The 57,671-nt window shown below is 36.1% G+C and carries 51 protein-coding genes and 1 tRNA gene (1 of these 52 running past the window's edge); 14 read left to right on the top strand and 38 right to left on the bottom strand.

Features of this window, described 5'->3' with window-relative positions; genetic code table 11:
• The 8 genes from Q0371_RS13300 to Q0371_RS13265 all read right to left on the bottom strand — a co-directional run.
• Window positions 1–569: the 5' portion of an LrgB family protein gene (locus tag Q0371_RS13300; RefSeq protein ID WP_298471890.1), read on the bottom strand. Its footprint begins 109 nt before the window's first position; the window shows 569 of its 678 coding nt (coding positions 1–569); it begins with the start codon at window positions 567–569; its stop codon lies beyond the left edge, outside the window.
• A complete protein-coding gene (locus Q0371_RS13295) occupies window positions 566–949 on the bottom strand; it encodes a CidA/LrgA family protein (RefSeq protein WP_298471888.1) in 384 nt (127 codons plus the stop codon). The genes Q0371_RS13300 and Q0371_RS13295 overlap by 4 nt, the downstream gene beginning before the upstream one ends.
• 337 nt (window positions 950–1,286) lie before the next feature.
• Window positions 1,287–2,132, bottom strand: a complete 846-nt coding sequence (locus Q0371_RS13290; protein WP_298471886.1) for a polysaccharide deacetylase family protein — start codon at window positions 2,130–2,132, stop codon at window positions 1,287–1,289.
• Between the two features lie 80 nt (window positions 2,133–2,212).
• On the bottom strand, window positions 2,213–3,625 hold the full coding sequence (lpdA, locus tag Q0371_RS13285) for a dihydrolipoyl dehydrogenase (protein WP_169358928.1): 1,413 nt from the start codon (window positions 3,623–3,625) through the stop codon (window positions 2,213–2,215).
• A gap of 3 nt (window positions 3,626–3,628) precedes the next feature.
• Window positions 3,629–4,984, bottom strand: coding sequence for a dihydrolipoamide acetyltransferase family protein (locus Q0371_RS13280; protein WP_298471884.1), 1,356 nt, complete (start codon window positions 4,982–4,984; stop codon window positions 3,629–3,631).
• 30 nt (window positions 4,985–5,014) lie between these two features.
• Window positions 5,015–5,992, bottom strand: coding sequence for an alpha-ketoacid dehydrogenase subunit beta (locus Q0371_RS13275; RefSeq protein WP_251552959.1), 978 nt, complete (start codon window positions 5,990–5,992; stop codon window positions 5,015–5,017).
• A gap of 3 nt (window positions 5,993–5,995) precedes the next feature.
• Window positions 5,996–7,108, bottom strand: coding sequence for a pyruvate dehydrogenase (acetyl-transferring) E1 component subunit alpha (gene pdhA, locus Q0371_RS13270; protein WP_298471880.1), 1,113 nt, complete (start codon window positions 7,106–7,108; stop codon window positions 5,996–5,998).
• A 610-nt stretch (window positions 7,109–7,718) separates the two neighbouring features.
• Window positions 7,719–8,363, bottom strand: a complete 645-nt coding sequence (locus Q0371_RS13265) for a YkyA family protein (RefSeq protein WP_169358924.1) — start codon at window positions 8,361–8,363, stop codon at window positions 7,719–7,721.
• Window positions 8,364–8,497: 134 nt separating this feature from the next.
• Here Q0371_RS13265 and def point away from each other — a divergent pair, with 134 nt between their 5' ends.
• Window positions 8,498–9,055: a peptide deformylase gene (def, locus tag Q0371_RS13260; protein ID WP_169358923.1), complete on the top strand. Its 558-nt coding sequence runs from the start codon at window positions 8,498–8,500 to the stop codon at window positions 9,053–9,055.
• A 72-nt stretch (window positions 9,056–9,127) separates the two neighbouring features.
• Here def and Q0371_RS13255 read toward each other — a convergent pair whose 3' ends face one another.
• Window positions 9,128–10,063 (bottom strand): carbohydrate kinase, encoded by a 936-nt coding sequence (locus tag Q0371_RS13255; RefSeq protein WP_298471878.1) that lies wholly within the window; start codon window positions 10,061–10,063, stop codon window positions 9,128–9,130.
• 11 nt (window positions 10,064–10,074) lie between these two features.
• Entirely contained in the window at window positions 10,075–10,848 is a 774-nt protein-coding gene (locus Q0371_RS13250) for a Cof-type HAD-IIB family hydrolase (RefSeq protein ID WP_298471876.1), read from the bottom strand.
• Window positions 10,849–11,135: 287 nt separating this feature from the next.
• Here Q0371_RS13250 and Q0371_RS13245 point away from each other — a divergent pair, with 287 nt between their 5' ends.
• Both Q0371_RS13245 and rnjA read left to right on the top strand, forming a co-directional pair.
• Window positions 11,136–11,345 (top strand): DNA-directed RNA polymerase subunit epsilon, encoded by a 210-nt coding sequence (locus Q0371_RS13245; protein ID WP_298471874.1) that lies wholly within the window; start codon window positions 11,136–11,138, stop codon window positions 11,343–11,345.
• A 3-nt stretch (window positions 11,346–11,348) separates the two neighbouring features.
• Window positions 11,349–13,016, top strand: coding sequence for a ribonuclease J1 (gene rnjA, locus Q0371_RS13240; protein WP_169358919.1), 1,668 nt, complete (start codon window positions 11,349–11,351; stop codon window positions 13,014–13,016).
• A gap of 443 nt (window positions 13,017–13,459) precedes the next feature.
• Here the strand turns inward: rnjA and Q0371_RS13235 are convergent.
• The 3 genes from Q0371_RS13235 to Q0371_RS13225 form a co-directional block, all read right to left on the bottom strand.
• Window positions 13,460–13,532, bottom strand: a tRNA-Ala gene (locus Q0371_RS13235).
• A 205-nt stretch (window positions 13,533–13,737) separates the two neighbouring features.
• Window positions 13,738–14,397: a TrkA family potassium uptake protein gene (locus Q0371_RS13230; protein ID WP_169358918.1), complete on the bottom strand. Its 660-nt coding sequence runs from the start codon at window positions 14,395–14,397 to the stop codon at window positions 13,738–13,740.
• Window positions 14,398–14,499: 102 nt separating this feature from the next.
• Window positions 14,500–14,943: a TlpA disulfide reductase family protein gene (locus tag Q0371_RS13225; protein ID WP_169358917.1), complete on the bottom strand. Its 444-nt coding sequence runs from the start codon at window positions 14,941–14,943 to the stop codon at window positions 14,500–14,502.
• A 190-nt stretch (window positions 14,944–15,133) separates the two neighbouring features.
• Between Q0371_RS13225 and Q0371_RS13220 the strand changes: the two genes are divergently transcribed.
• The 6 genes from Q0371_RS13220 to Q0371_RS13195 all read left to right on the top strand — a co-directional run bounded on the left by Q0371_RS13220 (window position 15,134) and on the right by Q0371_RS13195 (window position 21,094).
• Window positions 15,134–15,676 (top strand): XRE family transcriptional regulator, encoded by a 543-nt coding sequence (locus Q0371_RS13220; protein WP_169358916.1) that lies wholly within the window; start codon window positions 15,134–15,136, stop codon window positions 15,674–15,676.
• A gap of 15 nt (window positions 15,677–15,691) precedes the next feature.
• A complete protein-coding gene (locus tag Q0371_RS13215; protein ID WP_169358915.1) occupies window positions 15,692–16,798 on the top strand; it encodes an ABC transporter ATP-binding protein in 1,107 nt (368 codons plus the stop codon).
• On the top strand, window positions 16,788–17,612 hold the full coding sequence (locus Q0371_RS13210; RefSeq protein WP_169358914.1) for an ABC transporter permease: 825 nt from the start codon (window positions 16,788–16,790) through the stop codon (window positions 17,610–17,612). Before Q0371_RS13215 ends, Q0371_RS13210 begins: the two co-directional genes overlap by 11 nt.
• Window positions 17,596–18,402: an ABC transporter permease gene (locus Q0371_RS13205; protein ID WP_169358913.1), complete on the top strand. Its 807-nt coding sequence runs from the start codon at window positions 17,596–17,598 to the stop codon at window positions 18,400–18,402. The genes Q0371_RS13210 and Q0371_RS13205 overlap by 17 nt, the downstream gene beginning before the upstream one ends.
• Window positions 18,399–19,472: an ABC transporter substrate-binding protein gene (locus Q0371_RS13200; protein ID WP_298471867.1), complete on the top strand. Its 1,074-nt coding sequence runs from the start codon at window positions 18,399–18,401 to the stop codon at window positions 19,470–19,472. The genes Q0371_RS13205 and Q0371_RS13200 overlap by 4 nt, the downstream gene beginning before the upstream one ends.
• A 434-nt stretch (window positions 19,473–19,906) precedes the next feature.
• Window positions 19,907–21,094, top strand: coding sequence for an MFS transporter (locus tag Q0371_RS13195; protein WP_169358911.1), 1,188 nt, complete (start codon window positions 19,907–19,909; stop codon window positions 21,092–21,094).
• 45 nt (window positions 21,095–21,139) lie between these two features.
• On the opposite strand, the gene Q0371_RS13190 is transcribed toward Q0371_RS13195, so the two are convergent.
• The 12 genes from Q0371_RS13190 to Q0371_RS13135 all read right to left on the bottom strand — a co-directional run bounded on the left by Q0371_RS13190 (window position 21,140) and on the right by Q0371_RS13135 (window position 37,966).
• Window positions 21,140–23,737: a VWA domain-containing protein gene (locus tag Q0371_RS13190; protein ID WP_298471864.1), complete on the bottom strand. Its 2,598-nt coding sequence runs from the start codon at window positions 23,735–23,737 to the stop codon at window positions 21,140–21,142.
• Window positions 23,721–25,481, bottom strand: a complete 1,761-nt coding sequence (locus tag Q0371_RS13185) for a BatA and WFA domain-containing protein (protein WP_298471862.1) — start codon at window positions 25,479–25,481, stop codon at window positions 23,721–23,723. The genes Q0371_RS13190 and Q0371_RS13185 overlap by 17 nt, the downstream gene beginning before the upstream one ends.
• 11 nt (window positions 25,482–25,492) lie before the next feature.
• The gene (locus tag Q0371_RS13180) at window positions 25,493–26,368 is read right to left on the bottom strand and encodes a DUF58 domain-containing protein (RefSeq protein WP_298471860.1); all 876 of its coding nucleotides are present in this window, start codon (window positions 26,366–26,368) and stop codon (window positions 25,493–25,495) included.
• On the bottom strand, window positions 26,365–27,357 hold the full coding sequence (locus Q0371_RS13175; RefSeq protein WP_169358907.1) for a MoxR family ATPase: 993 nt from the start codon (window positions 27,355–27,357) through the stop codon (window positions 26,365–26,367). The genes Q0371_RS13180 and Q0371_RS13175 overlap by 4 nt, the downstream gene beginning before the upstream one ends.
• Before the next feature lie 11 nt (window positions 27,358–27,368).
• The gene (locus tag Q0371_RS13170; protein WP_298471859.1) at window positions 27,369–28,748 is read right to left on the bottom strand and encodes a hypothetical protein; all 1,380 of its coding nucleotides are present in this window, start codon (window positions 28,746–28,748) and stop codon (window positions 27,369–27,371) included.
• Window positions 28,749–28,760: 12 nt separating this feature from the next.
• Window positions 28,761–29,609 (bottom strand): ABC transporter permease, encoded by an 849-nt coding sequence (locus tag Q0371_RS13165; RefSeq protein WP_298471857.1) that lies wholly within the window; start codon window positions 29,607–29,609, stop codon window positions 28,761–28,763.
• A gap of 1 nt (window position 29,610) precedes the next feature.
• Window positions 29,611–30,540, bottom strand: coding sequence for an ABC transporter ATP-binding protein (locus Q0371_RS13160; protein WP_251556071.1), 930 nt, complete (start codon window positions 30,538–30,540; stop codon window positions 29,611–29,613).
• Window positions 30,540–32,936 carry a hypothetical protein gene (locus Q0371_RS13155; RefSeq protein WP_298471853.1) on the bottom strand — a complete coding sequence of 799 codons (2,397 nt, stop codon included), beginning with the start codon at window positions 32,934–32,936 and terminating at the stop codon, window positions 30,540–30,542. The genes Q0371_RS13160 and Q0371_RS13155 overlap by 1 nt, the downstream gene beginning before the upstream one ends.
• 58 nt (window positions 32,937–32,994) lie before the next feature.
• Complete coding sequence (locus tag Q0371_RS13150; RefSeq protein WP_169358902.1) at window positions 32,995–33,870, bottom strand: LysR family transcriptional regulator; 876 nt, start codon at window positions 33,868–33,870, stop codon at window positions 32,995–32,997.
• A 439-nt stretch (window positions 33,871–34,309) separates the two neighbouring features.
• On the bottom strand, window positions 34,310–34,762 hold the full coding sequence (cbpB, locus tag Q0371_RS13145) for a cyclic-di-AMP-binding protein CbpB (RefSeq protein WP_169358901.1): 453 nt from the start codon (window positions 34,760–34,762) through the stop codon (window positions 34,310–34,312).
• Between the two features lie 249 nt (window positions 34,763–35,011).
• Window positions 35,012–35,782 carry a 2,4-dienoyl-CoA reductase gene (fadH, locus tag Q0371_RS13140; protein WP_169358900.1) on the bottom strand — a complete coding sequence of 257 codons (771 nt, stop codon included), beginning with the start codon at window positions 35,780–35,782 and terminating at the stop codon, window positions 35,012–35,014.
• Window positions 35,783–35,932: 150 nt separating this feature from the next.
• Entirely contained in the window at window positions 35,933–37,966 is a 2,034-nt protein-coding gene (locus Q0371_RS13135) for an EAL domain-containing protein (RefSeq protein ID WP_298471847.1), read from the bottom strand.
• A gap of 202 nt (window positions 37,967–38,168) precedes the next feature.
• Here Q0371_RS13135 and Q0371_RS13130 point away from each other — a divergent pair, with 202 nt between their 5' ends.
• Window positions 38,169–38,636: a YkyB family protein gene (locus Q0371_RS13130; protein ID WP_169358898.1), complete on the top strand. Its 468-nt coding sequence runs from the start codon at window positions 38,169–38,171 to the stop codon at window positions 38,634–38,636.
• 180 nt (window positions 38,637–38,816) lie between these two features.
• On the opposite strand, the gene Q0371_RS13125 is transcribed toward Q0371_RS13130, so the two are convergent.
• From Q0371_RS13125 to Q0371_RS13095, 7 genes are all read right to left on the bottom strand, one after another.
• Window positions 38,817–39,722 carry a chemotaxis protein gene (locus tag Q0371_RS13125; RefSeq protein WP_298471845.1) on the bottom strand — a complete coding sequence of 302 codons (906 nt, stop codon included), beginning with the start codon at window positions 39,720–39,722 and terminating at the stop codon, window positions 38,817–38,819.
• Between the two features lie 67 nt (window positions 39,723–39,789).
• Window positions 39,790–40,659, bottom strand: coding sequence for an NAD(P)-dependent oxidoreductase (locus tag Q0371_RS13120; protein ID WP_298471842.1), 870 nt, complete (start codon window positions 40,657–40,659; stop codon window positions 39,790–39,792).
• Between the two features lie 433 nt (window positions 40,660–41,092).
• The gene (locus Q0371_RS13115) at window positions 41,093–42,334 is read right to left on the bottom strand and encodes a DUF4129 domain-containing protein (protein WP_298471839.1); all 1,242 of its coding nucleotides are present in this window, start codon (window positions 42,332–42,334) and stop codon (window positions 41,093–41,095) included.
• A complete protein-coding gene (locus tag Q0371_RS13110) occupies window positions 42,324–43,481 on the bottom strand; it encodes a DUF58 domain-containing protein (protein ID WP_298471837.1) in 1,158 nt (385 codons plus the stop codon). Before Q0371_RS13110 ends, Q0371_RS13115 begins: the two co-directional genes overlap by 11 nt.
• Window positions 43,481–44,419: a MoxR family ATPase gene (locus tag Q0371_RS13105; protein ID WP_298471834.1), complete on the bottom strand. Its 939-nt coding sequence runs from the start codon at window positions 44,417–44,419 to the stop codon at window positions 43,481–43,483. The genes Q0371_RS13110 and Q0371_RS13105 overlap by 1 nt, the downstream gene beginning before the upstream one ends.
• 19 nt (window positions 44,420–44,438) lie before the next feature.
• Entirely contained in the window at window positions 44,439–44,615 is a 177-nt protein-coding gene (locus tag Q0371_RS13100; RefSeq protein WP_169358892.1) for an aspartyl-phosphate phosphatase Spo0E family protein, read from the bottom strand.
• A 113-nt stretch (window positions 44,616–44,728) separates the two neighbouring features.
• Window positions 44,729–44,917: a hypothetical protein gene (locus Q0371_RS13095; protein ID WP_298471831.1), complete on the bottom strand. Its 189-nt coding sequence runs from the start codon at window positions 44,915–44,917 to the stop codon at window positions 44,729–44,731.
• A gap of 218 nt (window positions 44,918–45,135) precedes the next feature.
• Between Q0371_RS13095 and Q0371_RS13090 the strand changes: the two genes are divergently transcribed.
• The 3 genes from Q0371_RS13090 (at window position 45,136) to Q0371_RS13080 (ending at window position 46,699) form a co-directional block, all read left to right on the top strand.
• Window positions 45,136–45,324, top strand: a complete 189-nt coding sequence (locus Q0371_RS13090) for a DUF2187 family protein (protein WP_144537802.1) — start codon at window positions 45,136–45,138, stop codon at window positions 45,322–45,324.
• A 126-nt stretch (window positions 45,325–45,450) separates the two neighbouring features.
• On the top strand, window positions 45,451–46,062 hold the full coding sequence (locus Q0371_RS13085; RefSeq protein WP_169358890.1) for a type II CAAX endopeptidase family protein: 612 nt from the start codon (window positions 45,451–45,453) through the stop codon (window positions 46,060–46,062).
• Between the two features lie 43 nt (window positions 46,063–46,105).
• Entirely contained in the window at window positions 46,106–46,699 is a 594-nt protein-coding gene (locus tag Q0371_RS13080; protein WP_169358889.1) for a hypothetical protein, read from the top strand.
• 36 nt (window positions 46,700–46,735) lie between these two features.
• On the opposite strand, the gene Q0371_RS13075 is transcribed toward Q0371_RS13080, so the two are convergent.
• Both Q0371_RS13075 and Q0371_RS13070 read right to left on the bottom strand, forming a co-directional pair.
• Window positions 46,736–47,179: a MarR family transcriptional regulator gene (locus Q0371_RS13075; protein ID WP_298471828.1), complete on the bottom strand. Its 444-nt coding sequence runs from the start codon at window positions 47,177–47,179 to the stop codon at window positions 46,736–46,738.
• A gap of 75 nt (window positions 47,180–47,254) precedes the next feature.
• Complete coding sequence (locus Q0371_RS13070) at window positions 47,255–48,310, bottom strand: ATP-binding protein (RefSeq protein WP_169358887.1); 1,056 nt, start codon at window positions 48,308–48,310, stop codon at window positions 47,255–47,257.
• 174 nt (window positions 48,311–48,484) lie between these two features.
• Between Q0371_RS13070 and Q0371_RS13065 the strand changes: the two genes are divergently transcribed.
• A complete protein-coding gene (locus tag Q0371_RS13065; protein ID WP_298471823.1) occupies window positions 48,485–50,245 on the top strand; it encodes a B12-binding domain-containing radical SAM protein in 1,761 nt (586 codons plus the stop codon).
• A gap of 232 nt (window positions 50,246–50,477) precedes the next feature.
• On the opposite strand, the gene Q0371_RS13060 is transcribed toward Q0371_RS13065, so the two are convergent.
• The 4 genes from Q0371_RS13060 to Q0371_RS13045 all read right to left on the bottom strand — a co-directional run bounded on the left by Q0371_RS13060 (window position 50,478) and on the right by Q0371_RS13045 (window position 57,282).
• Complete coding sequence (locus tag Q0371_RS13060) at window positions 50,478–51,830, bottom strand: TrkH family potassium uptake protein (RefSeq protein WP_169358885.1); 1,353 nt, start codon at window positions 51,828–51,830, stop codon at window positions 50,478–50,480.
• A 126-nt stretch (window positions 51,831–51,956) separates the two neighbouring features.
• Complete coding sequence (locus tag Q0371_RS13055) at window positions 51,957–52,727, bottom strand: TerC family protein (RefSeq protein WP_169358884.1); 771 nt, start codon at window positions 52,725–52,727, stop codon at window positions 51,957–51,959.
• Between the two features lie 225 nt (window positions 52,728–52,952).
• Window positions 52,953–54,041 (bottom strand): SDR family oxidoreductase, encoded by a 1,089-nt coding sequence (locus Q0371_RS13050; protein WP_298471817.1) that lies wholly within the window; start codon window positions 54,039–54,041, stop codon window positions 52,953–52,955.
• 181 nt (window positions 54,042–54,222) lie between these two features.
• The gene (locus Q0371_RS13045) at window positions 54,223–57,282 is read right to left on the bottom strand and encodes an efflux RND transporter permease subunit (RefSeq protein ID WP_298471814.1); all 3,060 of its coding nucleotides are present in this window, start codon (window positions 57,280–57,282) and stop codon (window positions 54,223–54,225) included.
• Between the last annotated feature and the right edge of the window lie 389 nt (window positions 57,283–57,671).

Raw genomic sequence — 57,671 nt, 5'->3', positions numbered from 1 at the left:
TTAGATAAGCCGATGCCATGCGATGCACTACCTATAGATATCCCCCTGCTGATTGCGGTATCTATGTGAAATAGTTTAAAGAGAAACGGTCCAGCTAATGCTCCTATTAAACCAGCTAAAATTACAAAAACTGCTGTCAAAGTTGGAATACCCCCGATTGATTCGCTAATAGGCATCGCAATTGGAGAAGTAATTGACTTTGGTAGTAAGGATTTTTGAAGAAACTCCTCAAAAGACATAAGTTTAGCTATTATAGCAATACTAATTAGTCCAGAAAGCATTGCTACAGTAACACCTAATATAATCGTCACCTTGTTTTTTATAATTTTTTCTCGCTGTATATATAAAGGGTAAGCCATCCCTACTACCGCTGGTCCAAGCATTGCATCAATCCACTTAGCACCTGACATATATGTATCGTAAGAAACTCCTGAAAAACTTAATACTACTACAAGGATAATTGTAGTAGTTAAAATAGGTAATAGTAAAGGATAGGTGAACCTTCTATAGAGAAAAGTCATCCCTACAAAAATAATGATTGTACCAATTACCATCGCTAGAGCAATCATTTCAATTCCTCCCCTACTATTTTACTTTCAAAGTATTGACATACCTTTCCTGCTACTACAATAGTAAACATTGTGCTAATTATTAAAGCGATAATTATAAAAACTCCTTTTAACGAGGCTAACTGAGGGTAATCCATTATCCCAGCGGTCGCCGGCACAAAGAATAAGGCAAGAAATGCTAGTAAAAAACCAGCCCCATCTTTTATAAGATTGGCTGGAATTATTTTTAGCAGGAGGCACGCTAATAGTATTAATAATCCAGCAATACTTCCAGGAAAAGAAAATGGCAATAATTCTACTATAAAAGATCCTAGAGTAGAGAATAAATATAGAATAATTACTTGAAAAATGATTCGACCTACTTTTTTTATTTTGTTCATTATGTACTTTAAAAGTTTATTCTTTTAAAGTTTCACCTCCATAAAAGCTGATAATAGAAATAATTTTACGCCTTCTCTTTTAGTATGTCCATGATGAGAAAAGCAGTTTGCTTGTTTGGATTTAATCGGATGGTTTCGTTCCAGGCGGACGCTTTTTGCCGGCATGGCCTCCAATCGGCTAGTATTTTCATATGAGAAACTTAATGTAGCATATAAAAACTAGAAAACAGGGATTTTTACCTCACACTCCCCTTCCAAATAACAAAATACCTCAAAAGATTTATATCTCGAGGTATTTTGTCAATACTCTAACACCTCTAGAACTAGAGGCGAAAAGTTATTCTATAGTTTTAATAGTTTTCGGATCAATCAAGTCGTACCCTTTTGCTCGTAAGCCTTCTACAATTTTTGAAAGAGCTGCTGCGGTCCATTCTCGATCATGCATTAGCAAATTTGCTCCGTCTACTAGATACTCCGTATTAACCATAATATCTGCTAAACTATTAGCCTCCATATATTGTTTCTCCCAATCGTATCCATATGTCCAATTCATCAAGACCATTCCTTCTTGATGAACCAAGGACTTACTAAAATCAGTATTTACACCAAAAGGAGCTCGGAAAAATTTAGGCTTCTCACCGATCACTGCTTCTACCGTCTCGTTTACTTTAATTATTTCTTCTTGTTGCTGTTCTTCACTGCTATTTTTTAAATTCGCGTGTGTTTGAGTGTGATTTCCAATAGAAAAACCTAAATCATATATCTCTTTTAAATTAGCTTGTTCTTCCTCTGAATCTATGAAATGACCATTCACAAAAAAGATAGCTGGAGCATCAAGTTCTTTTAATGTTTTCGCCATTTCGACAGCATATTTATCTGGAGCATCGTCAATCGTTAAAAGCACAGCCTTAGGATTCGCATCAGTAATTGGTTTTATCGTCCAATTTGCCTCATTAATTTCATACTTTATTTCCGAAACAGGTTCTTCCTCAATAACTTCCTCTACAGGCTTTATTTCTTCCACTTTTTCAGTTTCTTCCGGCTTTGTTTCTACCGTTTCTTTATTAACTTCATTTTTTTCTCCAAGCTCTTTTTGAACTTCCGTTGTTTCTGCATTACATCCTACTAATAAAAAAGTTAGTGCTGCGGGTAATAACCAAGTTGTAAGTTTCAATATAATCACCATATCCCTTCTATTTCCATTCTAACAGTCATAAAGAAAACCGTGTAGAGTATTTCTACACGGTTTTATCGACCTACTTATTATTTAGATAGAATATGGATTGGGTGACCCATTACTACTTCTGCAGCTTCCATTGCAATTTCTCCAAGTGTTGGATGTGCATGAATAGTCATAGCGATATCCTCAACCGTCATACCTGCTTCAATTGCTAAACCAAGTTCAGCGATCATATCAGATGCACCTTGACCTACGATTTGAGCGCCAAGTAATAATCCATCTTCTTTACGTGAAACAAGTTTTACAAAGCCTTCTGTCGCGTTAAGAGCAAGTGCACGACCGTTAGCTCCGAACGGGAACTTACCAGCTGCTACATCAAATCCTTGTTCTTTAGCTTGTGCTTCAGATAAACCAACTGTAGCTAGCTCTGGATCTGTGAAGCAAACAGCTGGAATTGCAAGATAATCTACAACAGATGATTGACCAGCAATCGCTTCAGCAGCTACTTTACCTTCATAAGAAGCTTTGTGAGCAAGTTGTGGACCCGCTACTACATCACCGATAGCAAAGATATTGCTAATGCTAGTGCGACATTGCTTATCTACTTCGATTAATCCGCGTTCTGCGAATTTAATACCAAGCTCTTCTAAACCAATTTCATCGGTGTTCGGGCGACGGCCAACTGTTACTAATACATAGTCAGCTTCCACTTTTTTCTCTTCTCCACCAACTTCATAAGTTACAACGACGCCAGTATCAGACTCTTCAACACCTTTTGCAGATGCTTTTACTACCATATCTACGCCTTTTTTCTTCAAGCCTTTTTTAACAATAGTAGTCATTTGTTTTTCGAAGCCAGCTAAAATATCGTCTCCGCCTTCGATAATTGTAACTTGTGAACCTAGGTTAGCATATGCAGAACCTAACTCAGTTCCAATGTACCCTCCACCAATTACAACTAATTTTTCAGGTACCTCTTGAAGATTTAAAGCACCAGTCGAGTTAATAACACGTTTTGTATATTTAAATGTTGGAATTTCTACTGGACGAGATCCAGTAGCGATTATCGCATGTTTAAAAGTATAAGTTTGTGCAGACTTCTCATCCATTACACGAACTGTATTTGCATCAACAAAGTAAGCTTCACCAGAAACCACTTCAATATTGTTACCTTTTAATAATCCGGAAACACCGCTAGTTAATTTTTTCACAACACTTTCTTTGAAAGCTTGTGCTTTTGAAAAGTCAATTTTAACATCAGATGCCGTGATACCCATGTCATCTGAATGTTTTGCTTGTTCAAAACGGTGACCAACTGAGATAAGCGCTTTAGAAGGGATACACCCTACGTTTAAACATACTCCACCGATATGTTCTTTCTCTACAACTACTACCTTTTGCCCAGTTTGTGCAGCACGAATTGCAGCTACATAACCTCCAGGACCTGAACCTATTACTAAAGTGTCTGTTTCAATTGGGAAATCTCCTACGACCATTTTTTACGCCTCCATTAATAATAATTCTGGACTGCTTAATAAACGTTTTATATGGTTCAACGCATGTTGGGCAGTCGCACCATCGATCATGCGATGATCAAAGCTCAATGATAATGCTAACACAGGAGCGGCTACAATTTCACTATTTTTTATTACAGGTTTTTCTGAAATTCGACCAATTCCGAGGATTGCCACTTCCGGATGGTTGATAACAGGTGTAAACCATTGTCCACCAGCAGAGCCAATATTAGAAATTGAGCATGATGCACCTTTCATCTCAGCTGGAGATAATTTGCCGTCTCTAGCTTTTGTAGCTAATGAATTAATTTCGTCAGAGATTGTAAATACTGATTTACGATCTGCATTCTTAATAACAGGCACTAACAATCCTTTTTCTGTATCCGCTGCTATCCCTATGTTGTAATAATGCTTTTGGATAACTTCGTTTGTATCATCATCATACGAAGTATTTAAGGCTGGGAATTCACGCAATGTACTTACTAAAGCTTTCACTACATAAGGTAAATAAGTTAACTTGATATTTTTCTCTGCAGCTATTTCTTTGAATTTCTTGCGATGTGCAACTAGCTCAGTAACATCCACTTCATCCATAAGCGTTACATGTGGTGCAGTATGCTTGGAATTAACCATTGCTTTTGCAATTGCCTTACGCATTGGAGATAGTTTCTCACGAGTTTCAGGGAATTCTCCTTCTAAGCTAACTGGTGCAGAAGATTTTGTTTCTTGCACTTCCTCTTTTGCTTGAGCTGGAGAAGATTTTTTTTCTTCTACTGATTGATCTCCAGATAAGAATGCTTCAATATCTTCTTTTAAAACTCGACCGTTTTTCCCTGTACCATTTACGTCTGCAATATTAACTTCATTTTCACGTGCAAATTTACGAACGGAAGGCATCGCAATTACACGAGTGTCGCCTTTTGGCTCAGGCTTCGATTCATTCGTAGATGCTTTAGCCTCTGTTTTAGTAGGTGGTTGTTGGTTTTTAGAAGCATCTACAGGTTCTTTCTCCACTTCCTTACCATCCTCTAAAGTAGATTGTACTTGAGCTTCTGTTTTTTCTTCACCACTGTGATCTCCTTTAAATTGAAGATCCTCATAGCCCGGTGCGTCCAACTTAACTAGCACATCGCCAACTACAGCAACTGTTCCTTCGCTTACCAACACGTCTGTTACTTTTCCTTTTACAGGTGAAGGAATTTCTACGACAGCTTTATCATTTTGTACTTCGCAAAGGATATCGTCCTCATCAACTTCGTCACCAGCTTTAACAAACCATTTAACGATTTCTCCTTCATGTATACCTTCTCCAATATCCGGTAGGCGGAATTCAAATGCCAAAGTGCTCACCCTTTCTATTGTTCGTTTCTTTTAGAAATTTAATACTTTCTTTGCTGTTTCCATTATATCTTTAGAGTTTGGCAACCAAACTGTCTCTGCTTGAGAGAATGGGAATACAGTATCTGGTGCAGCCACACGTAGAACTGGAGCCTCTAAGCTTAGAATTGCTCTTTCAGTAATTTCTGCTACGACGTTTGCTGCGATACCAGCTTGTTTTTGCGCCTCTTGTACAACAATTGCGCGGTTTGTTTTTTCTACAGAAGCAATGATTGTTTCGATATCTAATGGTTGAACAGTACGAAGATCCACAACTTCAACAGAGTGTCCTTCTTTTTCTAGTTCCTCAGCTGCTTTCAAGCTTTCTTGAACCATTGCACCATAAGCAATGATCGTTAAATCAGTACCTTCACGTTTCACGTCTGCTTTGCCGAGAGGAATAGTATACTCTTCCTCAGGAACTTCGCCTCGGAAAGAACGATATAATTTCATATGTTCTAAGAAAATAACTGGATCATTATCACGAATAGCGGATATTAGTAAACCCTTTGCATCGTAAGGTGTAGATGGAATAACTACTTTCACACCAGGAGTTGAAGTCATTAAAAGCTCCAAGCTATCTGCGTGCATTTCTGGTGTATGAACTCCTCCACCAAAAGGTGAACGAATAGTTACTGGCGCATTAAAAGCACCACCTGTACGGAAACGCATACGAGATAATTGCCCACTAATGGAATCCATCACTTCATATACGAAACCAAAGAACTGGATTTCAGGAACTGGACGGAATCCTTGTAATGATAGACCAACTGCTAATCCACCAATACCTGACTCTGCAAGTGGTGTATCAAATACGCGATCTTCCCCAAATTCTTTTTGTAGTCCTTCAGTTGCACGGAATACTCCGCCGTTATTACCAACGTCTTCGCCGAAGACTAACACATTTTCATCATTTTTAAGCTCAGTACGGAGAGCATCCGTAATAGCTTGAATCATCGTCATTTGTGCCATCGGTTACTTCGACTCCTTCTCTGTATAGTAAGCTAATTGCTCATCTAAGTTATATGGATTTTCTTCATACATAATATTTATTAAATCTGTTACTTTTTGTTTTGGAGCAGCATCCGCTTTTTTGATTGCATCTTTAATTTCTTCTTTCGCTCTCTCAATTACTTCTGCTTCTTTTTCTTCATTCCAAATACCTTTGCCCTCCAAGTACTTACGGAAGCGCACTAATGGATCTTTTTTCTCCCATTCAGAATCTGTTTCTGATGTACGGTAGCGTGTAGGATCATCACCAGCCATTGTATGTGGACCGTATCGGTAACAAACAGTCTCGATTAAGCTTGGCCCTTCACCTTTAATAGCACGGTCTCTAGCGTCCTTCGTTGCAACATATACTGCAAGTGGATCCATTCCGTCTACTACGATACTTGGTAAGCCCGCAGCGATACCTTTTTGTGCAATTGTTTTTGCTGCTGTCTGTAGCTCACGTGGAGTAGAAATCGCATATTGGTTATTTTGGACAATAAATACAGCTGGTACACGGAAAGCTCCAGCAAAGTTAATACCTTCGTAGAAGTCACCTTGTGAAGAACCGCCGTCCCCTGTATATGTAATAGCAATAGATTTCTTACCGCGCTTTTGCATACCTAAAGCTACTCCAGCTGCTTGGATAAATTGTGCTCCAATAATTATTTGTGGTGGGAATACATTTACGCCTTCCGGAATTTGGTTACCCATAAAATGACCACGTGAGAATAAGAATGCTTGCCATAACGGTAAGCCATGCCACACTATTTGTGGAACATCGCGATAACCCGGTAGGATGAAATCTTCTTTCTCACACGCAAAATGAGAAGCAAGCTGGGAAGCTTCTTGCCCCGCTGTTGGTGCGTAGAAGCCAAGACGTCCTTGTCGGTTTAACGAAATAGAACGTTGATCTAATATTCTTGTATAGACCATGCGACTCATTAATTCCACTAAATCTTCTTCAGATAAATTAGGGTTCGCCTGTTCATTAACGATTTCCCCATCTTCATTTAAAATCTGGAACATTTCAAACTTTTCTTCGATTTCATGAAGCGTTTTCATTGGGTCAAACTGGGTTTCTTTGTTTGAAGCCATAAAGCACCTCTCCTTTTTCTCTGTATTAAAATTTATTTACACATTGATTGGTACAATATCAATTCCATCTAAGTATACTCAAGAATAAATGCTCGGTCAATCATCTAGAACTCTATCATTTTTATATTAGAATATTATAAACATTTTATTCTGTACTAGTCGTTAATTTCATCTGTATTATATCAGTTTGAAGAAATCGCCTGATTTTTATTACACCTTTTTCAAACAGAATTTCTATACTGGTATATAAACCACCTTTTCGATATACATACCACCTCTTCTATTTTTTACACATTTTTTATTTTTATGCTCATAGAAAATCACCTTAAAGATTAATAGGATAACTCTAATAAAAATTCTAGTGATTCACTTTCCGTTACAACTCGACCATTAATAATCAGTCTCTATATGTTTTGACTCCTAATGTTGAGCTTATCGCTCACCCAGAGGAAAGCTTCTGGGTGGTGCGGAAATCAACCTTCAGATTAAAAAATTTATTTGCATCATATAAATCAACCCTCCCCTTTATCAGAGCCTAAATATAAAAATACCCCGCAAATGTTAATTATGTTACTAACATTTGCGGGGCAACTATTCATAAGGCAATCTATTATTCTTCTTTTTGAAGTGTGGAAAAAGCCTGATCTTTTACTTCATTTAATTGTTTAGTTAAATCATTAAATTCTTGAACTGCTTGTTGCACAGCTTCATTCTGCTTATTAACCTCTGCAACCTGCTCTTGAATTTTAGATACGTCCGCTTCTTCATCTAAAAGCATATTATAAAGAGCGTCTTGTAAGCTTGCAAGAGAGTTATATTGTTCAACCAACTTATCATACGAATCATATCGATTTTTAAAAGCATCTTCTACTGAACGGATACTTTCCTTTTCGGATTCCTCTTTAGCATCAGAAATAACTGACTCTAGGTCTGTAAGCTTCTCCTTTGCTTTCGAAATGGAATCTTTTTCTTTTTCTACCAGTGTCATACGTTCTTCTAATAGATTAGCAGTTGCATCTACTTGAGCACTAAGCTCTTCTTTTTGGTCCTGAGTTAATTCCATCATGCTTTGAAAATTTCCCTGTTCCTTTAACTCTGTTTCCTTCAAGGAAGTCTGAACTTCTCTATAGCCTTCTTCTGCTTCATAGATTTCAGTTAAAACATCAGATAATTTTTCCTGAGTACTTTCTCCAAAAGAGCAGGCAGACAATAGTAAAAGTGACATGAAAGGAACCACGAATATTAATTTTTTCATTCCGTAACCTCCTATACCCATTTTCAACTATAATTGTTCTAGTTACTAAATTCAACTGACTTATATACCTTTTTGTTTAGTAAAACGACATAATTCGATATAATAGAAATATGAAATTTGAAAGGACGATCAAGATGATTTTAATGCCTAACATTATTAGAGATGGACATCCTACTCTACGCAAGAAAACGGAAGAGCTTACCTTTCCACTCACTGAGGATGAAAAAGCTCTGGCACATGATTTATTGGAGTACGTTATAAATAGCCAAGATGATGAAATGGTGAAAAAATACAACCTTCGTCCTGGAATTGGAATTGCCGCACCCCAAGTAAACCAATCTAAAAGAATGTTTGCCATACACCTAATGGATGAGAACGATCAGGAAATAAGCTTTGTTGCAGTTAACCCTAAAATTATTAGCCATTCCGTAGAAAAAACATATATACCTTCTGGTGAAGGCTGTCTATCTGTAGACGAAGTTATTGAAGGGTATGTTCCTCGATATGCCAGAATTACAGCAACTGGATTTTATCCAGATGGAACTCCATTTAAGAAACGTCTAAAAGGTCTGGCTGCTATCGCCTTCCAACATGAATTAGACCATTTGAATGGCATTATGTTTTATGACCATATTAATCCACAAAATCCTTATGCGGAAATAGCAGATGCATTTCCTTACGAAAATAAATAATTAAAAAGATTGGCCTCTACGGAGACCAATCTTTTTTTACTAATAAATGCTCTGCTCCTAAAGTAACTACCATTAGTTTATATCGGACAATTTTGGCATAGCAGACAACGCCCCAAAGTTTGTAGCACAAATAGATCCAAGCTTATTCCCAAAAGCAATATAACTGATCCATTCTTCCCTAGTTTCAGGCTTACCTTCTGACTGGATTTTAGATAGAATTCCTGCCATAAATGCATCTCCAGCACCTGTTGTATCAACAGCTATTACTTTTTCAGTTGGAATATGAACCAGTTCCCCTTCGATCATGGCGTATGTTCCGTTTGCTCCTACTGTTACAAGGATTACGGAAATATTATATTCTGCTAATCTATTAAGTCCCTCTAATTGAGTATTAGCTTGAGTTAAAAAGAGAAGTTCTTCCTCCGTGATTTTAAAAATATCTACGTCATGAAGAAATGAACAAATTGTCTCTCTGCATTGCTGTTCAGTATTCCATCTTAAAGGGCGAATATTAGCATCAAACGATATTAGAGCACTAGATTTTTTTATTTGTTCTACTATTTTTTTAGTAGTCTCTCTAGCGATTGAATGAAATAATGTCCCAGAGCAAAAATGGAAAGCACTTGCTTGATTAAAAGCATTCAAGTCTATCATAGAGAAATCTACTTGTAAGTCAGGCGTATCATCTAAATAAGTATGAAAATGACGATCGTTATTTTCTGTTAAGTGCACATAAACTCCACTTATAGATTTTTCCGGGTCGACCTGTATATAAGAAAGGTCAACTCCTTCTGCTTCTAGCTCCCTTTTCACAAATTTAGAGGTATCATCTTCTCCGATAATAGTTATAAAAGAGGAAGAAGAGCCTAGTCTGCCAATACCTGCAGCTACATTTACAGTGGCTCCCCCTAAAAACTTTTTAAAGCTCTTATTTGTCTGATCCTTTGAAATATAGTCAACAAAGGCATCGCCATATACTAATACGTACTTATTACTTTGCTCTATCATGTGATACTCCTTTAAATTAGCTTTAATTGCCTCATCGCATTTACTAAACCATTTTCTGAGACATGTTCTGTAACGATTGTTGCGTGTTTTTTAAGTTCATCTACAGCATTTCCCATAGCTACACCTGTACCTACGAACTTCAGCATTTCTACATCATTTAATCCGTCCCCGAATGCAACTGCATTTTGACGAGTTTCTCCTAAGTATTCTAAAAGTATCTCAATCCCAACAGCTTTAGACATGCCCTTAGGGAGCACATCACAAGATACTCTGTGCCATCTTACAAAGGACAAGTTAGGAAATGCACGTTCATACTCCTCTTGTACTTCTTCTTCACAAAAGACAAGTGCCTGATGAATATCATTATTTAAATAAAAGTTTTCTGCCTGTCTCGGAAAACCAACCTTTAATGTTGAAATACTTTCAATTACATCTTGATGATCAGGTACATTAGAAACCATCTCATGACTGTCCATATATACTAAAGGTTGGTCTTTCAAAGCTGCAAACTCCGAAAGTTTTTTTAGCTCTTCCTTATCTATAACACCTTTATGTATGGTTTTGCCCTCAAATTGAACAATTTGACCATTATAAGTTATATAAGAATCAATTTGAAGTTGATCTACGATTGCTTTAGCAAGAAATGGCGCCCTCCCAGTAGCAATTACAGTAATATGTCCATTTTCTCTCGCTTGTTTAAACGCTTCTTCTACCCCTTCAGGAATATTTTTCTCTAAATCTAAAATGGTTCCATCTATATCGAAAATCAATACTTTTTTTTCCATTATTTTTTTCTCCCTTTTCAAGTTAAATTATTTGACTTTTCTGTTAAAATCCTTTACAAACTCCACAATTTCATATATAATACGTCATAAGGAGTGGATTGCCATGTTGAAACGCTTGAAAAGAAAACTGTTGCGGCGACTCGGCGGAATGCTCAGAAACAAAACTATTGCTTAAGTCAAATGTCTTGCCCTTCAAAATTTGGAGGGCTTTTCTTTATTTTAAATAAGTAGCGTGATAATATAAAGAGAATTGATTTATTTTGAACGTGAAAAAGGAGAGTATAAAAATGATTTATAAAGTTTATTATCAAGAAAACGCACTAGAGGTACCAGTTCGCGAAAACACTAAAAGCTTATACGTAGAGGCTGATTCAGAGCGTGAAGTTCGTTCACTTCTTATAGACCGCAAGTATAACATTGAGCTTATCCAGCTGCTTGAAGGTAACCACTTGGAATACGAACAAGCAAGTCCAAATTTCAAAGTAGAAGAGTTGTAATTCATGAAATTTGTAAAAAATGACCAAACAGCTGTTTTCGCCCTCGGCGGACTAGGTGAAATCGGCAAAAATACGTATGGCGTTCAATTTCAAGATGAAATTATTCTAATTGATGCTGGTATTAAATTCCCAGAAGATGATCTTTTAGGAATCGATTATGTGATCCCAGACTATACTTATTTAGTCAAAAATGTGGACAAGATTAAAGGCCTTTTTATTACCCACGGACATGAAGACCATATTGGTGGAATTCCTTACTTACTAAAGCAACTCAATGTCCCAGTTTACGGAAGTAAGCTAGCATTGGGTCTACTTCGAAACAAGCTAGAAGAGCATGGCTTACTTCGTCAAACGAAAATGAATGTAATCGAAGAAGACGATGTGATTAAGTTCAGAAAAACAGCTGTAAGCTTTTTTAGAACTACGCATAGTATACCTGATGCTTTTGGAATTGTGGTAAAAACTCCACCTGGTAATATTGTGCATACAGGAGATTTTAAATTTGACTTTACTCCTGTCGGCGAACCTGCAAACTTAACGAAAATGGCAGAAATCGGTCGTGATGGCGTTCTTTGTCTTCTTTCAGATAGTACTAATGCTGAAGTTCCTAACTTCACAATGTCCGAACGCAAAGTTGGAGAAAGTATGGATTCCATTTTCCGTAAAGTAAATGGTCGTATTATTTTTGCAACCTTTGCTTCGAATATCCATAGACTTCAACAAGTAATAGACGCTGCGATTCATCATAATCGCAAAATTGCTGTTTTTGGAAGAAGCATGGACAACAATATTACAATTGGACGAGAGCTAGGTTATATTACAGCCCCTAAGGAAATGTTCATTGATACAAGCGCATTAAACCGATTACCTGCTAACGAAGTTTTAATCCTCTGTACAGGTAGTCAAGGGGAACCAATGGCAGCTCTTTCTCGAATTGCTAATGGTACTCACCGACAAATTCAGATTCAGCCAGGAGATACCGTAGTATTTTCTTCTTCTCCTATCCCAGGTAACAGAGCAAGCGTTAATAGAACGATTAATCTGTTATTCCGTGCGGGTGCTGAAGTTATTCATGGTTCCTTGAACAATGTCCATACTTCTGGGCATGGCTCTCAGGAAGAACAAAAGCTAATGCTACGTTTGATGAAGCCAAAATTCTTTATGCCAATCCACGGTGAGTTCCGTATGTTAAAAATCCATACAGAATTAGCGGCAGATTGTGATGTTCCTATCGAAAACACGTTTATTATGGAGAATGGACAAGTTTTAGCTTTAAGCTCCAACGAAGCACATATCGCAGGACGTATCCCATCTGGAGATGTCTATATTGATGGTAGTGGTATCGGGGATATTGGTAATATTGTATTAAGAGATCGTAGAATTCTTTCTGAAGAAGGCTTAGTAATAGTAGTTGTTAGTGCGGATATGGAAAGAAAGAAAATTGTTTCTGGTCCAGATATTATTTCTAGAGGATTCGTGTATATGCGTGAATCTGGCACCATGATTAATGAAGCACAGCAAATGCTAAATAAACATTTAAGATTTACCATTCAAGACAAAGCAATAGAATGGTCTGAATTGAAAAACGAAATTACAGATGTTTTAAGCCCTTATTTATATGAAAAGACTAAACGCCGTCCAATGATTTTACCAATCATTATGGAAGTGTAAATAGTATAATCTAATCTAGTAGCTTTCTACTAAATATCTTCGACTGCAATCATCCACGAGGTTTTCGTGCGTGATTGCAGTCGTTTTTTAATTTTATAATTGCTTATTTATAGTAAACACGAATAATTAAAAGAGAATAATGAAAATTAAATGCTTTAGTCAATAAAGTAGTATTGATTTTCGCTCATATCTCGGACGCTTTCCGCGGGGGGAGCGAAAAGCCACCCCCCCATCGCTTACGCGCGTGGTTGTGATGTCTTATCTGTCTCCCTCCTCCCGCTGGAGTCGCCGCCTGCCGCTACAATCAATATAGAGAAAATGTTCGTGTTTAATCGGTAAAATGCTGTTTACAAAAATAATACAAAAAATTTTATGCATACAAAAAGCGAGTAGGTAAACATACCCTACTCGCTAAGTTACTTACTCTATAGTAAACAAAATGATGGAACATAGGGGACTTGAACCCCTGACCCCAACACTGCCAGTGTTGTGCTCTCCCAACTGAGCTAATGCCCCGTATAAATCATGTAATAATATTGTAAGGGAAAAAAGTAGGAAAGCAACCCCTTTTTGGGAGATTGCGGTTATAAATTGATGTCCTTAAATCTAGCTGGATAAACGAGTCTATTAAAATATCCCGTGATGGATAGGCTGATAGCATATCGCTCATCCAGCAAAAAGCTGCCAACTAATTTTTCGACAGAATGAACACTTCATTTATTTAAGAAAGAACCTTCTTTTCGAAACGATTGATATCCACGTCTGCTCCAATGATGATGAGCACATCATTCAGCTGCATCTTATCCTGTGCCTGTGGAGATACAATAATCTCTTTTCCCCTTTTTACCGCAACTATATTAATACCGTATCTAGCTCGTATATCCAAGTCCACTATAGAGAATCCAGCAATTTTTTCATTTACTTTAATCTCCATAATAGAATGCTCATCGGAAAGCTCCAAATAATCTAAGACATTGTTGGACAGGATGTTATGAGCGATTCGTATCCCCATGTCCCGCTCTGGATGAACTACTTGATCGGCTCCAATTTTACGTAACACTTTTTCATGATAATCATTTTGAGCTTTTACTGTAATTTTCTTCACACCTATTTCTTTTAGCATAAGCGTTGTAAGAATACTAGATTGAATATCATCACCTATTGCAACAATAACATGCTCAAAGTTTCTAATCCCGAGCGATTTTAAGACTGCTTCGTCTGTCGTATCCGCAATCACTGCTTGGGTTGCTATGGAGGCAAATTCATCAACTCTTTCTTGTACCTTATCAATGGCCATAACATCGGCGCCCTGCTCCATTAACTCTTTGACGATACTTCCACCAAAACGACCTAAACCAATAACAACAAATTCCTTCTGCATAGCTGCGCCTCCTAGAACTAATTGCCATTAGTTTAACACAACAGTGGTTCTACTGCTATCTAGATTTCCATCATTTTTTAAACCCATGTTTATTATTAAAAATTAGATCTCTTTTATCAAGAGGACAAGTCGCTTTTCCAACATTTGCAACCCTCTCTCGCCAGCCTGTCTGTGTCGCAGTCGGCCTTTTTTATCAAACAAATAAAAATTTGGTACAAGCTTACACTGGTACATTTCAGATAGCACCAAATCATGATCTAGACAAATCGAGTCATAAATTCCTGCAGCAGAAGCTGTCGACTTCACCAAGCTTTTACTCGCATCTTCAGGAGACCTAGGCATATGAATAGCAATGACATTAAACTGATTTTCATACTTCTCTTTCCATTTATTTATCAATGGTGGAGCAACCTTACAGGCATCACAGCTAACAGACCAAAAATAGACAAGCAAAGGCTTTGTACCTAATAACTGTCCCTTTGTCCACGATCCGTTTAACCATTTAGTCGTAATAGGAAACTCCGGTAACTCCTCTCTCAAATTCATCCATATCTCTCCTTTATCCGTCATCCATATTCAGTCTATGCAACTAAGAGACAGTTGCATCTAATAGTTGGAAAAATTTTTTTTTGTATTATCTTTAAAAAGTTGTTAAAGTAAACTTAAAGTTATGTTAAAATAAACTTTGTTTTATGGAAAAGCTCTTTATTTTACAAAAGAGAAGGAGCGTAATTACATGCAAATTGGTAGAAAAATTAAACAGTTAAGGCTGAAAAAAGGTCTAACACAGGAAGAACTAGGCGAGAGAACGGACTTAAGCAAGGGTTTCATATCCCAGCTGGAAAGAGATCTAAATTCTCCCTCAATTGAGACACTTTTTTCTATCCTAAATGTTTTAGGTTGTAAGCCTAAGGATTTCTTTGACGATGAACATAGTAGAACTAAGGTGGTTTTCCAAGAAGAGGAGCAGACTGTTTACATAGATGAAGAAAAAAAGTACAAGCTTCACTGGCTTATTTCTGAATCCAATGAAAACGATATGGAGCCAGTATTGATCACTTTTGATAAAGGCGGTCAGTTTAAAGAGTTTGAACCTTCCTTATCTCAAACTTTTATATATGTTTTACAAGGTCGCGTCGAGTTACAACTTGGCAAACAACACTACTTTGCTTCGGCTGGAGAGTCCCTCTATTTTGAAGCGGCAGATCATCATCTTTTAAAAAATGCATCAGATGATATCTCCAAGGTTATTTATGTCGTCACGAATTCTTATTTATGAAAATGGAGGGTTATTATGTCAGAGACACCTATTATTCGCTTTGAAAATGTTACTAAATTTTATGATGAGGACACAACAGTTCTTAAAGACATTAATTTTGAATTAGAGCGTGGAAAGTTTTATACATTGTTAGGCCCATCTGGTTGTGGGAAAACAACTATCCTTCGCTTAATAGCTGGTTTCATGCAGCCTTCAAATGGCAGTATTTATCTTAACGGGAAGCTAATTAACAATGTGCCAGCTAACCAACGCCAAGTAAATACAGTGTTTCAGGACTACGCTTTGTTTCCTCACTTAAATGTATTTGAAAATGTAGCATTCGGGCTACGTATCAAAAAATTAGGAAAAAAAGAAATAGAGGACAGAGTATTAGAGGCGTTAAAATTCGTTAACCTAAACGGCTATGAAAATAGAGAGATAGCAGAGATGTCTGGAGGACAAAGACAACGTGTCGCTATTGCTAGAGCTATTGTCAATGACCCTGAAATTATACTACTAGATGAGCCCCTTTCAGCATTAGACTTAAAACTACGATCCGAAATGCAATACGAGCTTCGTGAGCTGCAACAACGTCTAGGTAAAACATTTATCTTCGTTACCCATGACCAAGAGGAAGCACTTGCAATGTCGGATGAAATCTTTGTCCTAAATGCTGGGAACATTGAACAAAGTGGTACGCCTATGGATATTTACGATGAACCGATTAATCGTTTTGTTGCAGACTTTATTGGGGAGTCTAATATTGTTGAAGGAACAATGGTAGCAGATTTCCGTGTTCGTATCGGTGGCAAGGAATTTGAATGTGTAGACCAAGGTCTAAACCCAAATGAAAAAGTCGATATCGTTATTCGTCCAGAGGATTTAGAAATCACAACGATTGATAAAGGAAAAATGAAAGTTAAAGTAGATACCCAATTGTTTAGAGGAGTTCACTATGAGCTTTCCACTTATGATGAAGAAGGAAATGAGTGGTTAGTGCATTCAACTAAAAAGGCAGCCGTAGGTGAAATGATTGGCTTAAATTTTGATCCAGAGTCTATTCATGTTATGCGTCTGAATGAAACAGAAGAAGAGTTTGATAAACGCCTAGAGTCTTACGGAGAAGACGCTTATGGAAACTAAAAAAGCTAGGGCGCTTTATCTAATACCCTACTATGCTTGGATTCTGTTATTTGTAATAGCTCCAATTGCATTAATCGCTTATTATTCCTTCTTCGATTTAAGCGGAAACTTTACTTTAGATAACTATCAAAATTTCTTTACGTCTGTTTATTTAAAACTAACACTTAGCTCTTTCTGGTATGCGTTCCTAATTACTTTGTTCTCATTATTAATCGCATATCCAACAGCTTATCTTTTGACTAAAACAAAGCATAAACAATTATGGTTACTTTTAATCATCATTCCATCATGGATAAATCTATTATTAAAAACATATGCCTTTATCGGTATTTTCGGCTTATACGGCCCAATTAATGCTTTCTTAAATGTATTCGGTATAGGAGAGCAACAAATACTATTTACTGATTTCAGTTTTATTTTCGTTTCGGTATATATTTTTATACCATTTATGATTCTTCCAATCTTTAACTCACTCGATAAGTTAAATCCTTCTCTTATTGATGCAAGTAAAGATTTGGGAGCTTCTGGTTGGACAACCTTTAGAAAGGTTATCTTCCCTTTAACAACAAATGGTGTAAAGGCTGGAGTTCAAGCAGTATTTATTCCCTCTTTATCCCTATTTATGATTACCCGCTTAATCGCTGGTAACAAAGTAATTACTTTAGGAACAGCTATTGAGCAACAATTCCTCGTAACTCAAAACTGGGGAATGGGTTCAACGATCGCTGTATTCTTAATCATCTTCATGGTAATCGTAATGATTATTACAGGGCAAAGAGATAAGGGGGCAACTTCCAATGGGAAACACAAGTAAGGCAGCAAAAATATATTTAGTCCTTATTTTCGTCATTCTTTATGCTCCTATTTTTTATTTGATATTCTATTCATTTAACAGCGGCGGTACGATGAATGAATTTGACTCCTTTACTTGGGAGCATTACGCAGCAGTATTTTCTGATACTCGCTTAATTATGATACTTATAAACACAGTTATAGTCGCATTACTATCTGCTTTAATTTCAACGGCTATTGGAGTTCTAGGTTCCTTAGGAATCGTTTATATTAGAAACAAATCATTGAGAAATTCGATTTTATCGTTAAATAACGTGTTAATCGTAAGTCCTGACGTTGTCATTGGTGCGTCATTTTTAATTCTTTTCACTATGGTGGGCGTTAAGCTAGGATTTGCCTCTGTGCTTATTTCTCATATTGCTTTTAGTATTCCTATTGTTGTTTTAATGGTACTTCCAAAGCTACAAGAGATGAACAGCTCATTAATCGATGCTGCAGCTGACTTAGGTGCAACTAGAAGAGACATTTTAAGAAGGGTTATCATCCCTTTCATCAAGCCAGGTATTTTCGCAGGTTTCTTTATGGCACTTACTTATTCTTTAGATGATTTTGCAGTCACCTTTTTTGTAACAGGAAATGGTTTTAGTACTCTATCTGTTGAAATATACTCCATGGCTCGAGCTGGAATTACTTTAACGATAAATGCACTTTCAGGTATTATTTTTATCGTAACATTGTTCTTAGTTGTAGGTTACTACTTCATTAGCCAACGAGGCGGTAAAAACCTGACAGGAATGGGGATACGTAAATGAAAGAGATTGTAAGAGCAGCTGTAGCCATTATAGTTGTATGTATCGTATTATTTATCACAAACGATTATTTAGGAAAAAGTGCAAATAATGCCGGTAGTGATACTGTTACTGTCTTTAACTGGGGAGAATACATTGATCCTGAGTTGATAAACCAGTTTGAAGAAGAAACCGGATATCGTGTGGTTTATGAAACCTTTGACTCAAACGAAGCCATGATGACAAAAATTGAACAAGGTGGGACTTCCTATGATATAGCTGTCCCTTCAGAGTATGCTATTGAAAAAATGAAGGAAAATGATTTACTCTTGCCAATAGATCATTCTAAATTACCGAATCTACAAAATGTGGATCCATACTTTTTAGATTTACCTTTTGACCCTAAAAATGAGTTTTCTATCCCTTATTTTTGGGGAACAGTAGGAATTGTTTATAATCCTTCCCTATTGGAGGGACAAACATTTGAAAGCTGGGATAATTTATGGGATCCATCCTTAGAAGGCAAAGTATTGTTAGTAGATGGAGCACGTGAGGTTATTGGAATGGGATTAAATAGCCTAGGTTATTCCTTAAACTCTACTGATGAAAATGAGCTTCAGAGTGCTCTTGAAAAGCTTCAAGGCTTGACTCCTAATGTAAAGGCTATTATTGGCGATGAAGTAACGCAGCTGATGGTAAATGAGGAAGCAGCTGTAGCCCTTACTTGGTCTGGACAAGCTGCTGACATGATGTGGGAAAATGAAGAACTAGACTATTCTGTTCCTGAAGAAGGCTCTAATTTATGGTTTGATAATATGGTAATTCCAAAAACCTCCGCGAATGTCGATGGTGCTCATGCATTCATTAACTTCATGTTAGATGCAGAGGTTGCTGCCCAAAATGCAGATTATGTTGGTTATTCCACTCCTAATACTGCAGCGATGGAAATAATGGATGAAGAGGTTATCGCAGACGAGCGTTTCTATCCTACCGAAGAAGCTAGAGATAATTTAGAAGTATACAAAAATCTAGGTCTCGAAATGCTAGGCCATTACAATGAATTATTCTTGAAATTTAAAATGGGAGATAATTAATTTCAACATATTAATTATAAATTAAAACGTGAAATTAATTTTGATATGCTCCCCAATAGGTAGACAGATGAAACTGTTTACCTGTTGGGGGGTATTTTTTTTATGGCGCGAAGTAAGCTATTTTATTGAACAACCTCCCAATTTTTAATAAAATTAGTCTTCATAAATATCATTGCAGATCATTCAATCTAATCCTACTCTTACGTTCATTGTCGCGACGAATGATGACTTATCCACTTCCCCCGTCGAAAGCGTCCTCTGTATATGCTTAAACCAGCTATATCATTAATACTTTATATTGCTATTATTTATTTTACACAGTACTCTAATTGAAGAAAATTGTATAACTTTTCGGGACACGAAAGTATGTATTAATGGGAAAATATGATATTATCGATAGATGAATAATAGTACGAGAGAAAGCAGGAGTCGTTATGACAGAGAAAAGAAATAAATTCGCATTATATATTCTGATGTTCAATATGTTTATTGTAATGTCAGGGATAGGAATTGTTATTCCAGTAATGCCTTCTTATTTAGAAACTTTTGGAGTTGCTGGGCAAGCCTTAGGTTTTATTATCGCATCCTATGCCTTAGGACAATTTATATTTTCCCCATTAGCGGGTGAACTATCTGACAAACATGGAAGAAAAAAAATGATCATTATTGGCTTGATCATCTTCGCTGTTTCACAATTATGGTTTGGGATAGCTACTCAAGAATGGATGCTCTATATTGCAAGATTTATGGGTGGAGTTGGAGGAGCATTTTTAGTACCTGCAACGATGGCCTTTGTCGCTGACATCACAAGTTATGAAGAACGTGGGAAAGGTATGGGGTTCATTGGAGCTTCCATGTCACTAGGCTTTATGATTGGGCCGGCTATTGGAGGATTTTTAGCAGGAGTTAGTTTATCCTTTCCATTTTATATGGCCGCGGTAGTTTCTTTTCTTTCCGCAATAGTATCCTTAATCATTTTGCCTGATATTAAAAATGTAATAACTGATTTAAATCCAGCTATAAAAAAACGTGAAAATATTCTTACTCAAATGAAAAGCTCGATTTATACACCTTACTTTATGATGTTATTTATCATTTTTGTATTTTCTTTTGGAATCGCCAACTTCCAGGCAACCTTTTCTTTATATGTAGATCACAAATACGAATATAGTCCGCAAAGAATAGCCGCTATTTTAACGGTAGGTGGATTTGTGGGAGTGGTTATTCAAACAGTTGTCATTGATCGCTTATTTAAACGTTTTGGTGAATTAAACGTTATTCTTGTCAACTTAGTTGTGGGAGCCGTCTCATTAGTTCTATTCTTTTTAGTAGATTCCTTTTGGCTTATCTTGTTTTTAGCAACAGTCTTCTCGATTGCTACTACATTGATTAGACCAGCTGTTAATACCATCGTTTCTAAGCTCGCTGGCAATGAGCAGGGGTTTGCTGCTGGTATGAATAATGCTTATATGAGCTTAGGTAATATGATTGGCCCAGCACTTGCTGGTATATTATTTGACGTAAATATTAACATACCGTTTTTAGTAGGTGCTGTAATTTTACTTTGCACTTGGGTCATTACACTTGTTTGGGTTAAAAAGAAGAAACCTGTCATTCTATGATAAAAGCGCAACAGAGGAAACAAGCCTCTGTTGCGCTTTTACATTTTATCGTTTTTTCTTTTCTCTCACTAGCTTTTCCATATTACTGGACTTTGTTGTAGTGGAAGGGGTAATTGCTTTTTTAGGTTTCTTAAATGGTAAAATTAGCTGTTTAAATCCAAATCTCCTGATTGTTATATCGATAAAGAAAAGGATTATCGCAATTAATATTAATATCTGTCTAATAGACTGTTTTTCGGAGCTAGTGACATCCATATCTCGAAACGCCTCTGCTGGTTCACTTAAAAGTTCTCCACCAGTTCTATTTGCTATAAGCTGTAGTTTTTGGACATCTGGCTGTTGGACCTTATATTCTTCACTATAAGGAATTGATATTCCAGCTTGATAGACAGCGTCCTGTTCATTGGAAACTCGGAAAAATACAAGTCCTGGCTCGCTCTCAACCGTGACACGTGATTTTCCAGGCGCCAATGGCTCTGAACTTACTTCTAGCTCTTCCCCTTTTTCATTGACCGCTGCCACTTCTATAAAGGATGATTTTCCAGATGGATCTGTTACGGTATAGCTTCCATCACTTGCTTTTTGAATCGTATATGGCACTTCACTATAGGATGGAAGCATCCTAGAGACTGCTGTGTTCCAAAAATCTCCCCAATTATTCCAACGAGCAAAATCTCCACTCCAGGCACCGGTAGAATCAGAAGTAAAGGCAAGTGTTCTTCCTAAACCATACATCCATTCAGCTAAAACGGGATCTTCCTTCTCACTTTGTGCAATAACATTCGCAGTTTGTTTTGCAGTGGTTGCAATATATGCGTTCATCTGCGGAACTCCTTCCACAAACAAACTAGACCATGTCGGGTCTCCATAAATAGTCGGGTAGAACGGATTATCCTCTATATAGGTTCTGGAGATGATTGCCGTTTCAGTAGACATAATCGCTGGAATGGTAGATTCATCCTGTACTTCATAAAATGTTCCGCCCCCCATTTCTGCAAGGCTTTCTAATAAAGCACGGTCTGCATCCTGACCAACCGCTACAGTAGAAACAGTTATATTGTTCTCTTTTCCATCTTCTATTAAAGTTTGATAATCATTAGACGAGCTTGATTGGCCATCTGTCAGTAAGATAATATGTTTTCGCTGTAGCTTCAATGGTTGTAACTGCTCGTATGCTTGCGCAAGGCTTGAATATATTTCAGTTCCTCCCCCTGCGCCTACAGAAAGGATCTTTTCAACCGCGTCTTCCCTGTCTGTGAGTGGCTCTGTCTCAATGATCTGCCATGGTTTATCATCAAAGGCTATGAAGCCTAAATGATCATCGTCTCTTAGCATTTCTACCGAACGTGCAGCTGCCTCCTTTGCATATTCCATTTTAGAGCCAGCCATACTTCCTGACCTATCCATCACTATAATAAGTCCTAATGAAGGCAATTGTTGCTTCCCTTTCACTTCCATCTCAACGGGTAATAACTTTTCTATAGGTGTTTTAAAATATCCCCCGAGTCCAAAGCTATTTTGTCCGCCAACCATCATAAATCCAGTACCGAAATTTTTGACTGCCTGTTCGATGACGTTCATTTTTTGCTCTCCAACAAGATGCCCTGGAACGTTGTCGAAAATAATTGCATCATAGGCTAGATAATTTGATAAATCATATGGCAAGGAACTAGCAGAGATAACATCTGTAGTAATTGCCTCTTGGTCAATTACTTGAGTAATATTAGTTGTAGCACCCTCATTGGTGACAATCAGCAGTCTTGGAGAGCTCTCTACATTCGTAACACTCGTAAGCTTATTGTTCTCGATTAAGGCATCCCCTTGAACGATCACCTGTACGTCATATTTCAACAGACCTTCACCCTTAGACGTGTTCCGGAATGTAAAACTATTGGAACCCTGTTCTAAGGATACTTGTTCTCTAGATAGTAATTCATCGTTTTGATAAAGTAATAGCTCTGCATTAGTTGCCTTAGTAGCCTCTAACTCTACATTTAGCTGCTGTTGTTCTCCTTCAAAGGCTACAGGTGGTGTCTCAAATGTAGTAATCGCTACATCCTCTGATGATATTCTCTCAAGCTCCACCACATCAACAGTTACATTACTACCTGTCATTTTCATGAGTTCGTCTGCCACCGAGCCACTTGTTTCAATTCCATCGGTAAAGAGAACAATTCGTGTAGCTTTGTTGGGATCAATTATTCCAGTAGATAATTGCAACGCTTTAGCTATATCTGTATTACCAGGTAAATCCATTGGGCTGAAGACAGGTAGCTTTATATCCTCATTCGTTAATGCTATCTCTGACTGAAAATTCTCAGCGAAAGAATAAACTCCAACTAGATGTTTGTCTGTTTGAGCATCTAAGCTTTTTTCAATCCACTCAGAAACCTGTTGTTCCGTACCTTGAACAGAAGCAGAACGATCAATAAGGAAAACTACCTGTTCCTCTTTGATCGGCATTAATAGATACGGATTCGTAAGACCAAGTATTAAACAAAAAATAGCAAGCAGGCGGATAAAGAAAACTACAAGACCTTCCTTCTTCCAATGCTTTCTGTCTTTATTCCATATCCATATAAAATAAATAAGAATAGGTAGTGATATTAATAGCAATAGTGGTTGATCAACTCGTAAATCCACGACGTCTTTGCACCTCCCACTCGATAACAAACAACAAGAGCAATAAAACAATTAGAAATGGAACTAGCGAAAATTGTTCATGATTCTCGGATTGCTTATCTGTTTTCTGAGCACCAATGGAATAAGAAGCTCCTTTGGAAATTTCTTTTTCTTTTTGTGATAATGCTACCGTAAAGTATTTTTCTTTTTCACCTGAACGTATAACATACACACCGGGCTCCCTTGGTGCCATAAAGGCTCCTCCATTTTCAATAGAATATAAATAGGAGTCCTCCATCGTATATATTTCCCATTCGTTCGTCGTACTGCCTAACGATTGAGGTTTTCTTTCATTTGGAGTAAATGTTCCTAAATATAGATTACTATTGGATAGCTGTTCTTTTACGCTCCACATAAATAATGGGAAGGAAGGACTTAATGGCCAATCAGTCATTTGTATATCGGAAAGCACGACTACATCGCCTTTGGGTGATACCTGTATAAAGGGCTTATTATCGACCGTTGCAATTGTAGAATAGCCTTCTACTCCTGGGTATACACTGCTCACATAAATATCCGATAAATCAGCAAAAGAAAATAACGGGTGCTCCACAGTTTGAACATTACCGTTCACTTCGATTGGTGTCACATCATTTCTTCCAATAAATAAGGCTGGTCTTTCCATTTGATCTATCAAACCAAACTGATTGGTAGCGAGAATACCTTCTTCTTTTACTAAGCTTACCTGCTCCGATGGTATACTGCTCATTTCAATCCCTAGTGATTGAAATGCCGTACGAACCAATGTATGTAGCGAGCTATCTATGTAAATCTTAGAAAGCTGGTCTTGCATAAATACAACCATTTCATTATCTAGGAGATAATCATCAGAAACATCAATAGTAGCTTTAAGAAAGCTTGCCTCCTCCAACTCATTAAAAGAAAGAGTCACCGTTTCTCTAGGTGGCAAAATAACCGCCTCTTTTATAATATCCTTCTCTCCATTTGATACGGTTAAAGAAGCATTTTGTTCTTCGTTCGTTTGATTGTCAATTTGGACCAATGCTGAAGTTCCGTTTTTCATCTTTGTAGCCCCAAAACGTTTAATGGATATATTATCCACTTCCGCTGGCTGTCCAATAACATTCCAGCTGACATTTTCATAGTGTAGGGGTAGTGTCTGTTGATCAAGCTTGTCCGTGAATACATAAACCGAAGTATCTTTCGTTTGAAAAAAAGATTGAGCAAAATCTAGTGTTTTGGAAAAGGCCTCATCCTCATATGTCACTTCTAATTTATTTATTTCATTTTTTATATGATTTATATTTGTTTCTTGTTTTAATACAGCAGTTGGTTCATTTCCTGTAGTAATAAGGGTGAACGGCTTACCAGATAACTGCTCAATCATATCAAGCATTTCTTGTTTATGAAGGTCAAATAAATTCGTATTATTAATATTTACTTCGATACTAGCGGATGTATCTACGACAAAGATAACCTGCTCTCCTGCAAGTGCTTCTTTTTTCCAATAAGGCTGAATCAGTGCAAGAACAAGTAAAATCATCGCTAACATCTGAAGATAAAATAAGGCATTTTTTTGAAGGTGCTGTAAATAAGGAGAGGCCCTCGTTTCTTTCATTACTTCCTCCCAAAAAAGCGTAGATGAAACGGATTGCTTCTTATATTTTTTTCGGAAGAAATAATAAAGGAGAACAACTACTGGAAATATTGCTGTCCATAAATATGGTAATTGACTAAAACCCAAATGTACTCACCTCACTGCACCCAATTTGCTCTTAGTAGTTGATGAAATAGGACATGAGAAATGCCCTCATCTGCATTGACCTGTATTAGTTTGATACCGAATTTACTACATAACTTTTCTACAGCAAGTTGATGTAGCTTTCTTTCCTCATTGTAAGAATCTATTACTCTGGAAGACATAGATATATTTAATTGTTGAGCGGTTTCTACATCCTCCAACTGCATATCACCAGAAAAAGATGGGGTTAACTCCTCATTCGTAACAATTTGTAACAGTCGTATATCACCCGCAAAGCGAGGTAGTTTTTGTATAAGAGTTCTTAAATGCTCTATGTCCTCCAAGCAATCCGTAATAAGGAATAATACAGTACTGTCTTTCGGCAGAAAGGAGATTGCATTTTTAGCAAAGGAGTCTACCATAGACGGCGGATTCAAATCGGTTATTACTTGTGCAAACGCTTTACGGTAGGTTGCCCCTTTTCTTCTAAAAGGAGGAACTTTTTCATTTGAAACCATGGAAAAGGTAAGTCGATCATCTCTTTGAAGTACAAGGATACCTAGGGAAGCTGCTAATTGCCTAGCAAAATTCCATTTTACTTTTTCTCCCATCGATTTTGAGGAGTCAAGTAGAATATGTACTCTCATTTCCTGTTCATCTAAAAAACGTTTGATAAAATACTTATCTGTTCTAGCATAAACATTCCAGTCAATTTGACGAACATCATCTCCAGGCGTGTATTCCCTGAAATCTGAGAAGTCTAGAGAAGCACCGAATCTTTGGGAGCGATGAGACCCTTTATGCTGTCCACGTAGTTTAGATTTGGTTGCTATAGACAATCGACTTAGCTTTCCAGTCCAATCTTTTGGGATCAAGTAATCCTTACTCATACACTTTGTCCTTGCTTCACTGTTTGTAAAATAATTTCAATTAAGTCATCCGTACTTTTACCTTCTGCTTCCCCCTCATAGTTAAGCAACAAACGATGTCTTAGTACAGGCTTTACTACGGTTTTAATATCTGCTATCGAAACGTGATAACGTCCTGAAACCAAGGCTCTTGCTTTTGCTAGTTTAATAAGGCTTTGCAAACCACGAGGGCCGCTCCCATATTGAACATATTGCTGAACTTCTGGGACGACAGAAGATTCCGGGTGAGTAGCTGCAATAAGATCAACTGCATACTCTAACATGTCATCCGCAATCAATACTTCCTTAACCATTTGTTGAGCAATAATCAGATCTTCTGCATTCATTACTTTGTTCAAACGAATATCTTGGCTTCCCGTAGTTCTCTTTGTAATTTCTATTAACTCATCTTTAGTTGGATAGGAAACAATTATCTTACATAAAAATCGATCCATTTGTGCTTCTGGCAATGGATAAGTCCCTTCCATTTCAATTGGATTCTGTGTTGCTAATACAAAAAACGGTCGATCCATCTTCTTGGTGTCTCCGAGGACCGTAACAGTCTTCTCTCCCATCGCCTCTAAGAGGGCACTTTGAGTTTTAGGAGTTGCACGATTTATTTCATCTGCTAAAACCATCTGACTGAATATAGGTCCTTTTTGAAAACTAAATTGTTGTTTTCCGCTCTCTAATCGTTCTATCATACTAGTCCCCGTAATATCAGATGGCATGAGGTCAGGGGTGAACTGAATACGTGAAAAGGAAAGGTCAAGTACTTCAGAAACTGTACGGATAAGCATAGTCTTCCCAAGTCCTGGCAATCCCTCTAAAAGTGCATGACCATCTGCTAAAACACAATAAATAGAAAATTCTACTGCCTCTTTTTGTCCAACAATAAATTGACCTATTTCCTGGCGAACCGTTTCTAAACGTTTACTCATATTGATATAGTCTTCAGTTGTTAACTCCATAGTTTCCTCCATTAATCGTTATTTTCTACGGATGAGAAATAATCCTGAACAATCCTCTGTAAATCAGAAGGGAGCTGCATTCTTTCCGAACTCTTTAAATAGGAGTCCGTGTATTCATTGATGACTTCCTCGTATGATTTAACCGTACCTCTAGTTGTCGGTGCTTCTGCTGGCTCTTCACTAGAAGAGTCACCCTCGCCAAGGCTTCCACTGTCTACACTCGTATCTCCCGTACCACCTATTCTAGATGGAATAGAAAGGAGGTCCCTTCCTCCAGAACCCTTACCAGCGCCTTGTCCTCCTGAACCTTGGCCTTGACCTTGACCTTGACCTTGCCCCTGCCCTTGGCCTTGACCTTGCCCTTGACCTTGCCCTTGACCCTGTCCCTGACCTTGACCCTGGCCTTGCTGTCCTTGGCCTTGGCCTTGCTGTCCTTGGCCTTGTTGGCCTTGACCTTGCTGTCCTTGACCTTGCTGGTTATTGTTACTGTTATTATTTGAATTTGTATTACCTTGTGCTATATTGTTCGAGGAAAATGGAAGCTTTTTCCCCATTTTACTTAGAGTAGAGTGAGCAGATGCTGAACTTTTTGCTAATGCGCTATTCGACTCCTTTAAGGAAGCAAGCTCTTTTAGCTCTTCCTCATTCAAAGCGGAGCCCTCTGATCCATCTGAGTTAGCCATATTTTTCTTTTCTTCTAATTTTTGTTCCTTAAGAGCAAGCTCCTTTTGTTTTTTTATAAGTTCTCTCAATGCTTCTTCAGCAAGTTCTGTATCCTTCAATGATTCCCTTAATTCCTCTAAATCCTTTTTTACTGCTTTAGATAAATCTTTTTTCTCTAGTTTCTCTACTTCCTTCTTTATATCACTTATTATTTGTTTTTCTTGTTCAATATCTTTTGCTTCTAATTGAGTAGTCGCGGGAAACGTGTATAACAAAAGAATCGCCGCACATGACATGACTAACCCGACCATCCATTTTACTTCAAAATAATTCTTTTTTCTTTTTTTAAATGCCTCAAAAGCTACTCCCCCACTAGTTTCAGCTTTGCGCAAAATACCTTGAGCGAGGGGGCTTTTATTATGCATAAATGAAACGGCAGTCATTAGAACATTATCAGGGAAATAAGCATCCAACTGTCGAAGAGCTAATTCCTCCTTTGGTCTTTTCCAAAATGCCCATCCTAAAAAAATGGCAAAAACAAGAGATGCTAAAGACCAGGCATAAATTGTGTAATATGGTAAGACAAACAAGCGAGATATTAGGAAAATGATAGCAACAGAAAGAAATCCGTAAAATAGAGCTCCTTGAAGCATTCTAAAATAGTGTTCAATTGCTAGGCTATATTTAGCTTTTTTAATCCACTGGATTAATCTGTTATTGTTCTCCATTTATAGTACTCCTCACTTAGATTTCTTCATATTTACACGTAATTTTCTTACAGCTATAAAAATTGCTAGTACGGTTAGTAATACATAAAAAATTGCATATCCTGCCCATATTGGAAAGTTTATATTAGTTGTTTGACCGATAAAGCTTTCAGAACTGGACATTGTTAAATTTAACATTAGGACAACTGGATTGATCGTTGCAAAAAAATGAGCTATTGGCTGAGGAGAAGTTGCTAGTGCTCCCGTAGCCATACTGTTCATACCAGTAAGGACTAGATAAATAAATCCAGTTACCCCTGCAAAAAAAATCATCGTCCCATAGGTAGCAATCATAGAGACAATTGTTTTCCTAATAATAGTGGAATACATAATGCCTATACTGCCAATTGCCATCATAGTTAAGAAGAAAAATAAAAAGATTAAGCCAAGCTGTCCAGGTGAAACTCCACCAAATAGGAATACGAAGCTATAGACAGGCAAGCCTGCGACTAAAAGTAACAATAAAAAAGCAATAGATGAAGAAAGCTTTCCTATAATAATTTGAAAAGAGGTTTGAGATGTTGTTAACAATATATTCAAGGTTTGCTTCTCACGCTCCGAGCTAATAGCTCCAGCAGTAAGACCTGGTGTGATGAAAAGAATAAGACCGAGCTGAATATAGGTAAGCATCACAAACATAAAGAAACTTTCTTCTGGTCTAAAATACCCTGTGCCTGTAAATGAGGTCGTTAGTAGGATAAAACCAAATACAAAAATTGACATAGCAATGAGATAAAATAAAATACCTGTAAAGCTTTTCAGAGAGCGAAAGCGTAGTTTAATCTCTTTTATAAGTACCGGATTATTTAAAGCTTGTTTCAACTTACTTCGCCCCCTTCGTAATTTCCATAAATACATCTTCTAAATCTGTTTCTGTTTCAGCAAAAGATATGATTTTCAGGCTTTGTTCTACTGCCTTTTTAAGTAAATTAATCTGGTCTTCTTCTGATCCTCTATAGCTAAACGTAATAGCATTTTTCTCTGGGTGGCTCTCTACCTTAGATGCAAAAGGGTCCTCCTCAAAGAAAGTTGCTGCATTTTCAAGCAATCCTTTTACTTTGACAGTAATATGTCTTTCACCAGCAAGCTGAGCTTGTATTTCTTGTACCGAGCCATGAGCAATTAGCCTACCACCGTCAATGACTCCAATCTCATCACACATTTCAGCGAGCTCGGGTAATATATGAGAAGAAATTAAAATGGTTTTTCCCATTTCCTTCAACTGTCTTAATATATCTCTCATTTCGATACGTGCACGTGGATCTAGGCCAGATGCTGGTTCGTCTAATATCAATACCTTTGGATCATGGATCAATGCCCTAGCTAGGCATAAACGCTGTTTCATCCCTCGAGAAAGAAGATCTACATATGCATAACGCTTATGCGTTAAGTTCACTAATTCAAGTAGCTGAGGTATTAAAACCGCTCTTTCAGCCTCTGGAATACCATAGGAAGCACCATAAAAATCCAAATATTCATTCGCTTTTAGTTGATCGTAAACTCCGAAAAAATCGGGCATATAGCCAATCTGTTTTCTAACCTCGTGAGGGTCTGTCTTAACACTTTTACCATTAACAAAAGCTTCCCCCGAAGTTGGTTGTAATAGAGTAGCAAGAATAGAAAAGGTTGTAGATTTGCCTGCACCATTTGCTCCTACAAATCCAAAAACAGTGCCCTCGTGTAAAGTTAAATTTAAATCATTCAAAGCGTAAAAAGAGCCATATTTTTTAGTTAATCCCTTAATCTCGATCATTACTTAACCTCCCCTTTCATGCGAACCTCTGGAAGTCGTGTATAAGAATTTCCATCAATAGAGTCCTTCGTCAATTTATATATAATTACTCCATCTTTGTTAATATAGTCGGAAATGTTTTCTTTTATAGTAAATCTGCTTTCATCTACTGGCTCATATGTTTCTGATTTATTATTCCATAGCTCGATTGTTTGCGAGTTTCGATCCGTATTAGCTATTTGTAATTGGGTATAAGTTACGTCTTCTACTGCTATAGTTTCTGGTAGCTTCCATGACGTAATGTATTCTCCGTCATCTAAATACCACTCGAAGTTACTATTTTCCATTGGTTCCATGTATTTACCCATAGCATCTGCTTCCAGATTAACCGTAAAGCTCGTGGAAGGAAGAGTAAAATCACCTGATATAATAGTTTCTGCCTCAAATGGTTGTATCAACAAATGAAGTGCAGACATTTCTACCTTTTTATCTTTCAGCTCAATTGGTAGTACATTATCCTCCACGAATGCAGTAATAGCAGGTCTGGCTGCTTGTTGTTCCATAGTTTTACTCGTCGAATACAGAGACTTTTTACGTTGTGTTATTAAATCGTCTTGATTCGCAGCATTCTGGCCCCAGCTACCACCATTATTAATATAAGGATTAGAAGTTGGACTTAGCATAATCGATCCTATGTCCTTATTGACTTCCATTTGTCCCCCAGGCTCTAAGTCTCCTAGCTTTATTAATTTGGAACCAGACCAGATAGAAACGTCTTTAAGTGCAAATGGGAAGCTATTAGTTATAGTACCTGATAGTTTACTTGCCTCAACTCGAAGATTCGAATCTATTTTACCTACCTCAGGAATATATGTTTCTCCGTAAAAAGAAGAAACAGACCAATATCCAAGGTCTCGGAATGTTAGCTCTGAGTTTGAAGCACTCTTCTCAAGTATTACGTTTTCATGAATGTTAACGGTTTCGCCTGTAAAGGAGTTGTACGCTCTATTTGCAACCATAGACGTACTATTTGGAGACGTAAAAGCAAACTCTCCCCCTTTGTTACTTAATATCGATTCTGCATAATACCCACTAAGACTGCTATCTTCATTCACATATAAAAACGAGGATTGTTGAACTTGTGGCTTGGCAATGCGATCCTTTGCACCGTAACCGAATATGGCAGCGGAAGTTATAATAGCAAGTAACGGAATAATGCCCCACGCATATTCTCTTTTATCTTTTCTCTTCAATATGAGGTAAAGTAAAGGACCTACTAAAAGCATATAAATAATTACAATTCCTATCATTAAAGGAGTCGATACTTTAAAAGAAGCAAAAAGAGAATTGGTGTTACCAATATCGTGAACTAATTGATCCTTTAGGTTATTTCCATACATATAATTATTAGATTGCGTTTTTATTGGATTCAGTATCTTTTTCATTAACTCTGGATACGCTTCGTCTTTTGCGAGAGGGGTATCACCTAAAGAAAAGGTTGTTTGTATAATTGCCCCTTTTCCTAACTTTTTTTGGCCAGCCAGTAATGTTCCATCTAAATTAATTAAGGGCTGTGAACCTTCAGTTAAAGTAGCCTCATATACAGTTAAATCATTTGATAATACCTTTTCTCCAGTTATAGAGCTTACTGTTTGGGGTGAGAGACTTTTGGTGGTCGATTGCAATTGGAAAGGTAAGTATTCTGCTAATAATCCAAGTTCTGCGGACGTATTATCGGATGCCCCAGCAATAATATTCCCCCCTGAACTAACATAATCAACTAGTGCCTGTTGCTGACTATTAGAAAGGTCTGCCAACACATACTCATCTATAAATATGTAATCTGCCATCTGCCAAGCTATACCTTCCGTCGGATAAGTGAAGTCACTTAACTGACTTAAATGGACTACTTGACTATTCGATTGTTTAAAACCATTTAAAAAAGTTAAACGGTCTGCACTATTAGTCATAGTCAAATAAAAAGTCGTGGATGGGTCCATAAAGTTTACTTTTAAATTCTTGGAGCCTTTATAGTCGATTGATTTCCCTTTTTCCCAGCCTCCTTCATAAAAGTGTACAAGCTTTGTATTGGAGTTGGAGTATAAATAGTCGTCACTTAATCCCGAAGCGGCAATTTGAACTGTCTTTGTTTCGTTAGCACCAATTTCAAATGGAATTGCCTGTCCATTTCCTAAATTATAAGATTCGAACATATCAAGCACGATATCCCCCGAAAAAGCATCACCTGAATTTTCTACAGTGATCGTTATTGGAAGTCCCTCTCCGTACTTTGCCTTACCGTCAAAACCTAGAGTAGTCTTGACCTTTAAGCTTGGAGCTGCTGAGGCATCTAAAGGTTGAATACAAAAAATGATAAAAAGTGCTGCGATTGCCAAAGCAAACTTGCGTATCTGCATATTTTTTCCCTCCTATTATTTATATCTTTTAGTACGTTTCTCACCCAAAAAAGTTCCTTTAGTGGAATTTCTTCGCATGCTCATTCACAATTTTTACAAATGCCTCAACTTGTGGAAGTTCAAATGAGCTGTCATACCCGATTAACCAAGTATCCCTTGTAAGTTCAAACTCTTCTTCATTATTAGTTAACGGGATCTTATTTACATCCTCATGGCCTGTCAGTGTAATGGAAGGTAAAATAGCATATCCAATACCATTTAAAGCCATTTGCTTGCACGTTTCAATTTGATCTACAATTATTTGACGCTTCGGGTTTACAGAAAAGTGTTTCTGCCACCACTGCTGAATTTCTTGATAATAGTTCGAATCACTTTTAAATTGGATAAAAGGCTTTTCTGTTGTTAGCACATCATCTATGCTGGTCATTTCTTTGTCTACTAAATACAGAGTATCTCTAAATAAGTGCATTTTGCTCCCTTTCCAATCCGTTTGGCCTCGAACAATGCCTATTTGAGCTTCTCCATCATAAATGGCTTTCACAATTTCTGAACTCCAACCGGTTAACAAAGAAACCTTAGCCTCTGGATACGTTTGGACAAAATCCTTTAATACCTTTGGGAGCCAATTTTGACCTACTATAGAGGCACATGCAATTTTTAATGTTCCATGCACCTTAGAGCTTAATGATTGTAAAGTCTCAAAAAGTTCTTCTCTTTGCTGAAGTATACTGTTAGCAAATTCAATAACAAGTTCTCCCTCAGGAGTAGCTGTTAGACCCTTTTGAGATCTTAAAAACAACTTTGTTTGCCATTCCTTTTCAATGGTTTGCAGACGTAAGGATAAAGCTGGTTGAGAAAGAAAAAGTCGCTCTGCAGCCTTACGCATATTTTGTTCTTCAGCTAATGTTTTGATAATAAGATAATCTGAATTCATTTATTGACCCTCTTTCTTTAAGTTTGGTTACTATTTCAATTGGTTCATATTCCACAGGAGAATTTACAAGCATGTATTTATACTTACTGCAGGACTTATCTCTCTCATTCATCTCGTCATAGTTATTCCATGTTACTCCTTACAATTGAGATTACTTTATCGGTATAGTACTTAGTCATCTTAATTGTATACTTTATTTCTTTTATTAAGTAATCTAATTTAATTCTAAAGTCATAACAATCGTACGGAAAGAGAAATAGGGAATTTTTTTCAACCAAACACGAGTATTTTATTCTTTTTTATCGTAGCTACAGGGTGCGACTTAAGAAATTTGAAGGAAATCTAAATAACTCCAATTATTTTGCCCACAAAATAAGACACTTACTGTTCACCCCAACCAGTAAGTGTCTTATTATTATGCTTAGCTATTTATATTAGATCATTCTTGAGGTTCCTGGGATTGGTATAAATACTTTTTCATCTGCTTTAAAATAACTCTTCTCGTTAAAATACCGATAAAAGTACCCTCATCATCTACAACACATACATATGGGTTATTGACTAAGAGATCTAAACCTTTTTGAAATTTTTCATTCACGTGAATAGAAGCAATATCCTTTTTCATAATTTGATCAACCTTTAAATCAGGTAATCGTTCATATTCAATATGTTCAAGTCCAAGTATTTCATCTGTAATTTGTTGAGTACTAACAAGTCCTTGCAGACGATACTTTACGTCTAGGACTGGGATTGAAGAATAACCCGTCTTTGTTAACACAAGCAATGCATGTTCTGCATTATTTCCTAATTGCACATGAGCAACCTTATCTGCTGAAATAATGTAATCCTTAATAGGAATTTGCAAAAAGTCCTTACTACTTACAAATATCATTGAATCCTACTCCTTTGTCTGTTTTCCTAATTGGAAAACACAACCTATAAAACTATGATAGCATATGAAAGGAATAAAAAACTATGAAATCGCTTACAACATCTCATTATTTTTAAATTCAAATGAGGACATCGCTAATCAAACATCTCTAAAGATGTTTCGGTATAAGAGGAATTTAGCGCAATACTTTACATGCCCGCTATTATTTTTTATGGAATTCATCATTTTCAGATGAAGTTAACATTTATTTTAAAATGGAAATTGATTTAACCATTGTCCACCGTCTAGCGTTACTATTTCTCCATTCATATAAGCAGCTTTGTCTGACATCATGAATGTTGCAAGATCGCCTATTTCTTCTGGTTTACCTAAACGCTTTAGAGGAACGGCTTGAATTGTTCTTTTAGCAGCTTCTTCTGACTCCCAAAGCTTCCCTGCTCCACCCGTGCGTTCAATTGGACCTGGGGCAATCCCATTTACTCGTATACCGTATTTACTTCCCCACTCCACAGCAAGTGTTCTTGTTAAGGACATCACGCCTGCTTTTGCGGCAGCAGAATGAGCTACCCCAGCCCCTGCTCCCCAAGCATAGGTTGCAAGCATATTAATAATAGAACCTTTCGTTCCTTTATTTATCCAGTAGTTACCTACAGCATTTGAACAATAGAAAGTACCGTTTAGTACAATATCGATTACAGCCTTCCAACCATTTGGTGAAAGCTTCGAAGTCTCGACAATAAAGTTGCCTGCTGCGTTATTGACTAGGCCATCGATGCTACCAAATGCCTTATCCGTAAACTCAACCATTGCTGCAACATGCTCAGGATCTCGTACATCCATTTGAAATACTTCCACTTGTTCCCCATTCTGAGCGATCTCTAATTTTGCATTATCTAGCTTTTCCTTATCCCTACCAGTAATGACGACATTTGCCCCTTCGGCTACGAAAGCCATCGCCATATATTTCCCCATCCCATTAGAACCACCAGTGACAATAATCGTTTTCCCCTTTAATAACAATGAAAACACACCCCTTTTAAAATTGAATGAACATTCACTCAATATTTTATCATACCCTTCTAAGAAAAGCACTATGGCTTGTTAGAGTCTATACTAATAAAAAAAGACCCATAGAAAAGAGCTTTGTGCTCTCTCATGGGTCTACAATTTTTATTGATAATTCATATATGATTTGTTAATATCCTCTATCGGGATAGGGCGACTAAAAAAGAAGCCTTGAGCTTTTTGACAGTTCGCTGCTTTTAAGATTTCCACCTGGGTATTTTTTTCTACTCCTTCAGCGATTACTTCCATGCCTAAGCTATGAGCTAAACGAATAATCGTCGTTGCAATAGCAGCGCTTTTTTCGTCGGTTTCCATGTCTTTTATAAAGGACTGATCAATCTTTATAATGTCGATTGGATACTTTCTTAAATAACTCAGGGAGGAATAACCGGTTCCAAAATCATCAATTGAAATAACGACTCCAATATCCTTCAATTCTTTTAGAATAGTGAAAGTATTCTGCAAGTCGGTCATCGCACTTTCTGTAATTTCTACCTCTAAAGAAGAGGCAAGTATATTGAATTTCTTAATTTTATCTCTAATCTTAAAAGCAAAATTATCTTGTTTAAATTGTTGAGGTGAAATGTTGACTGCTACTCTCGCCATTCGGAAGCCCTTATCTTGCCATTGCTTTAACTGTCTACAAACCTCATCCAAAACCCAATCTCCGAGCTTGAAAATAATTCCTGACTTTTCTGCGAGAGGGATAAATTGCATAGGAGAGACATATCCAAACTTGCGATTATTCCAACGTAGCAAAGCCTCGAATGAATTTATCTCACCAGTCAATAGATTGACCTGTGGCTGATAATGTATAGACAACTCGTCTTTTTCAATTGCTCTTCTTAAATGTGATTCCATCAATGCTGCATTTGGAAAAGACAAATTCATCTGTTCCTGAAAATATCGATAATGAGCTCTTCCTCTATCTTTTGCCACATATAAAGCCTGATCAGCCTTTAACAATAACTCATCTCTTTTTTCTCCATCATAAGGGAACATCGATATTCCTATAGAGGCTGTACCAAAATACTCTTGATGATCTAAATAAATCGGTTTGGCAAGTTCCGTTAATATATTTTCCGCAAACGCACTAGTATCTTCCTTTGTTTTCCCCTTTAATAAAAAAACAAATTCATCTCCACTTTGCCTATATAAATTACTCGCCTTATCAATATATAAACTTAAACGATCTGCAATTTTTTTTAGTAACTCATCACCATATGTATAACCCAATGATTCATTTATTAATTTAAATCGATCAAGGTCAATTCGTATAATAGATATTTCACTATTTGTTTTTTGAGCGTCTTTAATATTTTCATGTAAGTGTTCTTTTAATGCTCTTCTATTCCATAAGCCCGTCAAATGATCATGGTAAACAAGATAGAATAATTGCTCCTGCTCCTCTGTATCACTTACCGTATTTCGCAGAACTATATGAAGTCCACTTACAGTTCCACCAATTACTATAGGAATTGCTTTTAAATCTGTACTTATAAAATGGCCTTTTTCGTGTTGTATCAAGCAATTCTGCATTTCGGTAGCTTTGCCCGTCTTTACATGGCTCATAATATTGCGGAAGCTCCACAGAGATTCTTCTCCTACAAATGTTTCAAATGGTATATTTAATAACTCATTCGACTTATATCCATAAACTGTGTTTATTATTTTATTGGCGTATTGAATTTTACCTTCTTGGTCAATAACTAATATGGTGTCTAGATTGTGTTCTATTAACGAATGATATTTTTCTTGAACCTCTAATAAGGGATCAAAATGGGATTTTGCCGTTTGATCAACCATCAACAAACCATATATTTCTCTTGTTTTTTCTCCCATTGACGCTATTGTAATATCAAACGTATAAACTTGGTCGTTTAATATAATGTCAAAGTCAGGAAAGACTTTCTGCTTGGCTCCTTCTCCAAAAAGTGGTTCTAATTGAATCCATAATTCTTGAGTGAAATTATTTAAATTTATCGCACTTTTTAAAAATTTGTTGGCACTTTTATTTGTATAAATAATTACATGAGAACCATCTTCCTTTTTTTGCAATAGGCAAGTTATCAGGTTGGGTTGTTCATGAATCATATCTGCTAAGTAATCATCCATCTTAAGCTGTTCGTAATTGTTCATGTTAGCCTCCATAGCCTCGTATAAGACATATTGCAAAATCAACACACTGCACTCTCTTTTGTATCGTCAAATAATGGTAATTTTTAATAAAAATACTATTAAATATTTTTATATAATATTTTTTTGATTTGTGTACACAATTAGGTCATTAGTTGGTATGATAGTATGTATAGTAAGAGTAAAAGAAAGGAGTGTACTTATTATGACTACTGAATCAGACAAGCAGTTAGCGACTGCAATATATACAGTTAATAGGCATGCAAAAACTGCTATAGACAACAAGCCCCTTTATGAGCTGAAAAAATTAGCTATTCAAAAAATGATTACAGAAAAAAAAGCTAGTAAAATTGGTCTTCATTTTGTGCGTAATCCTAGAAATAGCCAACAGCAATCCTCCGTTTTAGTTCAGTGTGCTGACTATTATTTCCACCTTCTTCCGGTTAAAGAAGATTTTAAAACATTACCACATCTCGGTCATTTAGATGATACTTATAGAAACCCTATCAGGAAAATGAGTATAAGAATGGCTAAACAATTATTAACCGATTATATAGGACCTCCAAAAGCTACTAAAAGCAAGTCCACTAATCACTCTACATCTTGTACTGCGAAGTTTGCTCGTGTTTCCAATAGACGCCCAAGTAAGATGAAATCTTACCTAGATCGATAAAATTTCGTAGAAGCAAACACTTTTATCAGTCAAAAAAGTGTATTTCTTCTTCCTTATAATGTTCTAGTTACCTAACCCTATTTTAACGCTGAGTAGTGTATATTTGATTTAATATTATGGAGAGGGATTCTCATAGCTAGCATTAGCTTTGAGAATCCCTCTTTTAATTCCTATATATTGTTACAGTATATATTTATCAATTTTTAAAACTAGTTCAGTAATTTCTGGTTTACTCACTTGATCTTCTGCTCCTACTAAGTCACCTTTGTGTCTAAGATCGTCTGTAATCAGACTTGAAAAAATGACTACTGGCAGTTTGGCTAAATTACTATTGGTTTTAATGGATTTTGTCAAAGCATGCCCATCCATCTGCGGCATTTCAATATCGGTTACGATCATTTGAACATGTTCCGATACATCTGGAGAGACTTTCTCTAATTCCTCCAGGTATGCTAAAGTATCCTTCCCATTCTCAAAGAACTCGAGGTTTACATACCCCGCCTCATGCATAGTATCATGCAATAATTTCCTTAACAAAGGTGAATCTTCTGCAATTACAATTTTTTTGTTAGATCTTTCTCTTGGGCCTAATTTCTTCACCGAATCTATACTCATTCCTGATTCAGGATTTATATCCACAATAATTCTTTCAAAGTCTAATAATAAGAGCATGTCTTCGTCTCTTTTAATAACTCCTATTACGTGGGAAGATCCTCCTTGATATAGGGAACCAGGCTTTTCTATTTGATCCCATGATATACGATGTATTTGAGTTACATTGTCTACGTGAAATACAGCCTTTTGTTTATTAAATTCCGCAACAACATATTTTTGTTGCTCAGTTGTAGATTGCATGGGCAAACCTAAAACTTTACTCATATTTATCACGGGTAGAACATCACCTCGTAATTGAATAATGCCTTCCACATGCGGATGTGCAAGAGGAATAAAAGTTACCGGGATAGGTTGAATAATTTCCTTTACTTTTATCACATTAATGCCAAATCTATTTGAACCTACTTGAAACTCTACAATTTCTAACTCATTGGTTCCACTTTCTAGTAATATTCCTTTGTGGTCATTCACAAAAAATCTTCCTTTCCACACTCACGATTATACCAATTGTATCATACAGAGGTAAAATATTACTATATCATTCGTATAATTTTATTAGTGCTTGAGTACCTTTATCCTCATATCCGTCACTTATTAATTGGTCATATAATGACTTCGCTAACTCTAACCCAGGTAATGTCAAATTCATTCTTTCTGTTTCCTCCAAAGCAATTTTCATGTCTTTAACAAAATGCTTGATAAAGAATCCCGGCTCTAAATCACCTTTAATCATTCGAGGTGCTAAATTGCTTAATGACCAAGAACCAGCAGCACCAGTAGAAATTGCTCTTAATACTTGTTCTAACTCCAACCCAGCTTTCTTTCCGTATGTAAGTGCCTCACAGACTCCTATCATATTAGATGCAATCGTTATTTGGTTACACATTTTAGTATGTTGTCCAGCGCCCGCAGTTCCCTCATGTAGAATGGTCTCACCAAATAGCTTCAGTACTGGTAAAGAACTGTCAAAGGTCTCCCTCTCTCCACCACACATAATGGATAGCTTTCCTAATTGAGCACCTATATCCCCACCCGACACTGGAGCATCTAGGGATTGCATCTCTAGCTCCTTAGCACGATTGTCAATTTTTTTTGCTAAAGTAGGTGTAGATGTTGTTAAATCGATGACAGTTAATCCTTTGTTTTCTATTGAGAAAATTCCTTCTTCTCCAAAATAAACTTCTTCTACATCGTGTGGATAGCCAACCATGGTAAAGAGGTATTGTACACTGCTAGCAGCTTCACTAGGCTTTGATACCCACCTTGCTCCTAAAGTAAGTAACTCCTCTGCTTTCTCCTTAGTTCTTGTGTATACACTAACCTCATGACCTGCTTTTAGTAAATGCTTAACTATACTTTTACCCATTACACCTGTGCCAATAAAACCTATTTTGAGTTGCTCCGTCATAAATAACTCCTCCAATATAATTTGTATTAAATACAGTTTATCAGAAAAGTAAAACAAATTTATTTAAAATTTTACTTTAATGATTAATCCATTTCATAATTTTGGTTTTGATGTAAGGCAGGGACGATTGAAAAGAGAAAAATATTATATCTCTTTTCGGAAATGCAGATGATCCGGGCGAACGATAAACTATCATCAACTGTTTTGTCTCTTAACTGTCCCTTGCATCATCCTAATAGATCAGCAACCTGCCCCTACATCCATAATTAAAAGATGTAAGTATTTAAAGAAGGGAAGTGCAATTTATTTCAATAACTAATACGCAAATGATAAATTTAGACAAAAAAAGAGGACCATCCAGTGGATGATCCTTAAAAAGGGGGAAATGAGAATGTTGCTGTGTTCTTTATTAATATGCCCTGCTCACATTTATTTAAACCTCTTTTTTAAAAAATTTTTTTATTTTATCCAATTCTTCTATAAAAATATCTGCCTGTTCTTCTCCTACCATGTGACCACCATATCTTACTTCTTCATAAGTAGAAAAAAATTCACCTTTTACCTCCCATGACATTCTTTTAAACCATTCCCTAACAGTTTCACTCATTTCTCTATTGTATCCTAATGATATTGCCTCTTTTTCAAATTCTAAGTAAAGCTCTCTCAGGAATGAAGCTTCAACTTTATAAATCGTACTTTGCTTTAATAATTCTTCCTCCTGAATAGCCAAATTATCATTTTTATAAATGAAATTATTCCCTTGTTGTTCCACAGGAAATTCTATTTTCTTTTTGATAATATAAGTAACGATTAAAAGTATTACTATACCTAACGCCCCAAATAGGATCCACTCTATTGGAAATGACGAAGTAATTGCTTCAGATTCATCTTGACGTAAACCATCCATTATACCGTCATTCGCTACAATATCCTGTTCTCTTTCCTCTGCTGGTTCGCTGAATAAATTACTCAAATATTTTTCAATTAAAATGAGCAAAGGTGTCAAAGGCAGCATCACAATAGTAAACAACCCTTGGATGATCACACCTAAAAGTTGTCTCACTGGGCTAAAAATCAAATAGCTTAAGAAAGTTAAAAGAAAGATAACGGACAAACCAACTAAATAATAAAGTGCAAATTGGTTTAACGATTCTTTTGTATGGCTGTAACTTTTTCTCCAAACACTAAATAGCCTTAACCCTACAAAGAAAATAACTCCTCCTATAAAGACACTATATAAAGAGATTTTATAATTTTCGATCACAAGCATAAAACAAATTAAGTGGATAGAGAAAAATACCATTAATGACAGTAAGGCAAAAGGATTATCACTGTCCTCGTCCAACTGAATAACATTATACCTATAATGTAAGCAACACACAGATATAAGAACCCCAATACAATATAGCCAAAAGGGACCTCCAAATAAAAAGAGGAAAAGTAATGACACCGAAGGAATAATAAAAGCGATGATTAAACTAGGTCCAAACTTCGAAAAAGTATACTGGGCAACCAACACGGTAAAAATTTGGATACCAATCCATAGAAACGGCAAACTTACCAAAGTCTCATTTAGCAATAAAACAAAGAACAAGCTAACAATCCACATATCCTTCAGGTACTTTTCATAGGACAATTTTTGTACAGGGAAAGTTTGAGTGGGGTTATTTAACATAATCTCCCTCCTCTTGCTCAGTCAGATATGTTACATTGGCCTTCTGTTCCCATGGGGTTAATATGGAATGATACTTCTCCATATTATGAGAAAAAACTCGAACAGACACCGGCATTTCTTCATGACTATCAATATATTTAATAATATTTTCAAATGGTATAGTGATATTGCTAACCGATAAAATAGAAAGTAACTCTAAAGCATTTAGTCTATGTACATCACCAGAGCCTAAAGGAACAAATACAAATGGTCTCTTTCCTGATGCTCGAATATTTAAGCCAAATCCAAAGGGAACATTTGCCTTATAACAAGCTTCCACATTAGATGCTAGCCACTCTATCTTCTCCTCAAAATCATGAACCATCCTATACCCATCTGCAAGATTAACTAAAAATAATACCGATACATTAGTAACTTTTGTAAAAATTTTGGTTTGAAGCTGCTGTGTCCTTGCACTTGCTTTCCAATGAATATGGTTAAACTGATCACCTTGTTCATATTCTCTAGTACCAATAGGGAAGAACGGGTCAACAAACAAAGAAGAATTTAACTCCAGCTCTCCAGGCTTAAGTCGAGTAGGAAGAAATTCTTCTTTGATTGGATAGATAGTTGGATAAACCATCGCATCCATCAATATGTATGGTTGGTAATTCAATATAATAGAACCTTCCGTTAAAGGATGAGGGATATTAATATCTATACCTCTAAACCTCGAAAGACCTCTTCGACTACCAACTATAGGTACTTGTATCGTAACTGTTTTATTGTATCCAATAGAAAAAGGAACATTCACCTCAAAAAATCCTGAAGATGAAATATTATTGGCTCTAACTGGAGCAACTGAATCGTGGAATGCTATTGTAATGGTGCCATTCCAAATCGGCATACCTTTATTTTTAAAAGTCAGCTCAAAATGTGAGGTAGTCCCTTTCATTAATCTAACTCTTTTTTTCTCATTTACAAAAGTAAGTCCACTACCAACTTTTTGAAAGTAAAGCAGTTGAATCAAAACGAAACATAACAAAAAGATAATAATAACGAAAAGTACATGCTGATCAAAGATAAAAAGAAATACCCCACTGATCAGCAATATATCCCTATATATTTTTATATACTTATAGTTTACATCGTTACGTTTCCACGTCATTATATACTGGCCTCTACAGGTGCTTCAATTTCTTTAATCAATTCTGCCATAATACTAGATATTTCATGGATTAGCATTCCTTGCGAGGACAATCTAAGGCGATGCAAACAAACAGGATCTATGATGTTCTTTACGTCGTCAGGGGTCACATACTCCCTACCATTAATGAAGGCGTGGGCTTTAGAAGCCTGTAGCATAGCTAAAGAAGCTCGACTACTTAACCCTAGTTCTATGTACTGGTGTTTTCTCGTGCCTTGTACAATTTGTATGATGTAAGTAAAAATATCTTCATGAACTTGAATATTATTTACTTGCTTAGACCATTCTTCAATTTTCTCAAGAGTAACCACTTGCTTAGTTTTAACTTTTCCAGGAGCTTGACCAAAATGTTTTAAAATGTAATTCTCTTCCTTCATGGTTGGATAACCAATATTAAGCTTAAATAAAAAGCGGTCTAGCTGAGCAGCAGGTAACTGGAAGGTACCTTGCTGTGATTCTATTGGGTTTTGTGTAGCAATTACCATAAAAGGATAAGGTAGCTTAATAGTTTCACCATCAATTGACACTTGTTTCTCTTCCATCGCCTCTAAAAGACTGGACTGAGTTCTTGGAGTGGCACGATTAATTTCATCTGCAAGCAAAATATTACTCATTACGGGACCCATCCGCAGAATAAACTCCTGTTTCTGAGGATGAAAGTAACTGATTCCTGTTACATCTGAAGGAAGAACATCGGGAGTAAATTGTATTCGTTTAAATTCTCCTTGAATGGCTTCTGCAAAAGATTTAGCCATCATTGTTTTTCCAGATCCAGGTACACTTTCTAATAGCACATGGCCTTGAACTAACAAACCCATTAGCATAAAATCGATTTCTTTTTCTCTACCTATAATAGATTGGTTCAATTCTTTTTTTAGTTTGATTAAAGCTGAATCCATTCATATCTTCTCCAATTTACTAGTCGATTTGTTTAGATGTGCTTAGCTGTTTAACTTGGGAATGAAACTCGTTAAGTAAATGATCTAGCTCTTCGCTTAATCGAATAGTTTCCCTATTAGTTACACCATTTTCTATCGCAGATTGAATCATCTTTTCTCTTGTATATTCTAGCCTTTTTAGAATAGATTCCATCATTAGAAAACTCTCCTTTTGAAAATTGTATATTTCCCTCTACTATCTATACATAAACCCCTTATACTAATCTGAATATACCGACAATTTAAAGTAAAGTAATGTACATTAGCACATTAACTTCTTGGATGCGTTAGATAAGTATATATTATATCTCCACCTTGCATTGCATTACCACTAAAGTGTTTAAAATCTTCTCTTTTTACAAGCACTTCTCTAAATGCTAAAAACTCTTCCTTAGTGACGTGAATTTGATCTACCATCCCACTTTTTAGCGCATTAAGTTGTTCATCTATCGATTGCATATTTTTAAATCTCCTTATATTTTAAATAAATGGTGTTTACTATTCCTCTGAAAAATCATAGAATGTCTCCTAAACTGAATTCCTCATGTATTATTAAAAAGTACTTTTAAAATCAGTCAAAATGTATAGTTTTAAAACTTTTGATAAAAATACTTTACGTACATCTTTTTTTAGGGCAAACTGTATTATATTATGTTCTTAAGGGGATGGGACAATCTATGAAAATCGCTGAAGTCGGTAACATTATTGAGTTTAAAGATGGTCTTCAAGGTATAGTAGAAAAAGTTAACGAGAATTCTGTCATAGTTGATTTAACTTATATGGAAAACTTTAACGAGCTTGAACTAGAAGAAAAAACGGTAATCAACCATAAGCGTTATAAGATATTATATAGCAATGAAGATTAAACGTCATGCCGTTCCTCTCCATGAGATGAACGGTTTTATTTCTAAGTAACAGGCAATTCTTTTTCCTAGACCGTCATAAAACTCTATACTTCTCTTTTTTTGTGACTATGGTAAGGATGTGCATATATGATTAATCGAAAACTTTTTATAGGACTAGTAATATCACTAGTATTAGCTTTTGTTTTTACTTGGGTTACGTTTAATAATGAAAACGTATTTTGGTATTTCTATTCGTTTACAACACTTTTTTTAACGGCTTCTTCTTTTTATTTTTCAAAATTAGAAGATCAGCTGAAAACGTTTAACTATTTATTTTGGGGTATAGTATATGGTATAGGAACTTACTTATTGTGCTTTTTAGGCTTACAGTTACTGGAGCTATTACCATCTAAAGCGACGAAAGAAGTTTCTCATTTCTTTGGTGTATTTGCACCTTCTGCTTTATGGCATTACATTTTACTGTTCTTCATCATTATTCCTGGAGAAGAATTTTTCTGGCGTGGCTTCATCCAAAATGCAGTGAAAAATTGGTTCTCTCCTACTCTCGCTATACTAACTAGTTCCGTTTTATATGGAGCATCATTTATAGTGAGTGGTTTCTACATTGGTGTTTTTTTTGCTATTATTGTAGGAATCATTTTTGGATGGCTTTACGAAAAGAAAAAAAGTATGCCACTTAATATTGTAGCCCATATTGTTTTTCTTTTACTGCTATTCCTGGTGCTACCACTAATATGAAAATTATGTAAACCATAACTATACTAGAAAGGAAGCTGAATAAATGAAAAAAGTAATTTCAATTCTATCTGTCCTATTGTTAACCCTTTTGATTGCCGCTTGTGGTTCTTCAGAGAAAGAGACATCTAACGATGATCAAGTAACAGATTCTACAAACAACAGCGAAGCTAACGGTTCAGAGGAAAAAGAAAATAGTTCTGAAGCAACCGGAACTTCTGTTGATAGTGATAATCAGGAATATTCCATATCCGTACTTGATGGCTATGAATTAACTGCAGAAGAACCAAATAAAGACTTGCTATTCAATAAAGAAAATGAAGAGCAATCTATGCGTATAGAAGTCTATAATGCCTCTGAGGTTAATATGGCAGATGTAACAAACGAGCTAGTAGAGACGGTAAAAGCATCTAATTCAGAAGGCAACGTAACTGAAATCACTGATAACTCAATTGTCCCTTCTGGGAAACAAATAGAAGATGTAAAGTCGTATAAAGCAGAAATTCCAGATGGCAATAATGTCTATGGCTACACATTCCTGCAAGATGGCTTAGGAGTAAAATTAACAGTTTTTGATACAGCAGAATCGCCTGCTATTGAAGATTTCATAAAAATGGCAAACACTATTAAAATCAATTAAAATAAAAACTTCGGGCCGTACTATGGCTCGAAGTTCTTAAGATAATTTTTTAATGGACAGACCAAGCTTCTTTATTAATTCTATAGCATCTTTTTTTTCATCTTCTGTCAAGATACTCATTAATTCTACTAACTGCTGCTCATGACGTGGAAATAATTCTTTCATAAACTCTGAGCCTTCTTCTGTTATTTCCGCATAGGTAACTCTTCGATCTGTATCGCTGGATACCCGCTTTATAAAGCCACGACCCTCAAGCTTATCTACTACATAAGTAATAGATCCACTAGCGAGTAATATCTTATTTCCTATTTGTTGCAAGGGTTGCTTTCCTTTATGGAATAAAAGCTCTAATACCGCAAATTCAGTTGGATTTAACCCATTTTCTTGAAAGAAATGATTGGTACATTCATGTATTACTTTATGAGCACGGGAAAGTACTATAAATAACTTCAAAGCACTACTCGATAAGTCATTGGTCATTGTCGTCATCCTCACCTATATTAAATTACATTAACAATCATTATATAGGTCAGACTAATAGATTGTCAAAATAGCTTAGGAAGCTACTTGTAAGGGAAGTAGGAAATTAAAGATCGTTCCATTTCCAACCATACTCTCAACCTCTATTTTACCGCCATGAGCCTCCATAACTTCATAGGCATGAGATAATCCAAGCCCAGTCCCTGTCGATTTAGTTGTGAAGAATGGCTTGAAAATATTAGCTAATTCTTCTTCTCCAATTCCATTCCCCTCATCTTTTACTTTAATACTTACAAATCCATCACAAGACAAAGATAATCTAATATCTATTTTACCACTTTTTACCATAGATTCAATAGCATTTTTTATGACATTTATAAAAACCTGTTTTAAAAGGTTTCTATTTCCCAATACTCTAATGTTTGTATATAATTCATTAGTAATATTAATTTCAATTGCTTTCATAAGCGATTGAGGAGTCATGAAACTAGCTACCTCTGTTATGAGCTGGTCAATTTCGAAGTAGGTGTACTCTTTGTTGCTCGGCTTTGAAACTTGAAGAAATTCTGTCAATATTTCTTCCATTCTTTGTATCTCATGATCAATAACATCCAAGTATCTTTTTCCGTCTTCATTAGCAGTTTTTAGTAACAACTGTGTGAATCCCTTTAAAGATGTCATGGGATTACGTATTTCATGAGCGATACTTGCCGCAAGTTGTCCTAGAGTACTTAACGATTCGTTATGATTCAGGCGCTTCCTCATAAACATTTTTTCTGATTCGTCATGAATTTCCATGAGAAATAGATTGGATTCACTCTGTTTAGATACAATCAAATGCAGATACCTATTGTCACCCATATATGTTTGAAATTCACTAAAAAATTCTGCTTGTCCTTTTGAAGCTAAATTCTGTAGAAATGTCTTTCTAGAAGCTCCTGTGAGAGAGAACATATTTAAAAGTGTATTAGAGTTCATTTTAAGCAATTCTTCTCGTTCTATCTCTAACACTTTTTCTATATATGGATTAGCGTCTAATACTTCTCCTTCATCACTTATAAATATTAATCCACTTGAAAAGAGTTGGAAAACCTGTTCAAACCTTTGTTTGTACTCGTATTCTGCTAACATTTTGCACCCAACCTCTCATAAGAATCTGAGAATAAACAATTCAAATTTTTAAATTATTGATTAATTCTGATTATTCCACACTTTTATTATTCTGGATATGGTTATTTTTGACCATATTGTCGACATGAATATTCACTGTTACAATAGTTATGCAAAACTAAAGGAGTTAAGAAAATGAATATAATATTAACCACATTAAATGCAAAGTTTATCCATACGAATTTGGCATTGCGCTGTTTAAAGGCTGCAGCAGCACCTGACTATTCCCCCCTTATTGTTGAATATACTATAAAAGATCCAACTTTTAATATAGTAGCTGATTTGTACCAAAAAAAACCGAATGTAGTAGGTTTTAGCTGTTACATTTGGAACATTGAAGAAACAATTAAAGTAATCAAGATGTTAAAAACAGTAGATCCTTCCATAACTATTATTTTAGGCGGTCCCGAAGTTTCCTATGACACGAATGTTTGGCTCCGTAATGTGACAGAAATTGACTATATCGTAGTTGGTGAAGGTGAACAGACTTTCAAGGAAACATTAGACTTCCTTTCCAAAAAGAAAGAGTTAAAAGAAGTACCTGGACTAGCATATGTACAAAACGACAAATTTATTCTAAATCCGCTACCTCCAAAATTAGATTTACGTGAATCTCCTTCTCCATATCGTTTTGAAGAAGATTTACCCAATCTTTCTAAACGTATTGTCTACGTTGAGACTAGTAGAGGGTGTCCTTTTTCTTGTCAATTCTGCCTCTCTTCTATTGAAGTTGGTGTTCGATATTTTAATCGTGAAAAAGTTAAAGAGGATATCCGATTCTTAATGCAAAATGGTGCAAAAACGATAAAATTCGTTGATCGTACATTCAATATTAGTAGAAGTTATGCAATGGAAATGTTTCAATTCCTAATCGACGAACATTTACCAGGAGTTGTTTTTCAATTTGAAATAACAGCTGATATTATGCGACCAGAAGTTATTCAATTTTTAAATGAAAATGCTCCAGCTGGTCTTTTCCGTTTCGAAATTGGTGTTCAATCTACCAACGATTTGACGAATGAGTTAGTTAAACGCAGACAGAACTTTGAAAAATTGAAAAGAACAGTTACTATGGTTAAAAGCGGTGGAAAAATCGATCAGCATTTAGATTTAATCGCTGGGTTACCAGAAGAGGATTATCATTCCTTCCGAAATACTTTCAATGAAGTTTTTGAAATGCGTCCCGAAGAGTTACAACTAGGCTTTTTGAAGCTTTTAAGAGGTACAGGATTGCGAGTCGAAGCAAAAAAGTATGGTTATGTGTATGTAGACCAGGCACCATATGAAATTTTCTCTAATAATGTATTAAGCTTTCATGATATTTTACGTATTAAGCAAGTGGAAGACGTTCTTGAAAAGTATTGGAATGCACATAGAATGGACCAAACATTAGAATTTCTATTTGAGCATGTATTTGAAACACCTTTCGACTTTTTCCAACAATTCGGTACCTATTGGGAAGAAAGAAATTGGTCTAGAATTGGTCATCAGCTAGAGGACCTATATACTCGTCTTTTTGCTTTCCTAGAACAATTAGAAAATATTCCTTTAGCAACTATTAAGTCTGTTATGAAACTAGATTATTTATCAAAACAAAAATTCCAACCAAGGAAGCCTTGGTGGAATAATGATTTAAACAAAGAAACTCAGTCTGCGATTTATAAGCTACTAATAGAGGATCCCTCGATTGCTGGAGTAGACTTTTCACGCTTAAATTTATCAGAACGAGAATTGTACAAGCAGACATTTATCACACCGATTACTGTTAATGTGGATTTGTTTGAGCAAGGAATCATCAAAGAAGATAATGGGTTCTTACTGACTGCATTCCAAAACGGAGAAGCTCCACAATTCTTCTTTTTGCAACCAAAAGAAAATATAATAGTAACGAATTAATAATCACCAAATTTCATCCCAGAAATTAGTAGAAGGCTGATTAGTCCACTTTAAAATTTCAGAAGCCCCAGAAATTTTACCATTCGGTAAATTCTGGGGCTTCTATTGTTTCCTCATAGCTTTTGTTTCTACTTTGGTTTACAAGAGGGTTACTTGATCGGTTATCTCTTTCCACAAGCTTAGTCACCGTGTTGTGTAAGAATGATTAGCAGTTATTCAAAAGCAGTTTTAATTACCCAATAATTACACGTTCCTTTGGATAATGGTATTTGGTAATTTTTCGCTTACCTCCTAGTGTAAATAGGAAGGATATTAAACCAACTCTTCCTATAAACATGAGGAGCATGATGACTAGCTTTCCGAAGGAAGATAGGTTCTCTGTCACCCCAAGCGACATACCACATGTACCAAACGCAGAGGTTATTTCAAATAGTAGGGATGCTACTGGAACACCCGGTTCCGAAACCGATAATATAATTGTTGCAGCAAAGACCATCAGGATAGCTAAAACAAATACTGCAAAGGCCCTATAAATATCGAGTAGATGAATTTCACGATTAAATATTTGTATATTTTCTTTGCCTCTAGAAAAGTTTATTAGAAACAAGATTGCAAGTGCAAAGGTAGTTGTCCGTATTCCTCCTCCTACTGAGCTAGGAGAAGCACCAATAAACATGAGTGCACTCATAAAAAGATTAGTTCCTTCGTTAAACATATTGATGTCCACAGTAGTTAGCCCCGCAGACCGAGTTGATACTGAATGAAAAAAAGCAGTGAAGAATTTCTCATGCCAAGGTAGATCCTTAAGAGTATTAAATAATTCAAGTAAAAAAATCATCACTGTTCCTATAATTAATAGGGCCCCATACGTTAAAGTAGTGAGCTTCGTAAATAATGAAAATCTAAAATTTTTATTTTTATTGGAAAGAAATTCTTTTACCTCAATTAAAACAGGAAAGCCAATCGCACCAAATACAATCATTATACTCGTGATGATTAGAACAAAGTAATCATGATGATAAGGAACTAAGGATTCACCTGTTATATCAAAACCGGCATTAGTAGTAGCAGAAACAGAAGTAAACACTCCATGTAACAATGCTTGTTTAAACGTATCGTAGTATTGCGTAAAGTAAACGGTCAGTATTATTGAACCAAGCAATTGAATGAATAAGAGAATTTTAATAATTTCCTTTATAAGCATTACAGCACCCGACATTTTAGACTGGTTGTGGTCAACCATGATTAACTGCCTTTCCCTTAAACCAATTCTTCTACCAACCACAAGCCAAATAAATGTTCCTAAAGACATTATTCCAATTCCTCCAAGCTGGAGAATTAGAATAAGCATGATATACCCAAAAATAGTATATGTATCTACAATGCTTATAGTTGTTAGACCTGTTACACTAACGGCGCTAACTGCTGTAAACAAGCTATCAATAAAGTCTACTTTCACACCTGGCCTATGAACTCCCGGTAAGCGAAGTAGAATAACTGAAATAGCAATGGCAATAAAATAATAAGAAACAATTATTTGAGCCGGTGTCATTTTATATTTCGCTTTAAATGTATAGTTTTTCATTTAATATGTTCCTTTCAAGTTAAAGAGAGCCTATTAAATCATTGTAAAAAAAAAAAGTATAAAAAGATAGCAGTAACAATACTATCTTTTCATACTTTTAACTAAATCATTATACATTTACTAAAATTAAGCAGTCTTTTTGTTTTTGGCTACACCAAGTAAATACCCACCAATAGCGATTACTAGTAAAACAACCCAGAAAGTCAATTTCCACCCAGTTGAATGTGGGAAATGCTCATCAAGTATAGCTACGCTTGGATGAGATAGTGTTAATACAGTTAACTTAACCCCTACCCAGCCTACTATTAAAAATGCTGCTGTTTCTAATGAAGGATATTTTTCAAGTAATTGAACAAATTTATGAGCAGCAAAACGCATAATAACTAGCCCAATAACTCCACCAATGAACATTACTGCAAACTGTCCACCGTTAATTCCACCAATTTCAAAGTCTCCCCAATATGGCAACGTTACAGCAATTGCAACTGCTGCTAACATAGAGTCGATTGCAAACGCGATATCAGCTAATTCAACTTTTAATACAGTCATCCAGAATCCTGAACCTTTTGCATTTTCTTCTAAGCCATCCGTTTCAATATGCGGACCTGGTTTTTTACGTTGATCGTAAATATGTTTAATCGAGATAAATAACAGATAAGCAGCACCTAGTGCCTGCACTTGCCAAATGTTAACTAAAAACGTAATCATAAATAAAGCTGCAAATCTAAAAACAAAAGCTCCTAATAGACCGTAAAACAGAGCCTTTTTTTGTTGGGCCTTCGGTAAGTGCTTAACCATTACTGCCATTACTACTGCGTTATCGGCAGCTAGCAAGCCTTCCAGTCCTACTAGGACAAGTAAAACCCATCCATACTCTAACAAAATTCCATAATCCATAAAAATATATCCTCCTTTGAAATATAAAAAGACCCCTGCCTAAAAAAAGGCAAAGGTCTTGCTAAGCAAATTAAAAATTAATGTGCTATCATAACCGATGGCAAAAGCCATGTAATGACGACTATGAAATAGGTTTCCCTATAGCTACTCCCCTTTGACGAACGTCAAGAGTCTATTTATTTATATGTCTATAATAACAACATTTAAGTGATTAGTAAAGCATAATTATTTAATGGAAATATGATAGGTTGGATCGTCTTTGTATTTGTTGTAAAAACGAACCATGGAAGGTATCGATTCTATAAAATCAGGACAATTTATCTCCCCTTTACTTAGAATTTTTTCAGCATTTGTTGTATCAAAAGAAGAATTCCAAGTGAGATAATCTAATGTTTCTTTTTCCACCTGCAGGAACTTTCTTATAGGTAATAAGCTAACAGATCCCTTTGCTAATGCTAATGGTATTCTCCCCTTAGGATATTTCCCTGTAACTTCTCTAACAAAAGCTCTATATACCTCTTCAACTGGATAAGGCTTTGGATCGGTTAAATGAATAGTCTTCCCTTCTGCTTCTTCATCAAAACAGCAATATATGGAGGCTTTCGTTATGTAATCAGATGGTACTACATTAATAAAAGACGTGGACTTACCGAGATAAGGTATTATAGGTAATCGTTTCAATCTGTTAATCATGTTTATAAAAAAGTATGGCCCATCAAACTTAATCGTTTCTCCTGTGATGGAATGTCCCCTTACAATCCCTGGTCTAATAATGGTAAGTGGCAGTTGGCTTTTTAAGTTGTTTACAAGTACTTCTGCCTCGTATTTTGTTTCCTCATAATGATTTTTAAATCCAGGGGGTTTAATAAGTTCCGTCTCCAGTAGCTTACCTTCTCTTTTCCCTGCCACATAAGCCGTGCTAAAATACATATACCTTTTTATATTTGGAAGTTTAAGAACTAACTCATTAAATAATTTAGTTCCTTCCACATTAACCTTCCAGGCAATTTCCTTTGGAACAGCTAAGTCATAAATAGCTGCTAAATGCCATACATCATTTATTTCTTGCTTTAAGTTGTTAATTGTTTCATTTTCAAGCCCTGCATTTGATAGTGTAATATCCCCTTTCACCACAATAATCGATTGGTTAGTTATTCCGTCCTCGTAAATTTCACTTATTACCTGTTCAGCTTTTTGAACTAGGTTAGGAAGAACTAGAACATAAATAGTGGAATATCGATTTTGATGACGTAGTTCCTTTATGATATTTTTCGACAAAAACCCTGGAAAACCTGTAATCAATGCATTAGACATATTGGTAATCATCCCCTTTTTTTGATTATACTAAAGACCTCTAAATGCGCATACATAAACTTGAATCGGAAAAGGTGTTATACGATATTCTATTAGATTCTAGTGCCTTAAACCAAACCAATGTATACAAAAATAAAGCTCCGAAATTTTACAGTATGTAAATTATCGGAGCTTTTCTTATTTAAGATGATTTTATTTTTCTTGTCTCTTTGTCCACTAGACTATAGATGATTGGCACTACAAATAACGTTAGTAAAGTCGAAGCAACTAAACCACCAATTACAGTTAAAGCCATTGGTTGATTTATTTCTGTTCCCTCTCCAATTCCTAGGGCCAATGGAATTAAACCTAATATTGTCGTTAGAGCTGTCATTAGTATCGGACGTACTCTATCCCGAACGGAAGTCGTAATTGCCTCGAAGGATGAAAAGCCATCTGCTTTACGCTGGTTAATGTAATCTACTAATACAATCCCATTATTCACCACAATTCCAACAAGTATTAATATCCCTATGACAGCGGAAACACTAATAGGAGTATTAGTAATGAATAAGACAATCCCAATACCTATCACGATTAACGGTACAGTAAACATGATTACAAACGGATATTTATAAGATTCAAACTGAGCTGCCATTACGATAAATACTAAGACGATCGCCAATAAAACAGCCAAAATCATATCATTTTTGGCATTATCCATCAACTCTCTGTCTCCACCAAAATTGACCTGCACTTTATCGTTAAAATTTTGATTCTCTATTACTTGATCAATTTGTTCGGACATATCTCCTAGCGTATTTTCTGATTCATACTTAACAGAAAATGCAACCGCGCTAGCCTGGTTTAAGCTACGTATAGCTACTGGTCCCTCAGCAACCTCTATACTTGCAACATCCTCAAGGTTAACAAATTGACCTGATGGAGTACGCAGTTTTAATTGCTTTAAGGTTTCAATATTTTCCCGGTCTGACTCGTTATATTTAACGTAAACTCCGTAAACTTCATTGTCTTCCGAGATTATTTGGGAAGCTAACACGCCTCTCGTTACATTGTTAACCATTTGAGCTACTTGAGCAGGAGCGAGGCCTAGTTCAGTTGCTGCATCACGCTTAACAATCATTTGTACTTCTTCTACGGTAGAAATAATGTCATTGTTGACCTTAGTGACGCCTTTTATTTTTTCTAAATCAGCCTGCAAATCAGCAACGGCTTGGTTTAATATATCTTTATCAGCGGAGGAAATATTGAAAGATACCACATTAGGTGAGGAGCCTGATGCTGTTTGAACATTAAAGTTTATCTCTGCTCTTTCTCCTATTGCTTGTGCTATTTTAGGCTGTACTTTATCTACAAATTCAAATGTTGATTGACTTCGTTCATCAAGCGGTTTTAGTTTCACAGAGATTTCTGCGATGTTAGATCTAGAAGTACCTCGAGACATGCCCTCTTGACTTCCGCCTACAAAGCTTACATAGACATCTACATCCTTCTGTTTCTGCAATATATTCTCTATCTCGTCTACTACTTCATTTGTAGATGTAAACGATGAACCATTTGGTAGCCTTACACTAATAGAAGCAAAGCCTTCATCCGTAGGAGGTAAAAATTCAGTACCTACACGTAAAATACCAAATACAGAAATAATTAGTAAAGCTAAGGTCATAGTAAGAACTAAAGCTCGATGACCTAAAGACCACTTGATTGACTTCTCCAAATTGTTGTAAGCCTTTGATCTTCGTCTTCTCGCTTCTAGATCTCCTTTTGGTTTTTTTAACATTCTGCTAGCCATCATAGGTATGACAGTGAGTGCAACAAAAAGTGAAGCAATAAGACTAAACGAAATAGTTAACGCAAATTCGGTAAATATCTGGCCAATAAGTCCTGAAAGGAAAATTACAGGTATAAATACTGCTACAGTTGTTAAAGTAGAGGCTGTAATTGCTCCACTTACTTCTTTTGTTCCTATTAAAGCTGCAGCTTTAGGGTCTTTTCCTAAACCGAGATGCCTTTCGATATTCTCGATAACAACAATTGAATTATCAACTAGCATCCCAATTCCCAATGCAAGTGCTCCGAGCGTCATTATATTTAAAGAAAAACCAGCAAAGTACATCAGTAAAAATGTCACAATAACGGAATATGGAATTGCCACACCAATAATAATTGGACTTCTAATGCCTTTTAAGAACACGAACAAAACTACCATTGCCAATAAACCACCTGTTACTAAAGTGGTTCCAATATTGTTGATGGCCAGCTTGACGTAATCCCCTTGATCAAAAAGAATATCCGCTGTAACTCCCTTATATTCCTCTTTTTCTAGCTGCTTGTCTAAAGCTTCTTGAAAGGCTGTAGATACTTGTGCAGTATTTGCACTAGATTCTTGGAGCACAGACAAGAGAACAGCCGGCTCTTCATTGGCTCTTGTTTCACTATCTGTCTCTTGTTCTGCTAACTGAACTGTTGCCACATCAGAAATAGTTATTTGCGAACCATCAATTGGGTTAACAGTAATAACCAAATTTTGTATTTCTTCAACAGAGGTTAATGAGCTCATAATTCGAGTAGTTAAGGACATCTTTTCCTCTGTTTCTATTGGATCTCCAGGAAGAGAAATATTATTCGCTTGAATTAGCTGGACAATATCACTTTGAGTTAGTCCATTTTGAATTAATTTGTTTTGATCTAATAATATCTGCACTTCTTCGACAAGTGAGCCAGATATATTAACACTTGCTACACCCTCTGTGCTGATTAATTCCTTCTCTAGTTCTTTTGCTATCAATCGAATATCTTGTCCATCATCAGCAGCTCTTAGTGATAACTGAATGACTGGAAACTGTGCAGGATCAAATTTTAAAAATCTTGGTTTATCTGCTCCAGTAGGTACGGGCACTAAATCTATTCGTTGCATGATGTCCAATTGAACATCATCCATATCTGTAGACCAATCAAATTCTAATAAAATAAAATTAGCGCTTTCTTGAGAGGTACTACTGATTGACTTAATACCAGGTAAGGTACTTAAAGAAGTTTCTAATGGTTTGGTTATTTTTTCATCTACCTCTATTGGCCCAGCACCAGGATAGTTAGTTACAACAACGCCGATTGGAGGATTTAACTCTGGGATCAATGTGATTGGAATTTTAAAAAAAGAAACAGCTCCTAATATAACTACTAAAAACATAATTACAGTAGTAAATACAGGTCTTTTTATAGAGAAACCACTAATTTTCATATACAGGGAACCACCTTTACTTTCGCTATTTATATCATATGCTCTATGACGTAAGAGTTCAAATTTTATTATTGCTTAGGGCTGGATAAATAAAGAGAATATAACAATTGTATAACTTTTTTCTATGCCGTAGAAATGTGCAGAAACAACTAATAACGTTAATTACGAACTACTTCCCCTTTCATACACAGCCGATGATGGTTAGAACGGGTAGCTCTCCAGTTATATAAGTTAAAAATACCACGATTTCACTCACCCCAATGAGAATGTAATTCTTTAATTTATCATTTCTTCCCATATAGAAATCAAATTCTCTCGTTTTTAATAAAAAAGTTATGTTAAAGGGTAGGGTTGATTTATGATGCAAAGAAATCTTAGATCAGAGAGTA

This window comes from uncultured Psychrobacillus sp. (genome assembly GCF_938022135.1).
Classification (GTDB): domain Bacteria; phylum Bacillota; class Bacilli; order Bacillales_A; family Planococcaceae; genus Psychrobacillus.
The sequence above is the reverse complement of the archived record's forward strand: the minus strand, read 5'-3'. Positions and strand labels throughout refer to the sequence as shown.

Excerpts from the sequence above, each read along its gene's own strand:
- Q0371_RS13195 (WP_169358911.1), top strand. The coding sequence starts at position 19,907 with ATGACAGAGAAAAGAAATAAATTCGCATTATATATTCTGATGTTCAAT.
- Q0371_RS13160 (WP_251556071.1), bottom strand. The coding sequence starts at position 30,540 with ATGATCGAGATTAAGGGATTAACTAAAAAATATGGCTCTTTTTACGCT.
- Q0371_RS13055 (WP_169358884.1), bottom strand. The coding sequence starts at position 52,727 with ATGGATTATGGAATTTTGTTAGAGTATGGATGGGTTTTACTTGTCCTA.
- Q0371_RS13065 (WP_298471823.1), top strand. The coding sequence starts at position 48,485 with ATGAATATAATATTAACCACATTAAATGCAAAGTTTATCCATACGAAT.
- Q0371_RS13205 (WP_169358913.1), top strand. The coding sequence starts at position 17,596 with ATGGGAAACACAAGTAAGGCAGCAAAAATATATTTAGTCCTTATTTTC.
- Q0371_RS13265 (WP_169358924.1), bottom strand. The coding sequence starts at position 8,363 with ATGAAAAAATTAATATTCGTGGTTCCTTTCATGTCACTTTTACTATTG.
- lpdA (WP_169358928.1), bottom strand. The coding sequence starts at position 3,625 with ATGGTCGTAGGAGATTTCCCAATTGAAACAGACACTTTAGTAATAGGT.
- Q0371_RS13150 (WP_169358902.1), bottom strand. The coding sequence starts at position 33,870 with ATGAATTCAGATTATCTTATTATCAAAACATTAGCTGAAGAACAAAAT.
- Q0371_RS13220 (WP_169358916.1), top strand. The coding sequence starts at position 15,134 with ATGCAAATTGGTAGAAAAATTAAACAGTTAAGGCTGAAAAAAGGTCTA.
- Q0371_RS13255 (WP_298471878.1), bottom strand. The coding sequence starts at position 10,063 with ATGATAGAGCAAAGTAATAAGTACGTATTAGTATATGGCGATGCCTTT.
- Q0371_RS13075 (WP_298471828.1), bottom strand. The coding sequence starts at position 47,179 with ATGACCAATGACTTATCGAGTAGTGCTTTGAAGTTATTTATAGTACTT.
- Q0371_RS13200 (WP_298471867.1), top strand. The coding sequence starts at position 18,399 with ATGAAAGAGATTGTAAGAGCAGCTGTAGCCATTATAGTTGTATGTATC.
- cbpB (WP_169358901.1), bottom strand. The coding sequence starts at position 34,762 with ATGATATTTGTAAGTAGTAAGGACTTTTTGCAAATTCCTATTAAGGAT.
- Q0371_RS13070 (WP_169358887.1), bottom strand. The coding sequence starts at position 48,310 with ATGTTAGCAGAATACGAGTACAAACAAAGGTTTGAACAGGTTTTCCAA.
- Q0371_RS13245 (WP_298471874.1), top strand. The coding sequence starts at position 11,136 with ATGATTTATAAAGTTTATTATCAAGAAAACGCACTAGAGGTACCAGTT.
- Q0371_RS13080 (WP_169358889.1), top strand. The coding sequence starts at position 46,106 with ATGAAAAAAGTAATTTCAATTCTATCTGTCCTATTGTTAACCCTTTTG.
- Q0371_RS13170 (WP_298471859.1), bottom strand. The coding sequence starts at position 28,748 with ATGGAGAACAATAACAGATTAATCCAGTGGATTAAAAAAGCTAAATAT.
- Q0371_RS13115 (WP_298471839.1), bottom strand. The coding sequence starts at position 42,334 with ATGTTAAATAACCCCACTCAAACTTTCCCTGTACAAAAATTGTCCTAT.
- Q0371_RS13130 (WP_169358898.1), top strand. The coding sequence starts at position 38,169 with ATGACTACTGAATCAGACAAGCAGTTAGCGACTGCAATATATACAGTT.
- Q0371_RS13110 (WP_298471837.1), bottom strand. The coding sequence starts at position 43,481 with ATGACGTGGAAACGTAACGATGTAAACTATAAGTATATAAAAATATAT.
- Q0371_RS13250 (WP_298471876.1), bottom strand. The coding sequence starts at position 10,848 with ATGGAAAAAAAAGTATTGATTTTCGATATAGATGGAACCATTTTAGAT.
- Q0371_RS13175 (WP_169358907.1), bottom strand. The coding sequence starts at position 27,357 with ATGGAGTTAACAACTGAAGACTATATCAATATGAGTAAACGTTTAGAA.
- Q0371_RS13085 (WP_169358890.1), top strand. The coding sequence starts at position 45,451 with ATGATTAATCGAAAACTTTTTATAGGACTAGTAATATCACTAGTATTA.
- Q0371_RS13105 (WP_298471834.1), bottom strand. The coding sequence starts at position 44,419 with ATGGATTCAGCTTTAATCAAACTAAAAAAAGAATTGAACCAATCTATT.
- Q0371_RS13155 (WP_298471853.1), bottom strand. The coding sequence starts at position 32,936 with ATGCAGATACGCAAGTTTGCTTTGGCAATCGCAGCACTTTTTATCATT.
- Q0371_RS13230 (WP_169358918.1), bottom strand. The coding sequence starts at position 14,397 with ATGCAGAAGGAATTTGTTGTTATTGGTTTAGGTCGTTTTGGTGGAAGT.
- Q0371_RS13090 (WP_144537802.1), top strand. The coding sequence starts at position 45,136 with ATGAAAATCGCTGAAGTCGGTAACATTATTGAGTTTAAAGATGGTCTT.
- Q0371_RS13120 (WP_298471842.1), bottom strand. The coding sequence starts at position 40,659 with ATGACGGAGCAACTCAAAATAGGTTTTATTGGCACAGGTGTAATGGGT.
- Q0371_RS13180 (WP_298471860.1), bottom strand. The coding sequence starts at position 26,368 with ATGAGTAAGGATTACTTGATCCCAAAAGATTGGACTGGAAAGCTAAGT.
- pdhA (WP_298471880.1), bottom strand. The coding sequence starts at position 7,108 with ATGGCTTCAAACAAAGAAACCCAGTTTGACCCAATGAAAACGCTTCAT.
- def (WP_169358923.1), top strand. The coding sequence starts at position 8,498 with ATGATTTTAATGCCTAACATTATTAGAGATGGACATCCTACTCTACGC.
- Q0371_RS13275 (WP_251552959.1), bottom strand. The coding sequence starts at position 5,992 with ATGGCACAAATGACGATGATTCAAGCTATTACGGATGCTCTCCGTACT.
- Q0371_RS13050 (WP_298471817.1), bottom strand. The coding sequence starts at position 54,041 with ATGTCTAATGCATTGATTACAGGTTTTCCAGGGTTTTTGTCGAAAAAT.
- Q0371_RS13095 (WP_298471831.1), bottom strand. The coding sequence starts at position 44,917 with ATGCAATCGATAGATGAACAACTTAATGCGCTAAAAAGTGGGATGGTA.
- Q0371_RS13045 (WP_298471814.1), bottom strand. The coding sequence starts at position 57,282 with ATGAAAATTAGTGGTTTCTCTATAAAAAGACCTGTATTTACTACTGTA.
- rnjA (WP_169358919.1), top strand. The coding sequence starts at position 11,349 with ATGAAATTTGTAAAAAATGACCAAACAGCTGTTTTCGCCCTCGGCGGA.
- Q0371_RS13100 (WP_169358892.1), bottom strand. The coding sequence starts at position 44,615 with ATGATGGAATCTATTCTAAAAAGGCTAGAATATACAAGAGAAAAGATG.
- Q0371_RS13210 (WP_169358914.1), top strand. The coding sequence starts at position 16,788 with ATGGAAACTAAAAAAGCTAGGGCGCTTTATCTAATACCCTACTATGCT.
- Q0371_RS13215 (WP_169358915.1), top strand. The coding sequence starts at position 15,692 with ATGTCAGAGACACCTATTATTCGCTTTGAAAATGTTACTAAATTTTAT.
- Q0371_RS13295 (WP_298471888.1), bottom strand. The coding sequence starts at position 949 with ATGAACAAAATAAAAAAAGTAGGTCGAATCATTTTTCAAGTAATTATT.
- Q0371_RS13135 (WP_298471847.1), bottom strand. The coding sequence starts at position 37,966 with ATGAACAATTACGAACAGCTTAAGATGGATGATTACTTAGCAGATATG.
- Q0371_RS13060 (WP_169358885.1), bottom strand. The coding sequence starts at position 51,830 with ATGAAAAACTATACATTTAAAGCGAAATATAAAATGACACCGGCTCAA.
- Q0371_RS13225 (WP_169358917.1), bottom strand. The coding sequence starts at position 14,943 with ATGAATTTGAGAGAGGAGTTACCGGAGTTTCCTATTACGACTAAATGG.